Source organism: Methylobacillus methanolivorans, from assembly GCF_054588515.1.
Map to the genome: position 1 here is coordinate 1,436,975 of NZ_BAAILT010000002.1, position 56,106 is coordinate 1,493,080.

The following is a 56,106-nucleotide window of genomic DNA, read 5'->3' on the forward strand; positions in this document are numbered from 1 at the left end:
ACTATGAGGCTACCGACGCCGAAACCTTGACCGAGCAAAACCTGGGCTGGCGGCTGCCCATGCGCGGACTATCCGACTGGGTGCTCGGGCGCCCGAACCAAGAAACCGTAGAGGCCTCACAGTGGGATGATGCTGGGCGCCTGGTGAAGCTCAAACAAGATGGCTGGGAAATTGAATATAGCCAATATATTGGCGTCAACCAATATCAACTACCCACCCGCATTACCTTGCGCAATGCCAGCAGACTCACGCTCAAGCTGATCGTACAGCAATGGCAACTACCTTAGCCCAAAGCAACACTGCCTCATCATGACCTTGCAAGACTTTCAAGCTTATCCAGCACCAGCAAAAATCAACCTCTTTCTGCATATCACTGGCCGTCGACCAGATGGCTATCACCTATTGCAAAGCGTGTTCCGCCTGCTGGATTTTGGCGATACCGTACATATCCGCCCGCGTGCAGACCAGGCTATTCATCGCACAGAAGATACGCCCGGCGTACCGGAGGCTAGTGATTTATGCATTCGCGCAGCCCATCTTCTCAAACAACACACTGGCAGCCAATTAGGTGCTGACATCCATGTCACCAAACGCACCCCCATGGGTGGCGGGCTAGGTGGTGGCAGTTCTGATGCAGCCAGCGTTTTACTGGCCCTTAATCGTCTCTGGAAGCTAGACCTCAGTCGCGACGAAATGATCTCGTTGGGATTAAAACTCGGGGCGGATGTCCCTTTCTTTATTTTTGGCGAAAATGCCTGGGTGGAGGGAATAGGCGAAAAATTGACATCAATTCAATTGCCTAATACCTATTACGTGGTCATTACGCCCCGTATCCACATCTCGACCGCAGAAATTTTTGCATCAAAGCAATTGACAAGGGACACAAATCCCACGACAATAGCGGCCTTTCTGAGGGACTTGGTTCACAACGATCTCGAAACCGTAGTTAGACGGCAGTACCCGGAAGTTGAGAAATGCATAGATTGGCTCTCTCAGTTTTCCAAGGCTTGCATGAGTGGTTCTGGCGCTTCGGTATTCGCTGCATTCGATAACCAGGAAGCTGCGAAAGCTGTACTTGCAAGAATAAATGAAACGCGCGAATTGCAACAATATGCAGAGTGCGATGTCTCAGGGTTTCATGCAAAAGGTTTGGATAAACATCCATTACACAGTTTCGCCAACTGACAGAAATAACGATCAAATGGGGAGTCGCCAAGCTGGTTAAGGCACCGGATTTTGATTCCGGCATGCGAAGGTTCGAATCCTTCTTCCCCAGCCAGAATAAAAGCGTGTAACTTAAAAATTACACGCTTTTGTTTTTTGTACGTGATTTATACAAGCTATTCCTTGCGGTTTACTTTAAAGAGATAAGGATTCCAACTGTGGCCAAGGGCGACATGATGGTATTTACCGGCAACGCCAACCGTGCGCTTGCCGAAGAGGTAGTAAGTCACCTGGGCATCGAACTGGGGCGGGCCACTGTAGATCGCTTTAGCGATGGCGAAGTGATGATCGAGTTGCTGGACAATGTCCGTGGCAAGGACGTCTTCATTCTGCAATCCACCTGCATGCCAACCAATGACCACCTCATGGAAGTCATGGTCATGGTCGATGCACTACGTCGCTCATCGGCTGGTCGCATCACGGCAGCGATTCCTTATTTTGGTTATGCCCGTCAGGACAGGCGTCCACGTTCAGCACGTGTTGCCATCACCGCCAAGGTCATTGCCAACATGCTGACAACAGTAGGTGTGAATCGCCTGCTGACGATGGATTTGCATTCTGACCAGATCCAGGGCTTTTTCGATATTCCGGTAGATAACATCTACGCTACGCCTATCCTGCTAGAGGATTTGAGCCAGCAAAAGCATGACGACCTGATCGTGGTTTCACCAGATGTAGGTGGCGTGGTACGTGCCCGTGCAGCAGCCAAGCACCTTAACGTCGACCTGGCTATTATCGACAAGCGCCGCCCCAAGCCCAACGTGGCCAAGGTCATGAACATTATTGGTGATGTAGCTGGTCGCACCTGTGTGCTGATGGACGACATGGTCGATACCGCCAATACCTTGTGCGAAGCCGCCATTGCGCTCAAACAACAAGGAGCAAAGAAAGTGGTGGCCTACTGTACTCATCCAGTGCTTTCTGGCGAGGCAGTATCACGCATTACGAATTCCGAACTGGATGAAATGGTCGTCACCAACACCATTCCATTACGTCCCAATGCACAACAATCACCGAAGATTCGTGTCGTGAGTGCGGGCAAACTGTTTGCGGAAACCATACGTCGCATCAGCAATGAAGATTCAGTCAGCTCCCTGTTTGTAGATTAAACAGGAGCATGGTTCCGGCGGTTGAGCAATGCTTAACCGCCTTTTCTGTTATCTGGTCGCGGATAACAGGCAACCCCAGGGCCTATGGGCCTTTTTTAGGAGTAGTAACATGGCAATTACAATCAAAGCAACCACACGCGAAGGCAAAGGTACGGGTGCGAGCCGCCGTCTCCGTCGCGCTGGTAATGTTCCCGGTGTTGTTTACGGTGGTGAAAAAGAGGCAGTCAGCCTTGAGTTCAACCACAAGGAACTGTTCTTAGAGTTCCGTCACGAAACATTCCACGCTTCTATCCTGAGCCTGGAAGTGGACGGCAAGAAGGAGCAAGTTGTTCTGCGTGACTACCAACTGCACCCAGTACGCAATACCATTCAGCACATCGATTTCCAACGCGTTAGCGCCAGCGAAAAAGTACACGTGAAGGTGCCTTTGCACTTCATCAATGCTGACGTGGCTCCTGGTGTGAAGCTGGGTGGCGGTATCGTCTCCCACATCCTGACAGAAGCCGACGTGAGCTGCCTGCCTAAGGATCTGCCAGAGTTCATTGAAGTTGATCTCGGCAATTTGGAAGCTGGTCACTCTATCCACCTGTCCGAAATCAAGTTGCCTAAGGGCGTTGAGTTCGTACAACTGGCTCACGAAAATGATGCTGCTGTTGCATCGATCGCCAAGCCACGTGGTGGTGCAGCAAGCGATGACGCTGCTGAAGGTGACGCCGCCGCCGAATAATATCGGTGTAAATGCTTGAACGCGCGCTCTGGGCAACCAGGGCGCGCGTATTCATTTTAAAGAGTCACACACCCATGAACGGTATCCGCCTTTTTGTTGGCCTCGGCAATCCGGGCGCCCAATATGAAGACACCCGCCATAATGCAGGCTTCTGGTGGATAGACCAGGTCTGCGCCCAGACTTCCAGCAAAACCAGTCTGGAAGCCAAGTTTTTTGGCCTCAGTGGCCGGCTGAATGGCCAGGCCGATACTTGGCTGCTCAAGCCTACAACCTTTATGAATGCCAGTGGTCGTGCTGTTGCAGCACTGGCACGCTTTTACAAGATTCCTGCAGAGGAAATCTTGGTGATCCATGATGAGCTTGACCTCGCACCAGGGATTGCTCGCCTGAAAAAAGGTGGAGGTCACGGTGGTCATAACGGCCTGAAGGACATCGCCGCACAACTGGGGACCAATGATTTTTGGCGCCTGCGCCTTGGTGTCGGCCACCCCGGTGATCGTAGCGCCGTCGTCAATTATGTCTTGCATGCGCCGCTGCGTGATGAAATGCAGCAGATAGAATACGCCATGGATGACAGCACGCTCATATTGCCGCAGCTACTGGAAGGCAGGTTTGAAGAAGCCATGCTCAAGCTCCACACAAAAACCAAACAGAATTAACCTTTAATCAAGAACAGGCAGATCATCATGAAATGCGGAATTGTTGGCCTACCCAACGTAGGAAAATCCACCCTCTTCAATGCGATTACCCGCGCAGGCATCGAGGCCGCCAATTACCCGTTCTGTACCATAGAACCGAATGTTGGCATCGTCGAAGTGCCTGACCCGCGCCTCAAGCCGCTCATCGAGATCGTCAACCCACAGAAAATCCAGCCTGCAATTGTCGAATTTGTGGATATAGCCGGCTTGGTGGCAGGCGCATCCAAGGGTGAAGGCTTGGGCAACAAATTCCTCGCCAATATCCGTGAAACCGATGCCATCGCCCACGTGGTTCGCTGCTTTGATGATGGCAATATCGTGCACGTTGCGGGCAAGGTTGATCCGCTGGCGGATGTTGAAACCATCAACACCGAGCTGGCACTTGCCGACATGGAAACTGTGGAAAAAACCCTGCAACGTGAGAGCAAGAAAGCCAAGTCTGGTGACAAGGAAGCGATTGCTCTCTGCGCCGTGCTGGAAAAGATACAAAAACACCTTGATCAAGGTAGTCCGGTACGCACCCTTGGCCTGGATGAAGATCAACTGAGGCTGATCAAGCCGTTGTGCCTGATTACGGTGAAGCCTGTGATGTATCTTGCCAATGTGGATGAAGGCGGCTTTGAGAATAATCCATTGTTGGATAAGGTCGTAGCACTTGGCCAGCGGGAAGGCGCTCCTGTCGTAGCGATCTGCGCCAAGATCGAGAGTGAAATTGCCGACCTCGAAGATGAAGACAAGGCGATGTTCCTATCCGAACTCGGTCTGGAAGAGCCTGGGTTGGATCGAGTCATCCGCGCAGCTTACGACTTGCTCGGCCTGCAAACCTATTTCACTGCTGGCGTGAAAGAGGTACGTGCCTGGACTGTGCGCAAAGGGTCTACTGCCCCGCAAGCCGCCGGCGTCATCCACACCGATTTCGAGCGCGGCTTTATTCGTGCAGAAGTGATCGCTTATGACGAATACGTTAAGCACAAGGGAGAAAAAGGCTCACAGGAAGCAGGCAAGATGCGCCTCGAAGGCAAAGACTACATCGTGCAAGATGGCGATGTAATGCACTTCCGCTTCAACGTCTAAACTTCACACTTAGGGTATAGGCGTATGTACACGCTTATACCCTGCTCACGATAAAGCAACAGAACCCTCTTAATACCTCGTCTTACCGCGATATCCTCCAGCCATCGCGCTCAATTTGTTACTTGAATCACGCTAATCCGGCCATCCGGCTCCAAGCGCATTTCCTTGACTTGCGCCAAGCTTTCCAAGCCTTCCTCACGCATTTTTGACATGAGCTCGTCCTTGGTAATCCATTCACGCCGAAGATTACGCCATTGTATGTCGCCGTTGCGCACCAGCAGCATACTGGCACTTTCGGTAAAACGACGTATCAATGGAAAACGGTACCCCAGATAATCGAACAGCAAATTCCAGATAAGCAATGTCATCACGAGCAACGCACCGTCGAAGAATGTCTTGGCATCGCCGCTCATAGCATTCTGCGCCGCATCAGCCACAATCACGACAAATAGAAAATCACCAATCCCCAGATTGCCAACATCTCGTCGCAAGACAAAACGGAAGATAAAAAACAACAACCAGAAGACCAATGTACCCCGCAAGATGATCTCCCAAGGCGAAATGCTGAAAGTGAACAATTCCATTGCAATCTTTCAAGACGGTGTGTTGCCGCCATCTTATAGCCGTGATCATTACGTCCTTTGTAGTCCCAAATCGCAAAGCATTGTAGGAGAAAGTAGGAAAATGGCTTGATGCCAACGTGTGACTCGGCCCCTTGTCGCCTTCACTCCTACACAATGATCAGCCATGTCTGATTCACAAACATGGTCGTTTGATACGATCATGCGAACTCCATATCTAATGGAGTTCAATATGACCTCTCAATTATGGCTAAGAAAGCATTTTCTTCATCTGCTCGCCATATCCTTGCTTGCGGCGCCTATGCTAGTGCTGCACGACGCAGCTGCAACTGAGGCGCTGTCATCCAAGGACCAAGGCTATTTGAAAGATGTTACTCGTCTAGAAATCCTGCAAACCGAAGCTAGCGAAATGGCAGTACTTAAATCGGGAAATGAACAGGTACGTGACTTCGCACGCGAAATGATCAAAACACAATCACAACTAGGTGAGGCAATCAGGCAATTAGCCAACCAGAAACGTGCAGATTTGCCGAAAGAACCGTCCCTCTGGCAAAAAGCCAAGTTCAGAAGCCTATCCTCAAAAGAAGGGAGTGAGTTTGATCTAGGCTATGCCAAAACTATTGGAGTGAAATCCCAAGAAAATATCGTCAAGCTGCTAGGCAAAATTGCTGAGCGTACTGAAGACCCAGATATCAAGGCCTTCGCCCTTCAACACTTATCCTCAGCAACAAACTCATTAGAAACTGGTAAAGCTTTGCTTGCTGTCATCAAGGCAACAGAAAGCGACTAACACGCCTACAAGGTTGAGTTTTCTGACATGGATATAAGACACTGGCTTATAACAGCACGCTCTGCCACCACCAATAATAAACATACTTTCCTTTCCATTGGAAAGAGCAGTGGTCACATTCACTGCTTGATTCCATTACATCATCATGGAGGTTTATTATGGTCCAGACTGCAAACCCACGCGGCTTTGCCGCAATGAGTCCTGAAAAACAACGTCAGATTGCCAGCATGGGAGGTAAAGCTGCCCATGCCAAGGGTACAGCCCACGAATTTGACTCGGCCTCTGCCCGCTTGGCAGGCCGCAAAGGAGGCCAAGCTGCTCATGCAAAAGGCACTGCCCATCAATTCACGTCAACCGAGGCCCGTGCTGCTGGCCGTAAAGGTGGTCGCCGGAGCTCATAGCAGCGCTAACAGCTAATTTATGTCATAAAAAAAGCCAAGCCTGTTAGTCACTCAGGCCTGGCTTTTTTACTGCATTCATTTACACCGGCCCGTATCCCAGAAAAAAAGCATAATGCTGAGCATAAAGCTCACTGCCTTTATCAAGGATAGATTTGTAAACACGTGCAGCCTTTAGACTCTCTTGGGTATAGTGCACAACTGGAGACAAAAGTCGAATGATGTAATCCATCACATCTTCTTGAGCATCATCAACCTCATGGTGGCTAGATTGCGCAGCCATTATATGAGTAATAGGGCTCGAAGCCATGACCACAGCTGGCATATCGGTATATCGCAGACGTTTGACATACTCTTGGCTGGAATCTATCCAATCCAACAGGATTTGCTGCTGATAAGCGTCCCAAGGCAAGCAATGTCCACGCTCCAGCACTTGCCATAAGCGTGTTTTCCCTTTTTCATCGGCCTGCATCCAGCCTTCATGACACAAATGCTGCAACAGCAAGGGCAGTGGCAAACTATCTGGCCACCGGCCCCGAATACCCCGTTCCATACAGTCAATACGATAGGCGCGCTCAATATGCACGGCATAAGGCTGGATCACGCCAAGAAAAGCTTGCTGTAAATCAAACGATGCCACAATTTCGGGAATGCCCAAACCCAACTGATGTAACTTATAGCCATTGGCTACACGCTGCAGCAAAGTATGCTGATCTTTCTGGGTTGTAGCTTCATCAAGCAACGCGCATAACAGCTTGATAGTAGCCACCACACAAGCATCATCTTCGGTCGCCTGCAAAGTAAAATAATGTGGTTGCACGCCCATTTCGCTGAGCTCATATGCAGCAATCAACATCGGTAGCGAAACCTGCTCGTACCCCAAGTTAAACCCAATGATTTCCGGCAGGTAATCATCGACATGATGCCCCAATGCCAGTCTGATCGCACCCTGCATATAGTACTGGTCAGCCATCCCGCGCCAATCTGAACAACCATTCTGATCCAGTAATTGCTGATACAAACTCACCTGATTACTGGACTCATCACCGTCTCCTAGGTTTCTGAGATAAAACCTGCACAACGGTGCAAACTTGGCTTCGCGCCAATGTTTGAGACAACCATATAGCCATGCTCCCTCCACCATTCGGCTTGGAGCCATAGACTGCAAGAAATGTAATGCATGGGATTTACCAGAAAAATATCGAGGCTGATGCCCTGCATGTCGATCAGCCAAATAGGCCTGATAATCCATTCTAACTCGCAAGCAACGCTGCTCCAGCCATGTTGGCAATGCCGTCATATCGTTAGGCAAACCACTATGCAGTAACGATGCCTCGGCAATTTTTTCATCCAGAAATGTACGAGCTTGCTCGCGTACTGCTTCAATACCAGTCGGCTGAGATAGCGCATGAAACAAGTCCCGAGCAGGAGTGGTAATTGTCGGGAGATGTGGTAACTGACTTCGCCGCAATACAATTGAGGAGACATCACGCCTAAATACTAAGCTTGGAACAGCGCCAGCCAAGGAGCCGCGCCCCTGTATAACTTCCTTCATGATGCACCCCCATATAGAACATCAGCGACAATGAGGCATTATCTGGAAATTAACATAAACCTGCCGTCAGACAGCTTCCCCGCCTTTCGTAGGAAAATCATCACAACTCAAGAAAAAACAAAAAATACACATTAATTTCATACAGTTAAATTAAAACATGAAAAACTCCCGATCCAATCAGGACTCTTGTTCTAGCGCTCCCTCATTTATCCACACCAAGAAAACGCATATTGGCTTTGACATTAAGCAAACAAGAAAATAGAATAGCGGGCTTGGTTTAATCCGCCTTGGATGATGGTGATGTAGCTCAGCTGGTTAGAGCACAGGATTCATAATCCTGGGGTCGAGGGTTCAAGTCCCCCCATCACCACCAAACACCTATCAGGGATGATTAGCCAAATAATAGAGAACCCGCTTCAGGCGGGTTTTTTTATTGCCATCAATTTATCAATATAGCCCATATTTTCAGACCTCCTGCACTACTTCATCATGCAGACAAGCTGTTCTATGTGCAAAAACCTCCGTGCAATGCACGGTTAAAATAGCCCATAACAGATAAGTATGATGTCTCGATACAAAATCCTAACAATTCACACATAACTGTCATATTTCAACTAAATCAATCAGTCTTTTTCAACTGTTTAATTTGACACTTTGTGATAGCCTATTTCCCATCAAACTGTACAATCAGGTGAAGCAGCATGCAGCAATTATTTTTAGTAGCCATTGGTGGAGCCATTGGCTCTATTGCCCGATTCAAGCTTGCTGGGTTCATGATGAATCAGGCAACTGAATGGAAATTTCCGCTAGGTACTTTCACTGTGAATATTCTAGGCTGCTTTGTGATTGGTGCTCTCGCAGGCCTAGCGGATAAATACGATTTATTTTCATCTGATTGGAAGCTTTTTTTGTTCACTGGATTGCTGGGCGGGTTTACTACATTTTCTGCTTTTGGCTTAGAAACCATGATGCTTCTCAGAAATGGAGATATCATGACTGCCCTACTTTATGTATTACTCAGCGTTATCATTGGCGTTGTACTAATGTATGGCAGTTTTATGATTTTCCGCCATCTCTTTTGAAGTTAATCATTATTTTATTTTTGAATTTAATTTGAATATAATGCAAATCACATAGTGAAGTATTAATGCCTTTAATACACTCATCTCCATTTACTCCCACACCCTTAATCACAGGATCTACACATGGCAAACATTGATACAAAAAGAGAAAAACTGAAGCAAAAGATTTCTGCATTGACCGAACAACTGGAAGCTCTCGAACAAAAGCCTGTAGAGTTGAATCGTCAAAGTGAAGGCATGCCAGAACTGATTGCAGCATTTGATGCAGTGGTCAAAACTCATAAGGTCGCAGCAGTGGACGTATTTGAAGTACTGCTCAAGGCAAAAAGAACTGGTATGACATTATCCAAGAAAGTGTAATGTCAGATTGTGGCAATAAAAAAGGCGGACTGGTTTCCGCCTTTTTTATTGCCATGTTTACAACAACCAGTCGATAGGCATCACAGATAATATCCGGACAAAAAGTCGTTGTAGCAAGCCTGTGCCAGGATCAACATCGTATCGCTGCTCCACGCCGTCCTGATATGAAACCCAGTACAACCGATTATTTTCATCCAAGCGCACTTCATAAGCATTTTCGGGTACGCCTGACTTGAATGCATTTTCCACTTGCTCAGCCAAGCTAGGGCTTTCAATAATAAATCCCAGCTCGGTGTTAAGCCTTGCAGAGCGTGGATCAAAATTGAATGATCCAATAAAAACATGGGAGCGATCAATCGTGAAGGTCTTGGCATGCAGGCTGGAACCTGAGCTACCAAATGGCCCCAAGTAATCCTTCATATGACTAGTGCCTGCTTGACGACGCATTTCATATAGCTGGATACCAGCTTGCAACAATGGTTTACGCCACTTGGCATAACCTGCATGCACTGCTGCCACATCGGTAGATTCAAGTGCATTGGTCAAAATACGTATCTTGATTCCTCGTCCAGCCAGGCGGGAGAATCCATTGACGCCTGTCTGGGTTGGCACAAAATAAGGGGAGACAAGGTCTACACTTTCTCGCGGATTACGCAGAATACGCGCCAAATCAAAAATCATCAGGTCTCGATCTGCGACTTCACCTGTGACCTTCTCTGGACTGTCACTCAGCAACTCGACCTTGGCCCAGTCAAATGCATGTTGCCCATCAATAAAATCGTGAATAAATTGACTGTCTTTTAGCGCTTTCAGATAGCCTTGCCCAGTCACAGTTTTCTCCGCCTGCCCTGCTGCTTCACTCAATCTTTGCAGCTCATCGTCATTCGGAACATGAATCAATGCACTCAACGGATAAGCTGCAGCGCTTGCCCAATAACGATCAAAATCCCGCGAAGTATCGTCCACTACCGCACCAATCGCCATCACATCAAGGTCTGCAAATAGCACGCCATCAGTTGCGCCAAAATACTCATCACCTACATTACGACCACCAATAATGGTCACCATGTTGTCGGCAATAAAGGATTTATTGTGCATACGGCGATTAAGCCGCGAAAAATCGAAGAGAAACCCCAGCTTCTTGAATGTACGAAACGGAAACGGGTTAAACAACCGAATTTCCATATTAGGATGCTGGTTGAGTGCTGCCAGCCTGGCGTCCAGTGCCCGCCCCTCAATTCCATTATCGTCCAGCAGCAAGCGCACTCTCACGCCTCGCTCGGCGGCTTTGCGCAAAGCTTCCAGAAACAAGATGCCGGTATTGTCATTGCGCCAGATGTAATACTGCACATCCAAGGTTTTTTGCGCAGAATGAGTTAACAACATGCGGGCAGCGAAAGCACTATAGGCATCCAGCAAAGGCATGATGCCCGATTGCCCAGGATGTGCAGCCTTCAGTGGCTGCATGGTCTGGCCCAGCTTGGTGCCCACGACTTCTTCGGGGTTTAGCGCGACAGAGGGTGGCTTATCGCTATCACGGACATGTGGCAAGCCACAGGCTAGTAAGGGCATGATAAGCACTAGCATGATGATGCGCTGATACCAAGTAAGTCCTCCTCGTAACAAACTGCGTATGCCGGGTTTATTCAAGAAGCCCATCATGCTGCCGTCTTTTTCATGTTCTGCTTATCTTTCAATAGTCATCAGGAGAGTGATGCTGTGTGCTGTGACACATCAAAATATTGCAGGTTCTGTGGATTTTCTGCTACGCGAAATACTTCCTTATCGGGAAAAATGGAACAATCCAGCCAAGTTATAATCCATGCATAATACCAACAACAGCAATCTATTATTGATGAACAAGGAGAAGCACATGGTGACCAACCCACCCCAACAAAAAGGTTCGCGCATCTGGCTTTGGTTATTTATTTTTGTCTTTGTCGGTGCAGTGCTGCTTTACTATATATTTGGTACGCCTGCAGCACCTGATAGCTTGGAGCAAAGAAATGATCGCGCAGCGATTGAGGATTGCTGGAAACGTCACGCAAACTCGGCACTATCGCCCACTGAGCTCAAATATGTCGCCGAGGCTTGCGAGTTTATGGAAAATGAATTTTTGCTGAAATATCGGCAGAACCCTTGATTCCAAGCACTAGCCCATAAAAAAATAAAAAAGACTTTCAATTCAATATATCGGGGACTCTCAAGAATGGCGGGGTAAGCCATTCACCTGGAACAAGCAATCCAGGCTAATAACAAGAGATAACTATCATGCCCGGTGCATTTGCCCACCTCACTCTCATCAACCACTTGCGGGAAACACCAAGGCTAGAAACGGCTCCTGGTTTCCCGCGCCAGGCCATTCCTTGGCTATTGCGACATTTCAAGTTTGCCGAGCTTGGCGCAGTTAGCCCAGACTATCCTTACCTCGCCATTCGCGATGCATCTTCACTAGCCTGGGCAGATAATATGCACTACCTACGCACTGGCGAAATCATTCATGCCGGTATCGATATCCTTAAACAATGGCAAGGCATGCAACGGGAAAAGGGAATGGCCTGGTTATTAGGTTATGTGTCGCATGTGATCATGGATGTCACCATCCACCCAGTGGTAGAGCTTAAAGTTGGGCCTTATGCTGCCAATAAGCGCCATCATCGGCAATGTGAAATGCACCAGGACGCCTATATCTTTCAACGCCTGAACTTGGGAGGCATCGGCTTATCCGAACACTTATCGTCGGGCATCTGGGCTTGCCGTGAGCCCGGAACCAAAATGCTGGATAAGGATATTCATGCTTTATGGTTAGGGATGCTGCAACGAACTTATCCGCAAGCCTACGCGGATAATCCTCCTGTTATTCACAAGTGGCACCAACGCTTCAACCGCATGGTAAATAAAATTGCGGAGGAAGGTAATCGCCTCATGCCTTTTGCACGCCATCTTGGAGTACGTGCAGGCCTAACCTATCCCAACCCCAATGAGGTTGACCAGCAATACATCAAACAATTACAGACTCCTGGCGAACGCATGGATTATGACGTCCTGTTCGACCATGCTCTGCGCAATACGATGCAAATATGGACAGTGGTTGCCAATGCCGTTATTAATCAAGATGATACTTACAAAACCGTGGTACGCAACTGGAACCTTGATACCGGAAAGGACGAGCATGACCAATTCGGCTTTTGGCCATAAGCTTACTTTATATCTTTTGGTCAGCTCTCTGATACTGACTAGCGGATGTAGCGCAATTCGTACCACGCATGAGGAGTCTATGCTCATGGAGGCCTCCCGCCTGACCAAACTTAGCAGTGCTGTAGAAGCCTCCGTCAGATATGAACCTGATGTTAACACCTTGAGCGAAGTAGAAATCCTGCAACAGGCCACAGCGCATGACCCCACATTACTCAACTCGTTTCAGCATCGCCTATTACGAGTGAAAGTCGAAGATAGACATGCCCTGGTACTCGTCTGTACCAAAGATGGCCATCAGGGACTAATCGAGGATGCTGGATGCAGCGCCGCGGCAGATAAGCATTTATGGATGTCTTCCTCGGCCCCCTGTGAATTTACCCTGCAAGTCACTGAGGTATGTCTATCACCACCCTCACCTCGCTAGGTACGTGGTTGGCAGGGAGTATCGATTTTGTAACAATAGATGCAGGCGGAACATACCGCCGGCACTGCATAAATACTGCTCGTTGATTATTTCGGGGAATTATTTGGAAAGAATGCATCATGGAAAGAATTCCAATATTGCAAGCACAGGTCGAAGCGATGGCGCTGCAGTTGAATCAACGTACGTTGGAAAGCCTTGAATACCGCATCCTCATGAAAGCGGTAGTAGAGTCGCACCCCGACAAGGCTGCGCTGTCAACTTGCATTCAAGAACAGCGCGAGAAACTAGTGGAACAAGGCGTGATTGGCAATATCGTGGATGGAGACCGCGAATATCTCAACCAATACATAGAAAAGTGGCTTAGCCTCTGCCAGCAGTAGGTGACTCAAGTCCCGGTTACCTGATTAAAGTAAACCCTGGCATATTTACCAACGGCATCAGTAATAGGAACAGCCACCACCTGATAATCGTCTCCAGCATAATGTAGCGCCTCCTCGACGATAGGCTGAAAGTCATCAAGAGCCCCCTCACTTGAGTCCCGCGGTGTGATAACGAAACCATTCAACGCCATTTCCACCTCATGATGAGGAGAAGGCGTTTTCAGCTTGGTAATTAGGCTTTCCATGTCGATTGAATATTATTTTTCCACATATTCTGATACAGCCTCTATAGTCACGGCCTCCTTGGCTAGATCGGGACACTCCAACTCAAATTGACTCTTGCCTATACGATAGGCTTCCTCAATGTTGGAGGCATTCACTTGATTGCGCCATACAGGTGGTCCTCCAGCTTGATCTTGACTCCTGGAGCGCACATTCACCATAAACAATCCCATAGCACCCCCCTACCTAATACCGTGATGACAAGCCAACACGCTCAGTCATCTGTCGGTGCAAACTGTCTCCCGACAGTTTGCGAGACTCCAAGATCTGACGGTAACGCTCCAGATCTTCAGCAATTTTGCGCTCCAATATGCCAGTAATATCACTGGCGACTTCATCACCGCGATCCTCGCATTCATACTCAATCTGCAGGCGCACACGGGTAGAGTGAGGCTCCACCTGCAGGAAAGACACGACACCTTCATTATGTACGCCAGAGACACTACGCCAGGCAATATAGTCATCTAGCACCTGCTCAACAATTTCCGCTTCCCACTCAACAGCATGCCCATCTGCCTGAGCAAGCCACCATACATGCCTGTCATCTAATTGCTTGACGTTAATCACGCTCTGCATGAAATAGGGAAAGGTTTCAAACTGGGTCCACTGGTTATAGGCAATATTCACTGGAACCTTGATGTCTATGCTAGTTTCAATCGTGGGCATATCAGCGCTCCAAACGTATTACTTAACTATCAGTGTATAGTTTGCAATCCAGACGCAAGAGTTGGCCTGTTCCTAAAAAAATGTCAGAAAAACCAACGACGTCTTTAGGCAAGGCAGAAATCATATAGATCTCGGCTTCAATTAGTTTCATATAAAAAGTTGCGCACTGACATAATCTTGAGTTAATTTCGGAGTATCCATAGACCACTGACGCAATTACTTGGTGTGTGGCCAGCAATTTGATTTCCTGCCAAGTTTGAAAGGTTTCCCCCGCCATGGAGCACACGCCACTCATTGCCACCATCGTCGGAGGACTGGTACTTGCCTTTATGTTTGGCATGATCGCCCATCGCCTGAAAATGCCTCCTCTCGTTGGTTACTTGCTTGCCGGTGTCGTTGTTGGTCCCTATACACCAGGCTTTGTTGCCGATGCCAATCTCGCCCACGAGCTGTCTGAGATTGGCGTTATCCTGCTGATGTTTGGCGTCGGCCTGCACTTTTCATTACGCGACCTGCTCTCAGTCAAATCAATTGCCATCCCCGGCGCCATCGTACAGATCGCCATCGCGACACTGCTTGGTCTTTCTCTAGCATTAGCCATCGGCTGGCCATTAGGAGAAGGACTGATTTTTGGCCTGGCCCTTTCCACAGCCAGTACGGTGGTCTTGCTTACAGCGTTGCAAGAAAGACGCATCCTCGAAACCAAGCGAGGCCAAATAGCCATTGGCTGGCTGATTGTCGAGGATATTGCCATGGTGCTCACTCTGGTGCTGGTTCCCGCCTTGAGCGGTATGCTGGGCGGCAATGGAGGTAGCTTGGATGGAGGAGAGCTATTCAACACCATGGCCTTGACCATAGGCAAGGTCATTGCGTTTGTGGCGGTCATGCTACTGGTCGGGCGCCGAGTGATCCCCTGGTTGCTGGCCCGCACCGCAGCCACTGGCTCGCGTGAGTTATTCAGGCTGGCCGTTCTTGCCATTGCTCTTGGTTTTGCACTAGGTGCTACCTATATTTTTGGCGTTTCCTTTGCACTGGGTGCCTTCTTTGCAGGGATGATTTTGAGCGAATCTGAGCTCAGCCATCGTGCGGCGGAAGAGTCCTTGCCGCTACGTGATGCCTTCGCTGTGCTGTTCTTTGTTTCGGTCGGCATGCTGTTCGATCCTTCCATCTTGATCCGCGAGCCCTGGCTGATTCTGGCGACACTCTTCATTATAGTGTTCGGCAAATCCTTGGCAGCTTATGCCATTGTGCTCGCTTTCGGTCACCCATTAGGCACAGCCTTGACGATCTCGGCCAGCCTGGCGCAAATTGGCGAGTTTTCTTTCATTCTTGCTTCCTTGGGAGCATCGCTAGGTTTGCTTTCAGATACCGGGCGCGACCTCATTCTGAGCGGCGCCATCTTGTCCATCCTCATCAATCCTCTGCTATTTGCGTGGCTGGATCGCCTGAAACCATGGCTACTTAACCGGGAAGAAAAGAAGCCTCTCAAGGGCGAAAGCGGCACCCGCATCATCTCTTACCCCTATCTCCATGCGCATGCTGTCCTGGTAGGCTATGGACGTGTAGGAAAGTTGGTTGGTGCGTCACTACGCCAGCAGGATCAGCCCTTCATTGTGCTGGAAGACCAACCTGAAGTTGTGCAGATGCTACGCGAACAAGGGACGCCTGCCTTATGTGGCAATGCCGCAGCACCTGGCATGATGGAAGCAGCCAACCTCAAGTCTGCACGCTGGTTGCTGGTTGCCATACCCGATGCCTTGGAAGCGGGGCAGATTATTGAGCATGCACGCAAAATAAATCCTCAAATTGAGGTAGTCGCGCGTGCGCACTCCGACGCCCAGATTGAGCACCTAGAAAAGCATGGTGCTTCTTACACTATCATGGGGGAGCGGGAAATCGCCAAGGGTATGGCCAACTGGGTACGTGCCGGCGTGGAATGGTAGGCATGCCATATAAGGCAGTGTCGATTTAATCAGCTTTTTTGTAGGGTGCGCGCTCATCCAGCTCTTGCTGGTAATGGCACATATCGGCCCCTTCACGGGCCAGAAAACGGCTAACCGCAGCTTCGAAATCAGGATGAGTCAAATAGTGAAATGAGCAGGTTTCCCGCGCCGTGAAACCCCGTGCCAATTTATGCTCCCCTTGTGCGCCACCTTCAAAGAAGTGGATAGCCTGCTCAATGCAAAATTCTTGCGCCTGGTAATAACACAGCTCGAAGTGCAAGTTCGGCACATAAGCCAATGCCCCCCAATAACGCCCGTACAAGCAATGGGCATCATAAAGGTTGAGTGCAGCCGCTATATAGCGCCCATCACGCTCGGCCAACACCATCATGACATTGCCCGGCAGACGCTGCCCTATCTCATGAAAAAATGCTTGTGTCAGGTAAGGGCTGGAATGATGCTCAAGATAAGTGTTGATATAGCATTTATAGAAAAAATCCCACTCACGCTCACCGATTTCATGCCCGCGCAAGCGCCGACAAATCACGCCGGCACCAGTGACTTTCTTGCGCTCCTGACGGATTTTCTTGCGTTTGTCATGCGACAAGGTCGTGAGAAATGCGTCAAAGCTGGAAAAGCCCTGGTTTTCCCAGCGAAACTGTACGCCCTGACGCCTTAACCACTGTGGACCTGACAACGCTTGCGCGCTTTCCACATCAGGGAATAGCACATGGGTAGAGGATAACTGAAGGTGTTGCGTTGTTTCACACAACATTTCCGCCATACGCTTTTGCAGGACAGGATCATGGGAAAGCAAGCGGGTGCCTGTAATCGGCGTGAAAGGTACAGCAGCAACCAGCTTGGGGTAGTATTCCAGACCATGATGGGCATAGGCCTCTGCCCACGACCAGTCAAACACATACTCCCCGTAAGAATGCTGCTTGAGATATAAAGGCACGGCCCCAAGCAAGCTATCGTCACGTTTAAGTACCAATGGCATAGGTTGCCAACCGCTACCTTCACCCACCGAGCCACTTTGCTCCAAGGCACTCAGAAAAGCATGGCTGAGTAATGGCGAACCATCAGTCAATGCATCCCATTGTGCGCAATCAAGACCACTTACGCCATCGACAAATTCAGCCTCTATCTTCATCCCCAGCACACCTACGACCTATGCATCATAGAAGCTGCATTATAGTGCCAATCATCATGCCCCCAGCGCATGTATAGCACTCACCCATTTATTTCTCGGGGCCAAGCTGATTCAGAACAACAACATGACCCACACATTGAAGTGTCGCACAATCACGACACTTCAATAATCTGCCACTACTTGCGCTTACCGACAGAATCCACCCCATGACCAATCACGCCACCAATCGCAGCACCACCGACCGTGCCAAAAGAACTTCCGCCTGTCAGCACCGCACCTGCAACACCACCAATCGCGGCACCTGTCGCGGCATTCTTTTGACGCGTAGACAAGCCAGAACAACCGCTAAGCATCAATACCAACAATACACCTGCAATCGTTTTATTCATTTTTTTACTCCTTAGCAAATTCCAGGCCTCTGCCTGTTCGTGATCCAATTCGCAAAAAGTAGGCCAATTTTTAATAAACAATAAAAATCAATCAGTTAAAAAACCAATATTGCTATTACACAGCAAAATAAAGACAAAATTGTCGCTAATGACAGACAAAAGAAAAGCACTGTCCCGGCAAGGCAGTGCTTAAGTGGTTCACAAGGAAGATTATTATTGGAATTCGGTCATAGTGCTCGCTTAGGAACTGCGGCACTCATTTCTTTTACATCATGCAACGGCGCTGGCTCCACTACATCCTGTAACTCTTTTTCTTTCTTATCGAGCGCCTTGTGCTGGCGCTCTGCAATACGAGCCTGCATGGTCTCAAGCTCGTTCATTGTAATCACGCCATCACCATTCAAGTCGAACTGCATGAAATGACGCGCTACCTGAGGGATCATCTCTACCGCTTCTTCACGGGAAATAACCCCATTACCATCTTTGTCGGCCTCTTGAAATCGTTCCATGATACGCTGGCGCATGGCACGCCTACGCTCTTCTATCTGAGCGTGTGCAGCATCAACATTACGAGAGTATTCGTAAAGATCGCGCCTCAAGCGCTGACGATCTTCACCAGAAATTTTTGCATCCAAGGTCTGATGAATATTCGCTGTTGGCACATCCTGTGTGTCACTAGCCATATCATCATTCGCATAGCGGAGATTTGCCGCATGGGCGACACTGGCAACTCCCAGCAAAACTGCCGTTAATGCCAACTTATGATGCCAAACTAAATCTGTCAGCATCAACATAAAGCTAAACCGTACACTTGCAAGATCATATGATTCGCTCGCCTCTGTTTTAAGCTTACCTGTTTCCTTGCGTACTACATTGGGACGCAACAGCTCAGAAACCATTCAAACTCACCCTAGGTGAGAGCTGAATGAGGCGACATCATCCCGCATTGATGTAAACTGAGTGTTTCATATCGACTTGTGATTGTAAAAATTTGTAACATCAGAAGCGCCGCACTTCTCCTTCGCATGCACTCTTAAATACAAGCGCAGGGCAAGAATCGGCATGATTGTATGGAACCTTGCAAATAATACTTTTCATCGACCCCTATTTCCGCAGAAAATATGGCTATGCAAACACCTCCGAAAAAAATATTAATGGTGGACGACGACTTGCGTATGCGCGAGTTGTTGCAACGTTATTTAGGCGAACAGGGCTTTTCCGTCAAAGCAGTGTCTGACGCTGCCGAAATGGATCAAGCGCTTGCCCACGAGCACGTAGACTTGCTGGTACTAGATCTCATGTTGCCAGGTGAAGATGGCCTTGCCATTTGCCGCCGCCTGCGTGCCAATGGCAGCACCATTCCTGTCGTCATGTTGACTGCCCGTGGCGACGAGATAGACCGCATCATCGGCTTGGAAATGGGAGCTGACGATTATTTACCCAAGCCATTCAACCCACGTGAGCTACTTGCCCGTATCAATGCAGTGCTGCGTCGCCACAGCCGCCTGCCCCCTGGCACCCCAGTGGCAGAGGCGGATCACATCAGTTTTGGCGATTTCATCTTTGACCCTTCGACGCGCACCCTGACCAAGAATGGAGACCCTGTCACCATCACCAGCGGTGAGTTCGCCCTGCTCAAGGTATTTGTAGATCACCCACGCCAGCCCTTGTCACGTGACCGCCTCATGCAATTGGCGCGCGGTCGAGAGCTGGACGTATTTGACCGTAGCATTGACGTACAAGTCTCCCGCCTGCGGCGCCTAATTGAACCTGATCCTTCACATCCTCGTTATCTACAGACCATGTGGGGATTTGGCTATGTGTTCGTACCCGATGGCGAAACCCAGAAAAGCTAGTGTCACCCCCTCGTGAACCTGTTACCACGTACACTTCTTGCACGCGTAATGCTGCTGATAGCCCTGCTGCTTGCAGCGGGGCAGTTTGCAGCATTAAAGCTGTTTGACTACTTTGAGAGTGAGCCCCGTGCAATGGCAGCGGCGCTTCAGGCGATCACGGTCGTCAACTACACACGTGCCTCGTTGCTTGCTGCACATGAAAACCGCCGCCTAGCCTTGCTTTCTGAGCTTTCCGGTCGCGAGGGCGTACGTATTTATGCTGCGGACATGCTGGAAGAAATTGAGCCGCTACCCAATGACCACCTCATCCGCATGATCGCGGAGAAAATCCGCGAACGCCTGGGCAAGGACACCTTGGTAGTCCTCAACCATTTTGGCATCCCCGGCCTGTGGGTGAGCTTTAGCCTAGGGCAAGATGATTACTGGGTGGTCATTCCGCGCATTCAGGTCGATCGCCCATTTCCTTGGCAGTGGCTAGGCTGGGGGGCGCTAGTGATAATGCTGTCACTACTGGGTGCCTACCTGATCGCCTCCAACATTCACCACCCCTTACGCCTGCTCGTTAAGGCAGCAGGGCGGCTTAGTAGTGGTGAGTACCCACCGCCCTTGCCTGAAGAAGGCGCGCATGAGCTACGCGAGGTGAGCCGCACCTTCAATGAAATGACCGAGGCCCTGGTACGGCTCGATAACGAGCGCACACTGCTGCTAGCGGGGATTTCACACGATCTGCGCACACCGCTTGCGCGCTTGCGGCTTTCCGTGGAAATGTTGCCAGATGAATATTGTGCCAGCCTGAAAGTAGGCATGATCCAGGATATTGGCGATATGGATAGCATCATTCACCAGTTCCTGGATTTTGTCCGTGGGATTGAGGGTGAGCCCACGCAAATGATGGACCTCAACGCCTTACTCACTTCCATTGCTGATCGCCATATTCGTGCTGGCCGCAAGCTGACGGTCTCCCTGGCACCTACCCACCTCATCCCCGTGCGTCCCCTAGCCATGCAGCGCCTGCTCACCAACCTGATCGACAATGCCTTCGCCTATGGCGGCGGCGATGTGACGGTCATGACGCGCATTACGGCAGGCAACATCATTCTCAGCGTACTGGATAACGGCCCCGGCATTCCAGCTTCACAGATGGAAAGGTTACTGCGCCCATTCGAGCGCCTGGATACGGCCCGCGGCAACAAGAGTGGCAGTGGACTGGGGTTGGCAATTTCTGATCGTATCGCCAAGTTGCATAAAGGCCAGCTCACCCTGCTCAACCGACCACAGGGCGGGCTGGAAGCACGGCTTACCTTGCCGATTCAGCCTCAGGTGACGGCGCAAACCAAGCAAGCTTTTCGCGTAAACGCACAACCTCGCCGACAATAATCAGGCACGGCGCTCTTAGCCCTGCTTGCTCCACCAACCCTGGCAATGTCTCCAATGTACCCTCTACCACACGTTGCCGTTGGGTAGTGCCCTGCTGAATGATCGCGATAGGCATGCTATGAGGCGCACCATGCTGCACCAGCTGGCGGCAAATTTCCGACAACCCCACCAAGCCCATGTAAATCACCACAGTTTGCTTAGGACGCACCAATGCCGTCCAATCCAGATCAACGGAGCCATCCTTGAGATGCCCTGTAGTGAACAAGCATGACTGGGCATAATCCCGATGCGTCAGCGGAATTCCGGCATAACTCGATACGCCATTGGCAGCAGTAATGCCAGGCACCACCTGGAAGGGAATACCATGCTCCATGAGGGTTTCGATTTCTTCGCCACCTCGGCCAAAAATAAACGGATCGCCACCTTTCAACCGCAGTACGCGCTTACCCTCCTGGGCAAGACGCACCAATAGCTGGTTAATATCCTCCTGGGGCAAAGTATGCTGGTCGCGCGACTTACCGACATAGATCAACTCCGCATCACGCCGCACCAGCTCCATCACTTCCCGACTCACCAGCTTGTCATAAACGCAAACATCCGCCTGCTGCATAAGTCGCAAAGCCCGAAAAGTCAGTAAATCTGGATCACCGGGCCCACCACCAACCAGATACACCTCGCCATGATGCAACTCCCCATCACCAGCCAGCGCTTGCTCCATGGCATGACGCGCTGCTGGCTCCTGCCCTGACAATACCAACTCACCAACCGCCCCCTGAAATACATCTTCCCAGAAAATACGCCGCTGCTGGCTAGTAGAAAAGCGACGTTTCACGGCATCGCGAAATTCAGCAGCAAACGCTGCCAAGCGGCCATAAGTGGCGGGGATCATGGTCTCAATGCGCGTACGCAGCATACGCGCCAGTACGGGCGCTGCTCCGCCGCTGGACACCGCCACTAGCAAAGGGGAACGATCCACAATCGAAGGTACGATGAAAGTACATAACTCTGGCGCATCCACCACGTTCACCGGAATATTACGTGCCTGCGCTGCTTGAGAAACCGCACGATTGACCTCGGCATCATCAGTCGCGGCAATCACGATCATGACGCCATCCAGCTGAGCAGGATCAAACACGGCCTGCAGATGACGAATGTGGCTATCCACTAGCAATTGTTGCAACTCGGGATGCAGATCAGGGGCAACCACCGTGATACTCGCCCCTGCCTTTTCCAGCAAGTTGACTTTACGGCTAGCGACTTCGCCGCCCCCAACTACCAGGCAAGGGCGGCTTTGTACTTTCATGAAGATAGGCAATGTTTCCATGCGCGCCATTTTATTCCATTTTCAATGTAGGCGTGACGACACAGAGCACGAGCGCATGGCAACAACAACGGTCAGATAAATTGGTAATGAAACGACGCTATGATTGGCTTTCCGCAGCAGCTACGCTAAAATAAAGCCTTACCCTACTGTTTTTCTTACGCTATTTTGCAGCCTGCATCGCCTATCTTTCGCCCTTCCCTCGCTTTGAGCGCAGTTTGACCCGCTGTATGAATCCGCCTAAAAAAGTCTTTATCAAAACCTTTGGTTGCCAGATGAACGAGTATGACTCATCACGCATGTTGGATATGCTGCATGCAGCCGAAGGCATGCAAACCACGGAAAACCCCGAAGAAGCCGACGTTATCCTGCTCAATACCTGCTCTGTACGCGAAAAGGCGCAGGAAAAAGTGTTCAGCCACCTTGGCCGCTTCGGCCCGCTCAAGGAAAAGAACCCCAACCTGGTGATTGGCGTAGGCGGCTGCGTTGCCAGCCAAGAAGGCGAAAGCATCGTTGCCCGCGCTCCATATGTGGATGTCGTCTTCGGCCCGCAAACCCTGCACCGCCTGCCGGACATGATCCAATCCAAGCGCAAGACTGGCATTGCACAGGTGGACATCAGTTTCCCCGAGGTGGAAAAATTCGACCACCTACCGCCGCCGCGCGTGGAAGGCGCAGCGGCTTTTCTCTCCATCATGGAGGGCTGCAGCAAATACTGCACGTTCTGCGTCGTGCCATATACGCGCGGAGACGAGGTATCGCGCCCATTTGACGACATCCTCACTGAGGCGATCCAGCTTGCTGAGCAAGGTGTCAAGGAAATCACCCTCCTCGGACAAAACGTCAATGGCTATCGCAGCCAAACAGCTGAGGGTGAAGCTGCCGACCTAGCCCTATTGCTCGAGTATCTCGCGGAAATCCCCGAGATCGAACGCATCCGCTATACCACCTCGCACCCGAACGAGATGACGCCTGCCTTGATAGACTGCTATGCGCGCATCCCCAAGCTGGTGTCGCACCTGCATCTGCCGGTGCAGGCCGGGTCAGACCGCGTGCTCATGAACATGAAGCGCAACTACACCGCCTTGCAGTACAAATCCGTCATTCGCAAGCTGCGTGCGGCAAGGCCGGATATCTGCATCACGTCCGACTTCATCATCGGCTTCCCCGGTGAAACCGAGCAAGATTTTGCCGCCACCATGAAACTGATGCGTGATGTGGGCTTTGATTTCAGCTTCAGCTTTACCTACAGCCCCCGCCCAGGCACACCTGCCTCTTACCTGCCCGATGAATGCAGTGCCGATGAAAAACAAGAACGCCTCCTACGCTTGCAAGCGCTCAATGAAGAACAGGGCAAAGCCATTAGCCAGGCCATGGTTGGCAGTGTGCAACGAGTACTGATCGAAAGCGTCTCTGTCAAGAGTACCAGCGAGCTTGCAGGGCGTACCGACAATAACCGCATCGTCAATTTCCCCGGCGATGCGACACTAATCAACCAATTCGTCAATGTACGAATTACCGAGGCAGCCTCGCATACCTTGCGCGGCGAGCTGATATAGGACTGCCTGTGGAGCTTACCTTACACCCTGAAGACAACCTGCGCCTGGCCAATCTGTGCGGTGCGCTGGATGAAAACCTCAAACAGATAGAAGATGCACTGGATGTCGGTATCTCGCGACGTGGCGCGTATTTCCGCTTCTCTGGTGCGTTGGGCAACACTCGGCTGGCTGCCCAACTGGTTGAAAACTATTACGAACGGGCAGGCAAACCCATCAGCCTAGAGGAAATCCAATTGGGCTTGGTGGAGCTTGATCGCCTACCTGCCGACCAGGTTGCCACCCCCATGCCTACACTGATGACGCGCCGCCAAGATTTACATGGCCGCACACCGCGCCAGGTTAGCTACTTGCAGCAAATTCAGGATTTCGATATTACTTTCGGCATCGGCCCTGCAGGCACGGGCAAAACTTATCTCGCCGTCGCCAGCGCGATTGACGCCATGACGCGAGACCGCGTCAAGCGCATCGTCCTAGTGCGCCCTGCTGTGGAAGCGGGCGAGCGACTTGGCTTTTTGCCCGGCGACCTTTCGCAGAAAGTCGACCCTTACCTGCGCCCACTTTACGATGCGCTATACGACTTAGCCGGCTATGACTCGGTCAACAAGATGTTCGAGCGCGGTGCGATTGAGGTTGCCCCACTGGCTTATATGCGCGGTCGCACCCTGAACCAGAGCTTCATCATCCTGGATGAAGCCCAGAACACAACGCCAGAACAGATGAAGATGTTCCTCACCCGCATCGGCTTCGGCACCAAGGCGGTGATTACCGGCGATGTCACCCAGATCGACCTCGCACGCGGCCAGAAAAGCGGCCTGGTAGAAGCGCAAAAAGTGCTCAAGGATGTACGCGGTATTGCCTTCTCACAATTCCTTTCAGAAGACGTCGTGCGCCACCCCTTGGTACAAAAGATCATCAATGCCTACGAGCGCTACGATAGCGAGCGCCATGCACAACCCAATTCCACCAAGCCTGAAGCAAGCAGGGAATAAGTCATGCCCAAGCTCGCCATGAGCGTGCAATACGCCACCGAAAGCAACAACAGCGTCCCCAGCGAGAAGCAATTCCGCAAATGGGCGCGGACCACCTTGCGCGTAGATACCGAAGCGACCTTGCGCATCGTTGACGAGGAAGAAGGACGCACGCTCAATCGTGATTATCGTGGTAAAGACTACGCGACCAATGTACTGACATTTCCGCTGACGGAAGAACCCTGGCTGATCGGCGACATTATTCTTTGTGCTCCAGTGGTGGAAAAGGAAGCTCAAGAACAAGGCATCAGCCTAGAAGCGCATTATGCACATCTCACCGTGCATGGCATACTGCACATGCACGGCTACGACCACGAAGAAGAGGCGCAGGCGGAACTGATGGAGTCGATAGAATCCTTCATCATGGTGCAGCTTGGCTATGTCGACCCTTATTTATCAGAAAAACAGAAGTCTTAACCCATCATCATGGCAGAACCCGACAAACGTAGTTCCAACGACAAACCACACTGGCTGGAACGCCTGACCAACTTCCTGCTACGCGAACCAGAAGACCGCGAGCAACTCATCGAACAACTCCACACTGCCTACGAAAACAGCCTCCTTGATGCCGACGCCCTTTCCATGATCGAGGGGGTACTACAGGTTTCCGAGATGCAGGTGCGCGACATCATGATCCCGCGCTCGCAAATGGATGTCATCGACATCACTGACCCGCCTGAGAAATTCATCCCCTTCGTCATTGAGGCTGCACACTCGCGCTTCCCAGTGATTGACGAAAACAAGGATGACGTCATCGGCATCCTGCTCGCTAAGGATCTACTGCGCTTCTACAGCGGCAAGGATTTTGACGTACGCGAGATATTGCGCCCCGCCGTCTTCATCCCAGAATCCAAGCGCCTGAATGTGCTCCTGAAGGAATTCCGCAGCAATCGTAACCATATCGCTATCGTTGTTGATGAGTACGGCGGTGTCGCGGGCATGGTGACGATTGAGGATGTGCTGGAGCAGATCGTTGGTGACATCGAAGACGAATTTGACGAAGACGAAAACGAAGACAACATTATTCAGGATGCGCATGGACGCTATCGCGTCAAAGCACTGACCGAAATTGCCGACTTCAATGAGATTCTTGGTACCTCACTCAGCGATGAAGAGTTTTCTACCATTGGCGGCTTGGTCGTCAGCAAATTCCAGCACATGCCCAAGCGCGGTGAGGAAGTAAGCTTCGATGATCTCAACGTCACAGTACTACGCGCGGATAGCCGACGCGTCTACTCTCTACTTATTGAAATCACTCCGCCAACACACACGGAAAATGAGATATAGAAAGTTACAAATTCAGCTATAACACCTTGTTGAATCAGGAACTTTAGATCAAAACACTTATCAAAATAGACTGATACCCTCGATAGGGAGTAACGTGATGCGCATCGTGTGGCTTACCCTGTTGTTACCGCTATTTTCTTCCCCGGTGTTGGCAGAGGAGCATCAACCTCAGTCAAACACACCTATACCGACTGCTGAAACTGAGTTTATCGAGAACATCCATCAGTTTGACAAAGCCTCCATCATTGCCCAGTTTGGCGAGCCCGCTAGCAAGAAGGATTATCATCGTCCAGGTACTGATGAACTGATGGCCTCGGTCTGGCAATACCATTACATCAATACCGACTTAGCAGGCAGCTATTACCAGACCACCGAACTCGATTTCGTCGGTGACAATGTCGTGATGGTAGTTTTCATGAACCATGATGGCAAGGACGCCGCCGCACCCAGCCACTTCACACCTGATCTTTAGATCGAATGCCCATTCAATAAAAAAGCCGGAATCAATCCGGCTTTTGCTTTATCGGGAAAATAATCTCTAGAATTCGGTCCACTCATCTCCTGCGACCACAGCCGCTGCACCCGCCCCTGCATTGCCCACTGCTTTAACAGTAGAGGCAACCAGTTTAGGCTTGGGCTTATGCACAGCCACAGGCTTTGGTCGCGGTTTCGGCGCATGCTCAGTCACGGTTCGAGCTTGCCCACCGTTCACCTTGAACACACTCACCAATTGCTCCAACTTGTTGGATTGATCCTGCATTGCCTGTGAAGCAGCCGCAGCTTCTTCCACCAGCGCGGCATTCTGCTGTGTAACCTCATCCATTTGCACCACAGCTTGGTTGATCTGCTCAATACCGGTACTTTGCTCCGCACTTGCAGCGCTGATTTCACTGACGATATCTGTTACTCGACGTACGCTTTCCACCACTTCGCTGATCGTCGCTCCAGCCTGTGCCACCAGCTTGCTACCAGCTTCCACACTCTCGACCGAATCTGTTATCAAGCCTTTAATTTCCTTGGCCGCATTGGCAGAGCGTTGCGCCAAATTCCGCACCTCACTTGCTACCACCGCGAATCCACGCCCCTGCTCTCCTGCACGCGCGGCCTCTACCGCAGCATTCAATGCCAAGATATTGGTCTGGAAGGCAATACCATCAATCACTCCGATGATGTCAGATATCCGTTTGGAAGACTCGGTGATAGTGCCCATTGTGCTAATCACCTGATCCACCACTTGCCCACCTTGCACTGCCACACTGGAAGCACTAACAGCGAGCTGGTTAGCCTGCCTTGCATTATCAGCATTCTGCTTCACGGTAGAGGTCAACTCTTCCATGGCAGACGCCGTTTCCTCCAGTGAACTGGCCTGCTCCTCGGTGCGGGATGACAAATCCAGATTGCCATTGGCAATTTCACCTGCACTGGTTGCAATAGACTCTGTCCCATGCCGGACATCGGCCACAATCTTGGCCAAGTTATCATTCATCTTGCCCAATGCTTGTAATAACTGGCCAATTTCATCCTTGGAGCTCGCCTTGACCGTTGCCGTCAGATCGCCTGATGCCACCGTCTCTGCCAACTTCACTGCATCCGCAATCGGGCGGGTAATGCCTTGGGAAAGACGCAACGCGCTGAATATACCTACACCCAAAGCAATCGCCCCCAATATCAGGAACCATAAACTACTGGAGTTTTTCACATCCTGTATCTGATTACCGGCAGCATCGATAACACCCCGCTCAAAAGCAACAAAATCCTCAATCGCGGCAAAATAAACCTCACGCGCTGGCAGGAGTTCCATCCTGATCCTTTGCTCCATGGTGGCAGCATCAATTGCCCGCTGGTCACGCAAGTTCATCAGCTCATCTCGGCGGCTGGCGAATGCCTTGAATTTTTCCTGGACATCAGCGAACTTGAGTTTAGCTTCGGGGTTGGAAATAGAGGACTCCAGCTTTCGACTCAGTTCGTTATTGATCTCGACTGTCTCTGCAATCTGCTTTTTATACATGTCCACCATGACAGCGTCCTGCATCATCAATGCCGCATAAATGCGGATGCCATTCTGCTTCACATTTGATAGCCACTCTTGTGCCAGTCGCTCTTTTGGCAATTCGTCCGCCGTCACCTGCTTCGCAGTCTTGCCCACGACAGAGAGTTGCATTACGCCCATCCCAACGATGCTTATCAGCAAGAACAAAATGACTGCAAACCCCGCGCCTAATCTCGTTCCCACCTTCCAATCCGAAAATTTCATGCTATGACTCCCATTCTTTTCATATCGCTGGCGCACATTATCAACACAGCATTTAGCAAATGCTTGCCGGTACTCCCTGCATCAATACCATTTCGCCCTCATGTAGCAAACTGATAAGCGCTAAGTTATTTACTAACCCCATCACCAGGCTCATGCAGTCTCTCAATTGGGAACGACGAAAAAGTCGTAATCTTTAATCCCGCCACTGCAATAAAGCAGGCATCCGCCCGTCACGGGCAATAAAAAAGGCGATGAAAACATCGCCTTAGATCACGTACAGAATGAGGATTATTTTTTCAATGCATCACGAATATCACGCAACAGCAGGATATCTTCCGGCGTAGCCGCTGGCGCAGGCTCTTCAGCTGTCTTAAGCTTATTGATCGCACGAATCAGCAGGAACACAGCAAACGCCACAATGAGGAAACTAACGACGGCATTAATGAACAAACCATAATTCAGCGTCACGGCACCCGCAGCATGAGCTGCTGCTACCGAGGCGTAGGGAGGCGCAACTTCAGCGCCATCCTTGAGCACAATAAACAAGTTGCTGAAATCCACGTTACCGAGCAACAACCCAATCGGCGGCATGATCACATCATCCACCAGAGATTTCACGATAGAGCCAAAAGCCGCGCCGATGATGATACCCACCGCCATGTCGACCACATTGCCGCGCATCGCAAACGCTTTGAATTCTTTAAACATATTATCTCCCATCAAAAACAGCCAGTTTGAGTAGCGCATGCATGCCGCATGCCTGATACCAGTTCGAGCCGCTATAATGCAATAAACAGCAAACTCCCGTCCAGTTTACTACCCCCGAGGCTTACTTGAAACTTCCGCGCTTAGGCTTAGCTCATTTCCTTGCCCTGCTTGCAGGCGCATTCAGCGTCATTGGCTTTGCGCCTTTCTATGCTTACCCAGCCACGATCGCCGGGATAGCGGGCCTGATTTACCTGTGGCATAAATCTGCAACTCCGGCGCAAGCCTGGTGGCTAGGCCTGGCGTTCGGGCTAGGCTTGTTTGGAGTCGGCATCTACTGGATCTATATCAGCCTGCATGATTTTGGCGGCATGCCCGCAGCCATGGCAGTATTCGCTACCGTCATGCTGAGCCTGTTCCTGGCCCTGTTTCCCGCCGCTACTGGCTGGGCAGCCCAGAAACTAGGCAAGCTATGGCTCAGCATCCCGATATTATGGGTATTAAGTGAATGGGTAAGAGGCTGGATATTCACCGGATTTCCCTGGTTGCTATCAGGTTATTCGCAAATCCCTGGTAGCCCCTTGGCTGGCTTTGCCCCTGTGTTGGGCATCCATGGTGTATCAATAGCCACCGTTATCAGCGCCAGCCTGCTTGCTTCGATTGTCTTGCATAGGCAACAGCACGTGATGATGGCACGCAGTGCCTCCTTGCTGATCGTGCTATGGCTCGCCGGTGGGCTATTGAAGCTGCCGCAATGGAGCACACCTACAGGAGCACCGATTTCCGTTGCCTTGCTACAAGGCAATATTACGCAGGACCTTAAATGGGAAAACCAGACGCTACGCGAAACCCTGCAACGCTACCTGGACATGACCCTGCAAACCCAGGCAAAACTCATCATCCTGCCCGAAACCGCCTTCCCGCTAATTTCCAGCCAGTTGCCAGCTGACTACCTGCAACAATTGGCTGACCATGCACGGCAACAAGGCGGCGACATCCTCATTGGCACAGTTGAACATGAGCATGATCAGTTTTACAACAGCATGCTGAGCCTGGGCACCTCGCCGCAACAAGCCTACCGCAAGACCCACCTGGTGCCTTTCGGTGAATTCATTCCGCTGAAAAAAGTGTTTGGCTGGGTCTATGAAAACTGGCTGGACATCCCGCTCACTGATATGTCGCGCGGCGGTTTCCAGCAACGTCCGATGCACATTGCTGGGCAATCCGTTGCGATCAATATTTGTTACGAAGACGTATTTGGTGAGGAAATCATCCTGCAATTGCCCGAGGCTGGCCTATTGGTGAATACCAGCAACGATGCCTGGTATGGCGATTCGTTCGCTGCCTACCAGCATTTGCAGATTGCCCAAGCCCGCGCCATAGAAAGCGCGCGCATGATGCTACGCGCCACCAATACTGGCGCCACCGCCATTATCCGGCCCGATGGCACGCTGGCAGCCCATGCCCCCCACTTCACCACCATGATATTGGAAGGTGAAGCACAGAGTTATCAGGGTACGACACCTTATGTCCGCTGGGGTAACTGGCCAATATTGGTGCTCTTATTTACGGCACTGGGTCTTTTATGGCGCTATCGCGCCCGGCCTTTTGCCGCGCCCTAAAAAGAAGTAAAATCAAGCCCTTTTGCACGCTTTGCTTACGCGATGAACTATTGGCCATCACACACGCTAAAGCGCGCTAACAAACCCAATTCAGACAAATAGTTAATACAACATGCTGACTTTTCAACAGATCATCCTGACCCTGCAGCAATACTGGGACAAACAGGGCTGCGCGCTGCTGCAACCCTATGACATGGAGGTGGGGGCTGGTACTTCACATACCGCCACCTTCTTGCGCGCACTTGGCCCGGAGCCATGGAAAGCCGCCTATGTACAGCCCAGCCGCCGCCCCAAGGATGGCCGCTATGGTGAGAACCCAAACCGCCTGCAACACTATTACCAGTTCCAGGTGGTGCTCAAACCCGCGCCCGACAATATCCTGGAGCTGTACCTGGGCTCACTGGAGGCATTGGGCTTCGATCTGAAGAAAAACGACATCCGCTTCGTTGAGGACGATTGGGAAAATCCAACGCTGGGTGCTTGGGGCCTGGGCTGGGAAGTCTGGCTCAATGGCATGGAAGTCACGCAATTCACTTATTTCCAGCAAGTGGGAGGCATCAACTGTCGCCCCATCACAGGGGAAATCACCTATGGTCTGGAGCGCCTGGCCATGTACCTGCAAGGCGTAGAAAACGTCTACGACCTGATTTATTCCAAGGGTATTAATGGCGCGCCTGATCTCAAATACGGTGATGTTTTCCACCAGAACGAGGTGGAGCAATCCACATATAACTTCGAACACAGCGACGCTGATTTCCTGTTCACCGCCTTCAATGCCCACGAAAAGAAGGCGCAGGAACTCATGGAGCACAAGCTTGCACTACCAGCCTATGAGCAAGTGCTCAAAGCAGCCCATACCTTCAACCTGCTGGACGCTCGCGGTGCGATTTCTGTCACCGAGCGTGCTGCTTATATCGGCCGCATCCGTAATCTGGCACGCGCCGTTGCTGCAAGTTATCTCGACAGCCGTGCCCGCCTCGGCTTCCCGATGGCGCCCAAGGAATGGGCAGATGAAGTATTGGCAGAACTGGCAAAGAAAGCAGCAGCATGAGCAACCTACTCGTAGAATTATTCGTTGAAGAACTGCCTCCCAAGGCCCTGAACAAACTGGGACAAGCATTTTCCCAAACCCTGTTCGATAGCTTGCAGACCCAAGGGTTGACTGCCGCCAGTTCAGCCATTACCCCTTATGCATCGCCGCGCCGCTTGGCAGTGCATATCACCGATGTTGCCGCCAAGGCTGATGACAAGGCTGTAGCACAGAAGCTTATGCCAGCAAGTGTAGGCCTGGATGCTGACGGCAACGCTACACCTGCATTATTGAAAAAACTGGCTGCACTGGGTGCAGATGCTAGTGTAGTCAATCAACTTAAACGCGAGCACGATGGCAAGGCAGAAGTGCTGTTTCTTGACCTCACCGTTGCCGGAGCCACCTTGCCCGAAGGCTTGCAGAAGGCATTGGATGAAGCGATTGCCAAGCTGCCTATCCCCAAGGTGATGACTTATCAACTGCAAGATGGCTGGAGCAACGTCAACTTTGTACGTCCGGCGCATGGCTTGGTCGCATTGCATGGCAGCGAGATTATCCCGCTCAACACCCTGGGCTTGACCGCTGGCAACCAAACCCAAGGCCATCGTTTTGAAGCCACACAAAACCCCATCATGCTGCGCAATGCTGATAGCTACGCTGAGCAATTACAGCAAGATGGTGCCGTGATTGCCGGGTTCAAGGAACGCCGCGACGAGATTACACGTCAGCTGGAAGCCGCTGCCAGCAAACTCCATCTGCGCCCGATCGAAGATGAAGCTTTGCTGGACGAAGTCACTGCCCTAGTTGAGCGCCCCAATGTGTTGGTCGGCCAGTTTGAAGCCGAATTCCTTGCGGTACCGCAAGAATGTCTGATCTTGACCATGAAGGCTAACCAGAAGTATTTCCCGCTACTGGATGCGCAAGGCAAGCTCACTAACCAGTTCCTCATTGTCTCCAACATCAGCCCGGCCGACCCCAGCGCCGTCATCGGTGGCAATGAGCGTGTGGTGCGCCCACGCCTGGCCGATGCCAAGTTCTTCTTCGAGCAGGATCGCAAGAAAACCCTGGAGTCACGTATTCCCGGCCTGGGCAAGGTGGTTTATCACAACAAGTTGGGCTCGCAGGGCGAGCGCATCGCCCGCGTTAGCGGTATCGCCAACCTGATCGCCACCGCACTTGGTGACCCTGCACTTGCAGCGCAAGCCTCACAAGCAGCACAGCTAGCCAAGGCTGACCTCGTCACAGATATGGTGGGGGAATTCCCCGAGCTACAAGGCATCATGGGACGTTACTACGCCCAGCACGAAGGCTTGAGTGACGACATCGCCTATGCCATTGAGGATCATTACCGGCCGCGTTTTGCTGGCGACGAGTTGCCACGCAATCGCGTTGGCCTGGTTGTCGCGCTAGCTGACAAGCTGGAAACCCTGGTCGGCATGTTCAGCATTGGTGAAAAACCAACAGGCGAGAAAGATCCATTTGCGCTGCGCCGCCATGCGATTGGCATCCTGCGCCTGCTCAATGATGGCAATATTGCGCTTGGGCTAGATACCCTGCTGGCACAAGCCCTGTCAGTGTTCCAGCACCAGTTTGACCGTGACGCCACCTTACAGGCACTGGATGAATTTATCTATGACCGCCTGGCAGGTAATCTGCGCGATGCAGGCCATAGCGCACAGGAAGTCGAGGCAGTGCTGGCCTTGAAGCCGCAATTGATCGCAGATATTTTCAAGCGCCTCAATGCCGTGCAAGCCTTTGCAGCGCTAACCGAGGCTCCCAGCCTGGCGGCCGCTAACAAGCGTGTCGGCAATATCCTCAAGAAAGCAGAAGGAATTATCGAACCCAACATCAACCCTGCCTTGTTGCAGGAAGATGCAGAGCGGGCATTGGCACAAGCCCTGGGGCAAGTACAGCCACAGGCACAGCAAGCCTTTGCCGCTGGTAACTATACCGAGTCACTCAAGGCACTGGCAGCGCTAAAGGCCCCTGTGGATGCCTTCTTTGATCATGTTATGGTCAATGCCGACGACCCAGCCTTGAAGTCCAACCGCCTGGCTATGCTTGCCACCTTGCACCAGGCCATGAATCAGGTAGCCGATTTGTCCAGGCTCGCGGCATAATCGTGTCATTGCAGCCTAAGCGGGAACCATCATGAAACTTGTCATTCTTGACCGTGACGGGGTGATCAACCACGACAGTGCCCAATTCATCAAGAGTCCGGACGAATGGAAGCCCATCGCTGGCAGCCTAGAGGCTATCGCCCTGCTCAATCAACGCGGCTACCGCGTGGCGCTAGCCACCAACCAGTCAGGCATCGGGCGTGGCCTGTTCGACATGGCGACGCTCAATGCCATTCACGACAAAATGCACAAAGCACTCGCGCAGTTCGGCGGTCGCATTGATGCATTGTTTTATTGTCCGCATGCTGCCGATGCCAACTGCAATTGCCGCAAGCCAAAATCCGGCATGATAGAAGAAATCAGCAAGCGCTTCGGCATGGACCTCAAAGGCGTTCCCAGCGTGGGAGATTCGCTGCGCGACCTCCAAGCCAGCGCCGCTTTCGGTGCGCAAACCATCTTGGTACGCACCGGCAAAGGCGAGAAAACCCTGGCTGCCGGTGGCATGCCCGATAACACCTGGGTCTGCGACGACCTGGCCGAGGCTGCGCGCCGCATTACTACCGAACTTGGTTAATCCATGATTTATATTCGATCGTTTCTTTATGCAGTCGGGATGTGGATATTCACCCCTATATTCACCACACTCTCACTACTCACATTTCCCTTACCACGCCGAACCCGCTACATCCTCATCAGCGGCTGGGCACGCAGCATGCTCTGGTGGCTACGCATCACCTGCGGTTTGCGCTACCGGGTGATTGGTCGCGAGAATATTCCAGACCACCCCAGCGTTATCCTCTGCAAACACCAATCCGCCTGGGAAACCCTGGCACTGCAACAGATTTTCCCGCCGCAGGTCTGGGTGCTTAAGCGTGAGTTACTGTGGATTCCCTTTTTTGGCTGGGGTTTGGCACTCACCTCCCCGATCGCAATTAACCGTGCTGCCGGACGAGAAGCGCTCAAGCAATTGGTCGCCAAGGGTAAGGAGCGCCTGCAACAAGGATTCTTTGTCGTGATTTTCCCCGAAGGCACCCGCGTCGCTCCAGGTACTCGCGGAAAATACCACATTGGTGGTGCCTGGCTGGCGACTCATAGCAAGAGCACAGTGGTTCCCGTGGCACACAACGCGGGGGAATACTGGGGCAAAAACTCCTTCCTCAAGCGCCCAGGCACAATTACGCTAAGCATAGGCAAGCCTATTGAAACAGCAGGCATCAAGGCTGATGCGCTCAATCAACGTGTCGAGGATTGGATAGAACAGGAAATGTTGTTGCTGGACCGCAAATAATGCAGCACACCCTAGCATTACCCAATGGGGAGAACATCCCCTACCTGCTTGAGCGCCGCGCCCGGCGAACGATTGGCATGAAGATCACGACAGATGGCCTGGTTGTGCATGCCCCCTTACGGATCCGCCAGGCTGACCTTGAGGCCTTGCTTCGTAGTAAAGCCCGCTGGATCAGCACCAAGCTCAAGGCCAGGCAAGCTGCCACCTTGCCTGCATTCAGTTGGCAAGATGGTGCAGAGCTGCAATTACTTGGCCAGCCACTCATCTTGCGTATCCTCCCATCCACACGCAATAGCCAGCCCAAGCGTGAGGGCAATACCTTACAAATTGCGACGAGCAACATCCATGACCAAGTCATGATCGCACGCAAGGTCATTCATTGGCTGCAAAAAGAGGCCATGCTGGACTTTGCTAGGCGTCTGCACATTCTGGCTGCCAAACTTGGCGAACCAACGCCCGCTCTCTTTCTCTCTAATGCGAAGACTCGATGGGGCAGCTGCAACTCCAGGCGTGAGGTCAGGCTGAACTGGCGCTTGATACAGGCGCAACCTGCATTAATTAATTATGTCATCGCGCATGAGCTTGCTCATTTACGCGAGATGAATCACTCCGCACGCTTCTGGGCTGTTGTCGCCAAGATTTACCCGGACTATCCAGCCGCAGAACAAGGCTTGAAGGACTGCTCTCAAGCCCTGTATCGCCTTGGCTAAGCCAAGCGCTCTGGCCAACTCAGCGCTTGTGTTCCTCCATCAGCCTTTAAATTCTTGCTGCCTTTATTGTTGCATATAAAAATAAACAATCTTATACTGCGTGACATGCAACTAACAAAATTCACCGATCTTGGCTTACGCGTATTGATGTACGTTTCCCAATATGAACGCGACAAGCCTATCACCATCAGTGAAATCGCCACGCAATTCAATATTCCGCGTAATCACCTGATCAAGGTCGTCACCTTTCTCAATAAAACTGGCTGGATTCAGACAACACGCGGCCCCAATGGTGGCTTGCGCCTTGGCATCAACCCAGCCTCATTGCGCCTTGGGCAGGCAATCCGAATACTGGAAGGCAGCACTTCGCTGGTGAACTGCCAGGAGCCGCCCTGCCCACTCAAAGGTCAATGCGGCCTCAAGCATGCCCTGGACTTAGGATTGAATGCTTTTTACGAACACATGGACACCTATACCCTCGCAGACGTGATCCACGACCATACCGCCGATGTAATCATCAGGCTACAGCAACATCATTTGGCCGAGTTACATTGATCATGGATAGAAAAAAACTGTGCGATTGATCGCTTTTTTTCTGCATTAATTGTTTCATTTTATATACAACATAAGGAGCCACTATGCTTTCTGCCACCGCCCGCCCATATATTGAAGCCAGCGTCCCAGTGTTACGCGAGCACGGCCTGACGATCACCAAGGCCTTCTATCAGAATATGCTGGGTAGCCACCCAGAACTGCAGAACCTGTTCAATATGGGCAACCAGGCCAGCGGCATCCAGCAACAGTCGCTGGCGTCTGCCGTGTTTGCTTATGCTGCCAATATCGACAATCCTGCTGCACTGGCCCCCGTGGTTAAACGCATCGTGCACAAACATGCCGCCGTAGGTATCAAGCCTGAACACTACCCCATTGTCGGCGAACACTTGCTGGGGGCTATCAAGCAGGTACTGGGAGATGCTGCGACGGATGAATTGCTAGCGGCATGGGGCGAGGCTTATTGGTTGCTGGCGAACCTACTCATTGAGGAAGAAAAGACGCTCTACGCCACGACCGCCACCACGGCAGGCGCGTTAATGCCACTCAAGGTTGCCCGCAAAGTATTTGAGTCAGAACATATTGTTTCAATTTACTTGCAACATCCAGATGGCCGTAAGCCTGGAGATTTTCTGCCTGGACAATACGTCAGCGTAGAAATGCAGTTTGACGAAGGTCGTTGCAAACAACTTAGACAATACAGCTTGTCGGATTCCACAGCAGCACCATGGTGGCGCATCTCAATCAAGCGTGAGCAAGATACGGGCAAACCACAAGGCCGCCTCTCCAATTGGCTACATGATGAGGTCGAAGTCGGCGACTTGTTGCAGGTGACACCTGCATTTGGCGACTTCGTGTTAGACCCTATCGCGAGCGAACAACCACTGGTATTGCTCTCCGCGGGCATCGGCATTACCCCTATGCTATCCATGCTCAATACCGTCCGCGACTTGGCACCACAGCGCCCAGTGTTCTTCGCTCATGCCACACGTAGCCCAGCTTGGCAAAGCCATGGGTTAGATTTGCAAGAAACCAAGAGCCGCATGTCCTCACTCTCGACAGCTTTATTCTATGAAACGCTAGAAGGTGCTCATGGTGGCATAGGTGGTGTACATCAGGGACTGATGGATATCACCACTTTATGGCCGCAAGTTTTACAAACGGCAGATATCTACATGTGTGGCCCACTCGGGTTCATGCAGGCACAACGCACACAATTACTTAATGCTGGCGTGGAACCACAGCGCATACATCGGGAAGTATTTGGACCCGACCTGCTGGATCACTTGCTTTAAGATTGTAAAAAACTCAGGTATTAAATTGACATCATCGGCGGGAACAATCCTGCCGATGCTTTGATGATGACACCTAGTCAGGCGAAGCTGATAGGCATGGCAGTATCACCGCCTTGATGGGCCTCACGCAAGCATTGCTTGGCGCAACTGGCACATTGACCACACTCGGTAGCCACGCCCAATTCACGCCTCAAGTCCTTGAGACTGCTGGCTCCATCCCGGGCGGCCTGCAGAATTTGGCGATCAGTAACAGCACGACACACACAGACGTACATATGAAGCGACCAGATACTTTCTCTTGCTAAATCAAGATGCGTTAACAAACGATAACCATTATCGTTTTTAAGTCATTTACTTGTCAAGAAAAATTCCTGCCCAGCGTATCATCCCGATCTCACTCGCGCGTGCATAAAAAAACCGCAGGGTAAGCTGCGGTTTTTCAGAAAAATAGGGGCAATCTCAGTCTGCCACTTCCATATGCGTTTGCAGATAGTTGGGCAATGTTACATCGGCAATCAGGCTGTGCTGAGTTTCCAACCAATCAATGGCGGCCTCGCTTTTTTCCAACAACTCTTCCAGCAAGTCGCGGCTGACATAATCTTGGAGCTCTTCGCACAACGCAATAGCCTCGATCAACAAGGGACGATGAATTTCCCTCTCATACTTGAGATCGCCCTGCAAGCATTCCACGACATTTTCACCAATCAGCAATTTGCCGAGGTTTTGTAGATTAGGCAAACCATCCAGGAACAGAATACGCTCAATCAACTCATCCGCTTCTTTCATCACGCGAATGGATTGCTTGTATTGGTAGTCGTTGAGCTTTTCCAGGCCCCAGTTACGGAACATACGGGCATGCAGGAAGTATTGATTGATGGAAGTCAACTCATTCTTCAGCACCTTGTTCAGGATGTCGATTATCTTTTTATCGCCCTTCATCACTTTCTCCTTATACAGATGCCGCGTCAGAACCCATCTGACTTTGCAGGTAATTTTCCAAGCCAACCATCCCAATCAGGCGTAATTGTTTTTCAAGCCAGTAGGCATGATCAACTTCTGTATCATCCAGTTGCAATAGCAACATGTCGCGCGTGACATAGTCACCCGTCTTTTCGCATTGCGCCATGGCAGCCTTGAGATCACTCACCACCTTGTATTCCAGTGCCAGATCAGATTTGAGCATCTCGGTCACGGTTTTTCCTGTCGTCAGGCCATGACGCTTCTCCAGATTAGGCTTACCCTCCAAGAACAAGATACGCTGAATGATGGCACGCGCATGCTGACGCTCATGGTCGGATTCATGCAAGGTTTTCTGCGCTAGATGCCCAAGGCCAAAATCCGCATACATCTCGCCATGCAGCAGGTATTGATCCACTGCCGTTAGCTCCCCTGCCAGCAATTCATTCAGGGTATCAATGATTTTTTTATCGCCTTTCATCGCGCACTCCATAAGCGGTTTCTTAATGGAAGGCATCATACCCAAGGCATGAATAAAAAGATAGCAATATTTTATATAAATTATTGATTTTTAATGATTTTATAAAGAAAAATACCAACAAGAATCATTCTTCGTATTAGCCGAAAACAAGTCACTTTCGCGACAGGGGCAAGAGAACATACCGCAGCAGGTGGAAAGCTACGCTATCGCAAGCGCAATGCGTTGAGGATGACGATCAAGGAGCTGACAGACATACCAATGGCCGCCATCCATGGTGCGATCAAGCCAGTGGCGGCAAATGGCAATGCCACGGCGTTATATACCAATGCCCAAGTAAAGTTTTGGCGTACTACACTGACGGTAAATCGACCGGTCACCAGGGCATGCTCTATCTCTTGCAGGCTCTCACCCAGCAGTACGATATCCCCAGAAGCCCTTGCCATTTGCGTGCCGTTACCCATAGCAAACGATACCTGGGCACCAGCCAATACCGGGGCATCGTTGATGCCATCACCTACCATCGCCACGACATCGCCACGCTGCTGCATATCGCGCAGGGCCGCCAACTTGCCTTCTGGCGTCAAGCCTGCCTGCCAATCGCCAATTCCCGCGACAGCAGCAAAGTGCTGTACGCTGGAGGCCGTATCCCCACTCAATATTGACACGGCAATCTTGCGCGCCTTGAGATGATCAATCAGCGCAGTGACACCTGGCCGCATAGTATCGGCCAACACAAATGCTGCCAGCAACTGCTGCGCATCACTCAACCATACAATACTGGCTCCCGGCTCCAGGCCTGCAATCTCCGGATAGATCAATGTAGAATTGAGCGCCATGTTGCCAATAAAGTAGCGCTGGCCAAGCACTTCTCCACTCAAGCCACGCCCAGGCTGATTATTGGCCTCCAGCACGATAGAACGCTCTGCGGCAGGTACGGCATCCGTGAAACTACGCGCCAGCGGATGCTCCGAGGCCTGCTCCAGGCTTGCCGCAATACGCAGCATCTCACTGGCATCCGCGCCTTGATAGGTAATGATATTGGTAATACGCGGATGCCCCATGGTCAATGTGCCCGTCTTATCGAACACCACATGCGTGACCCTAGCCAGCGATTCCAGCGCATGGCCCCGTGTCAACAATACCCCGCGACCAACCAAATGTGACCCGGCGGCGGCAAATGCCGCAGGTGCCGCTAACGATAACGCGCATGGGCAACTGACGACCAGCACCGCCAGGATAATTTCAAAACAACGCTCAGGCGCAATCCACCACCAAGCCAACCCGATCACGATGACAGCCAGTAAGAGAACGCTGGTGAAATAGACGGCCACTTGATCTGCCACTCTTGCCAGTCGTGGCTTTTCAGCCTGCGCCCTATCCAGAAGGCGCGCAATGCCTGCAATCACCGTTTGCTCACCGAGGCCTGTGATCTTTATCTGTAGCGGGCTTTCATAATTGACGCTGCCAGCATAGACATAAGTCCCAGGCTGCTTGGGAACCGGATGGCTTTCGCCGGTCAGCAGGGCTTCGTCCACCTGGCTTTCGCCTTGTGTTACGACACCATCCCCGGCAATGGCCTCTCCCGGCTTGATTAACAAGGTGTCTCCCATGCGCAAATCATGTAAAGGCACAATACTCGCTTGCTGCTGCTCATCCAGCCTGGTAGCCATGGGAGGAATCAGGCGATGCAGGTTTTCTGCCGCCTCTACAGATTTTTCGCGCGCATGCCGCTCCAGATAGCGTGTCGCCAATAGAAAGAAAATCAGCATGGTCAGCGTGTCGTAATAGACGATACCCTGCCCCTGGAACGTCACCCAGACGCTGCCAATAAAACCAGTCACTAGGCCTAGGCTGATCGGCACATCCATGCCTACGGTACGATGCGTGATGCTGCGCCAGGCTGACTGATAAAAAGGCCAGGCTGAATAGATCATCGCTGGCAGGGTCATCACCAAGCTGAACCAGCGCAGCAATTGTTCGGTGGCGGGCTCCAGACCTTGTGCAGGTCCAGCATAGAATGCAACCGCCACCATCATAACTTGTGCGGCAGACAGGCCCGCAATCGCCAATCGGCGAAAATCCTGCCGACGTTGTTGCTCACGCACGGCTTCTTGTTGCTGAGCGCTGAATGGATGGGCGTGATAGCCCAATTTACGTATCTCTGTCAGGATATGGCTCAGGCGGATTTTGCGGTCATCCCAACGTACTCGCGCGCGATGGGACGAGTAATTGATGGAAGCGGATACAACGCCATCTAACTGCTGTAAATGACGCTCGTTAAGCCAGATGCAAGCTGCACAGGTAATGCCTTCCAGAATCAGCGAGGCTTCCAATACATCACCAGACTCATCATGCACAAAGCTTTTCTGCACTTCTGGATGATCATAGAGTTCAAGCTGGCGTAGCTCTTCAGGCACCAATTCATCAGCAGTTTTGGGCAGCTCGGTACGATGCTGGTAATAGCTTTCCAAGCCATTCTCAACAATAGATTCCGCCACAGCCTGGCAACCATGGCAGCACATCCGTCGGCGCTCACCCAGGATGCTAGCGTGGAAATGACTGTTGCCTGGAACAGGCAACCCGCAATGGTAGCAAGCTGCCTCCATGTCCTGCGGCTTATTCATCGCCGATGAATAGCGACTCCTGCTTGCGATAGCGTTGGTCACCCTGCTTGACTAACACCTCGGCAACCCAGCGGCCCGAGTCGGGTAGCAGCACATCTGCCGCATACTCGCCCCCAGCCTGCTCTACAAGCGGGTAAACCTTGTCATCACGGCTATTGGCCATGCGCCAGAAATTCAGCGTGACTTCGGCCTGCGTCACGGCATTGCCATGCTCGTCGCGCACTTGCACCGACATCTGCTGCTGCTTGCCTGGGCTCAAGGTATCCGCACCAATCAACTTTAATTGCCAGCCTAAAGCCTGCTGCTGCTGCAATTGCTCAAGATGGGGTTGATAACTCTTGTTGCGGTCATGAGGCATGATGCCAGGAAAGGCAGTATGCACACGCTGATTCTCCGGACTGGGTAAGAACATGGAGGTCAGGCTTTGCGGCAAGCCACGTCCAGCGACAGACAGTAAGATAGCATTGGAAATCACCAAGCAGATAAAGAAGCCAATAATGATTTTAGGCCCCCAATGCATGGTTTGCTTGTTCTGTTTCATGCTACCAAACACGCCCATCAAGCCGGCATTCGCCAAGAACACCGCAAAGTGGATGGCCAGCACATCGCCCCCTGCCCAATGCTGGGTGCTATAGACGATATACAGGACAAACGGAATAGCACCACTGAGCACAGCGGCCCAGAAATTGGCAACCCTGAGAACACGCAGCAGGAAGTAAAGCCCAATGGCAGAAATCAGGCCGCCGAACAAGGTTTCGGCGATGGATAACACAGGAATCAGCTTAAGCATGTATCAATGACTATTGAAATTAGTTTTCACCACAACGGGCTCGGCATCTGCGATCGTCGGGATAATGACAAACGAGAACTCTTTAGTATTACGCGCGATTTCGCTGGCTAGGTCAACCTTGGCATTCAAGCTCAAGCTCTTACCTGCACGCACGCGGATTTCCGGGATATTGCCAAGATCTAGCGCAGCCGCAGGAATACCCTGCACCTTGAGCTCATAACGTTGCTCAAACTCAGTCTTGTTGGCGATATTGATCTGGTAACGATTGCGCACACTACCATCAGACAACATGACAAATAGCGGCTGCCTGATTTGCTGCACATTCGCCTCGGTATCATTGCGAGTGCCAATGTTGTAGAACAAGATGATTGTGGCCACCACTAGTGCTGAAGCGTATCCCAATACCTTCGGACGCTTCCACTCTAGGCGCGGCTTGTGCGGCACGGGACTAGCGATATTCTGCTCGGAATCATAACGGATCAGACCTCGCGGAGAACCGATGGAGTCCATAATGTTATTGCATGCATCAATACACAGGCCACAAGAGATACATTGATACTGCAAACCATCGCGTATATCGATACCCGTTGGGCAAACCTGTACACAAAAACCACAGTCAATACAATCTCCATGCCCTGCTGCTTGACGCTCCTCGCGTGTACGCAAGCCCTTGGCAGGCGCCTTGCGGCCAGCGCTACCTTCCCCGCGCCGCGTATCATAGGCAACAGCCAGCGTATCCTGCTCATACATCACACCCTGGAACCTGGCATATGGGCAAGCCAATGTACAAATGTGCTCTCGTGACAAACCCGCAGCGACATAAGTCGTGATGGTCAGGACAATGACCGTGATATATCCGGCTTCAGCAGCCGTGCCGCTGAACAAGCGTGGTATGAAATCGGGGGCATAGGTGAAATAACAGGCAAACGTCACCCCAGTCCAGAACGAAATCAGTATCATCAGCCCATGCGAGCTACCCATCTTGAGGATTTTCTCGACGTTCCAAGGCTGCTTTAGCAAGCGCAAGCGTGCAGGACGCTCTCCCTGGATCATGCGCTCAATCATGATGAAAAGATCTGTCCACAAGGTCTGGAAGCAGAAATAGCCGCACCATGCCCTACCGATCAAGCCTGTAGTAAAGAATAACAATGCGGCAGCAATGAATAACAGCACGGCCAGCCAGAAGATATCCTGTGGATACACTACCAAGTTGAAAATGAAGAAACGACGTGATTCCAGGTCAAATAACACTGCCTGGCTTGCGGCGCTGTTGCGCGACCACGGCAACCACGGCAACAGGAAATACACTGAATAGGCAATCACCATCACCGCGGTCTTGAAGGTACGGAACTTACCTTTCACCGAACGCGTGACAATCGGGATCTGCCGGTTTAGAAGCGGGGATTTGTTAGTACTGCTGGTCGAACTGGTTGCTTCCATAACGCTGGTGACACATCACCCCTCAAAAATGCAACTCTCCAAGAAATAAAGGCCCACGCAACCGTGAGCCTTTATTCAAACTCCATCCGCCTTAACGGCCACCACCTAGGCTGTCATGCACATAGACAGTCAAGAGCTTGATTTGTTCTGGCTTCAAGCGACCACCCCAGGCTGGCATGACACCACGATCCAAACCAGCAGTAATGACACGCTTAACTTCAGCTAACTTGGCTTCTTGACCAGTCTTGCCACCCACATCAGCCCAGAGCCAAATCTTGTCTGTCAGGTTAGCGGAACCCATCTGGGTATTGCCCTTGGCATCGGCACCATGGCAATAGTAGCAACCAGCTTCCTCACTCTTGAACAACTGCGCACCAGCTGTTGCCTGGCTCGCATCGTGAGGCTCGCCAGACAAGCTCAATACGTAATTGGCAAGTTGGGTAATTTGCTGCTCGTTCAGCACTTCCTTGAACGCAGGCATGAAACCGCGACGTCCATGGTCAATGGTCTGATTGATTTCAGCGTAAGTACCGCCAAACTGCCAATGGTCATCGGTCAGGTTAGGAGAAAAACCAATCTTGCCCTGGCCGCCAGACTGATGGCAAGGCGCGCAGTTATCAGAAAACAATGTCTTACCCGCAGAGTTCACGAACTGCATCAACTCAGCATCCTTGGATACGTCCTCAAAGGGCATCGCAGCTACCTTGTCGAACCATTGCTTCTGGGTTGCTTGCATCTCGTTCATTTCATGCATGAACTTGGCACGCATGTTCCAGTGAGAAGTCTTCTCCACTTCCTTGCCATCCACCGTAGTAGCAGTATAGGTAATGGTATGCAGCCCCGGAACCCCCTTGGTGAACTTGTCGCCAATCGGCCATGCTGGATAGAGCAACCAGTAAACCACTGTAAAAATGAAAGTAATGTAAAAACCCCAAATCCACCACGACGGCAACGGGTTGGTGTACTCCTCAATCCCATCCCAGCTATGGCCAGTGGTTTTTGGTGTTGTCGTAGTAGCCTTATCCTGACTCATAATGCTTTCCTAACTAGATTTCGTCATCTTGCAGCGGAATATTCTTGTGGCTTTCCAGCCTCTCGCCACGCTTTTTGCTTCCGAAGACATAGAACAAGATGCCGCAGAACACGAGGAAGAAAATCGCCAAGGACAAAGGCTTGGTGTTTTCGAAACGAGTGAACCATAGCAACCATTCCATCGTCTTTACCCCTTAGCGGAACTTGACGAAATAATCGTCATCGTATTTCTTGAAATCAACCATGGTACCCAGCACCTGCAAGTAGGCCACCAAGGCATCCATTTCGGTGATATTGCTAGGGTCGGTATCATAATTACCCAATTGCGCCTGGGCGACCAGATTCTTCTCTGCATCAGGGATGTGCAACTGCTTAGCGACAGTCTCACCGAACTCCTTCACATTGCGCTCGTACTCCACCTGGCTGTTGGAGTAAGGAACACCAACACGACGCAAAGCCTTCATCCGATCCTGGATATCGTCGTACTTGAGTTCGTTACTTGCCAGCCATGGGTAGTTAGGCATCACAGACTGGGGTACCAGCGAACGTGGCGCAATCAAATGCTGTGTATGCCAATCATTGGAATACTTGCCGCCAACACGTGCCAAGTCTGGACCGGTACGCTTGGAGCCCCATTGAAACGGATGGTCATACTTGGACTCAGCAGCCAGGGAATAGTGACCGTAACGCAATGCTTCATCACGGAAAGGGCGAATCATCTGCGAATGGCAGAGATAGCAACCTTCACGGGTATAAATATCACGGCCGCGCTGCTCAAGAGGGGTATAAGGGCGCACGCCTTCCACCTTTTCCACTGTCTCCTTGATGAAAAACAGTGGGATGATCTCCACCATGCCGCCTGCACTAATGGCCAGCATGGTAAACACCAGCAAGATACCTAGGTTGCGCTCAATTTTGTCATGCTTCATGAATAACTCCAGTAACTCGTCTTTACAATCAAGCGCCGATTAGGCAGCCGCTACATTGAGGCCTGCGTGGGCAGCCGTACTGCCCTGACGGATGGTCCTGAACATGTTGTAGCACATGATGATCATGCCAGTCAGGAAGAACACCCCACCCAATGCACGCATGACGTAGAACGGATGCATCTGAGCAACAGATTCCACGAAGGAATACTGCAAATTGCCGAAGTCATCAAAAGCACGCCACATCAGACCCTGCATGATGCCGGAGATCCACATCGCAGTGATGTAAAGCAGCACACCGATAGTAGCCAGCCAGAAATGGACATTGATCAGGCGCAAGCTGTACATCTGTGTGTTCCAGATACGTGGAACCAAATGGTACATACTGCCGAAAGTAATCATCGCAACCCAGCCCAATGCACCAGAGTGCACGTGACCTACAGTCCAATCAGTATAGTGAGATAGTGCATTCACATCCTTGAGCGACATCATCGGGCCTTCAAAGGTAGACATACCGTAGAAGGACAATGCCACGATGAGGAAGCGGATCACAGGATCTGTACGCAGTTTGTCCCAAGCACCAGACAAGGTCATGATGCCGTTGATCATACCGCCCCAGGATGGCAACAACAGCATGATGGAGAAGGTCGCAGCAAGCGTACCAGTCCAATCAGGCAAAGCTGTCCAATGCAAGTGGTGCGCACCGGCCCACATGTAGAGGAAGATAATTGCCCAGAAGTGCAAGATGGACAAGCGATAGGAATACACTGGACGACCAGCCTGCTTCGGAACGAAGTAGTACATCATGCCCAAGAACGCCGCAGTCAGGAAAAAGCCCACTGCATTGTGACCATACCACCACTGGGTCATCGCATCCTGAGTGCCAGAGAACAAGCTATAGGATTCCAGGGAGAACAACTTCACAGGCACTTGCAGGTTATTGAAAATGTGCAGCAATGCCGTTGCAAGGATGAAAGCCAGGTAGAACCAGTTGGCAACATAGATGTGAGGCTGCTTACGCTTGAGCAAGGTGCCGACATAGATGGCTAGGTATGCTACCCAGACGAACAGGATCAGCAAATCGACTGGCCATGTCATTTCGGCATACTCACGCGCTTGCGTATAGCCGAACATATATCCGAGTGCAGACAACGCCACCGCTGCTTGCCAGCCCCAGAAAGTGAAATTAGCTAAGCCTTCACCGCCGAACAGTCGGGCCTGACAGGTGCGCTGAACAACATAATAAGAAGTGGCGAACAAGGCACTACCACCGAAACCAAAGATCACACCGCTGGTATGCACTGGGCGCAAGCGACCAAATGTGATGTATGGGCTATCAAAATTCAGGAACGGAAAGGCTAGTTCGGAGGCGATATACACACCAACGAACATACCAATCGCACCCCAGATCAAGGTCATGATGGCGAACTTGCGAATAATATCGTAGTTATATTGCTCGCTAGTACCAACACCAGCAGACGCAATGCTTGCCGTTGCCATGGTCGCACTCCTCATCTAAAAGTCTATTTGTAAAAAACCGCAAAATTATATTCTTTATCCAAGCCCCTGGACAAGAAAAACCCTAAAAAAATTGGGTAATATCATGCGCCAGCTGCTCAGGCGTTTCATCATGTTTCAAGTAGGCACGTACTTTTCCTGCGCGATCAACCACATACACCCCCGCACTATGATCCATAGTATAAGCATCTCCCGCATCAGCCTGTCGCTTAGCATATACCACCTTGTAATTTCTGGCGGCGTGCTTCAACTGCTCAGGCGTTCCATACAGCCCTATAAAGCGGTTATCAAAGAACGGTACATACTCAGCCAACACCGCTTGCGTATCGCGCTCGGGATCAACAGTCACGAACAGCACCTGCACCTCCCCTGCATCCTTACCCAGCAACTTCATCGCATTAGCCATGGAAAGCATGGTAGTTGGGCAAACATCCGGGCAATGCGTATATCCAAAAAATACGGCAACCACCTTTCCCTTGAAGTCATCAAGATGGCGCACATTGCCTTCATGATCCGTCAAGGTAAATGCCCCGGTCAGCGCCCTACCGCTAATATCCGTACCGAACAAATCCAAATCACGCTGATCCTGCCCGCATCCAGCCAACAGTAAGAAAAACGCGAACAAACAATATCTCAACATCATCCACATACCTATAGCCGACAATCCATAGGATTATCGGCCATCAGGCAAGTTATGCCAAACCGCGCATCAGGCATTGATGCGCAAGTAGGCTTTTAGAAGCGCTTACCAAAACCAAAACCGATGACCCATGGATTAATATCCAGACTATCAATCTTGGGGCCATTCTTCAGCTTCACATCGGTATCAATCCACAAATACTTCACATCAGCATTCAGCAACCAACCATCCTTGAGATTGATATCGAAACCAGCTTGCAGGGCAGGACCCCAACTATTGCGCTCGACACGGATATCGCCCACTTGATTAGAGTGCAGGCCGTTGTCCATAAAGCGGGTATAGTTGACACCAGCACCGACATAGGGATCAAAAGTTTGGTCAGGACGGAAGTGCCATTGAGCAGTCAATGTGGGCGGCAGCAGATTCACAGAACCCAGATTCTCACTCGCTACACCATTAGCGCCCTTAATGCTGACGTCATGACGGGTACCCAAGGCAAGCACCAGCTCCAGCGCAATATTCTTGGTGACATAGTAAGAAATATCCAACTCGGGGATCACTTGATCATTGACTTCCAGCTTGGAGCCAGCACCAGCAGCGCCACCAGTCATCCCATTCAAATACTTGCCCAGATCACTACTCTCATTAGGGCTGACATTAACCGCACGTGCACGAACCACCCAATCTCCTGCTTCTGCCATTGCAGCCAAAGGAGACAACAAGGCACATACCAATAGAACACTTTGCTTCAGTTTCATCATATCTCTCGCTTTATTATTAACCACAAAAAATTTATGGAATTTATTTTACCCCCATTACCCATAATTTAAAAGTGGTTAATAACCTATCAATTTACTCAACTTATTTAGGAGCCATATTATCCAACTGCATCCTTCCCAAACCACTGTGTACCATGGCAACAAAATCAGAAAACCCGCTATTCAAATACAAGGCCTTGCGCGTACAATGGACGTTTTTTGACAGTACTTGGTAACGGAGAAGCAAAGATGTCGATGGCCGACCGCGATGGTCTGATTTGGTATGATGGAAAAATGGTCCCCTGGCGCGATGCCACCACACATGTACTGACCCATACATTGCACTATGGCATGGGCGTCTTTGAGGGTGTACGCGCCTATAAAACAGACAAAGGCACTGCGATCTTCCGCCTGCAGGATCATACTGATCGCCTATTCCGTTCCGCCCACATCCTGGGCATGAAGATGCCTTTCGACAAGGCAACTCTGCTGGAAGCGCAAAAAGCCGCGATCCGCGAAAACAATCTTGAATCAGGCTACATGCGCCCGATGGCATTTTATGGCGCAGAAGCCATGGGCATTTCCGCCAAGACTCTCTCCACCCATGTGATCGTAGCTGCATGGAAATGGGGCGCCTATATGGGCGATGACGCCATCAAACATGGTATCCGCGTCAAGACTTCGTCCTTTGCCCGCCACCATGTCAACATTCACATGTGTAAGGCAAAAGCCAACGGCAACTACATGAACTCCATCCTGGCACATCAGGAAGCCGCTCAAGATGGCTACGATGAAGCTTTGTTACTTGATGTCGATGGCTTTGTTGCCGAGGGTTCTGGCGAAAATATTTTCATCATCCGCAACAACAAAATCTACACGCCAGATTTAACCAGCGCGCTGGAAGGCATTACACGGGATACTGTTGTGCAATTGGCTAACGAGTTTGGTTACCAGATCATTGAGAAACGCATCACGCGTGATGAAGTCTACTCTGCCGACGAAGCATTCTTCACTGGCACTGCAGCAGAAGTTACGCCAATCCGTGAACTAGACAACCGCGCCATTGGTGCAGGCACACGCGGCCCGATCACGGAAAAACTACAATCGAAATATTTCGATGTGGTGCACGGTCGCTCTCCAGAGCATATTGGCTGGCTTACCCTGGTTTAACGAACAGAAAAGAGTGCATCATGGCAACAGATATCAAGGAAATCGAGGTCACTGCAAAAGACTTACCCCTGCACTGCCCAACCAAGGAAGTGGCACTCTGGTGTTCACATCCAAGGGTTTTTCTTGATATTGCCGCGAATGGACACGCTGCCTGCCCCTATTGTGGGACTAAATATAAATTGAAGGCTGGCGAAACCGTCGCCCACCACTAAATGAAATAAAGCCGGACATGTCCGGCTTTATTTCATTCCAGCACTGAAACCGTTTGATGCGTCAGAGCCTCAATCACAATAGGCTCCCCATGCAATCGCTCAATCAGTTGCACAGCATGAGTTGAAGGACTATTAGTCCAGCAATGCACGCCTCCCAATCCTTGAGTACCAGCCAGCAAACCTCGCTCATACAATCGATGGCGAAGCTGCCTAGCCACAGCCTCTCCTGTATCGATTAACACAATATCCGGCCCGGCAATCTCGGCAATCAATGATTTGACAAACGGATAGTGCGTACACCCGAGCACAATAGTGTCAGCACCAGCCTGAATAAGCGGCAATACATAGTCGGCCACCAGCGACCGCGCTGTGTCAGAAGCCAATTCCCCACGCTCTATGCACTCCACCAAGCCAATACATGCCTGAGTCACCACCTGAATATTCTTGCCATAATTTTCAAGCAAGGCGGAAAATTGCGCACTTTGTAATGTTCCAGTCGTGGCCAACACGCCTACCACACCATTACGTGTGGCAGCAGCAGCAGGTTTCACTGCGGGTTCCATTCCGATAATCGGCAAATCAAGCTCTTGCCTGAGCGTCTTGATCGCAGCAGCTGTTGCCGTATTGCATGCCACGACGATTGCTTTCGCCCCCTGCTCTATCAGGAATCGCGCAATGCTGCGCGAGCGATCAATAATAAAAGCCTGGGATTTAGGTCCATAGGGAGCATGCAGGGAGTCCGCAAAGTAAAGTAGCGACTCCGCCGGAAGCTGCTCATGAATATGTCGTAGTACGCTCAACCCTCCAACGCCGGAATCAAAGATCCCAATCGCAGGCCGCAGGTCTTGCTTTCCCGCTATCAATACTGATGAATTAGGCACGATCTACAAAATAAGTGAATACATGGGCAGTTTACCCAAGCATGCGCTGAGGAGCCAGCAGTCACATGTTTTACAATACGCATGATGATTTCAGCGAGAATGAACATGGGTAACCGCTTAAGCAAGATATATACGCGTACCGGCGACGATGGCACAACTGGCCTTGGCGATGGCAGTCGTATTGAAAAAGATAGCCTACGGGTCGAAGCGATGGGTTGCGTTGATGAGCTTAACGCAGCCCTTGGAGTGCTACTTGCGGAAGCATTACCTGAACAGATAACGCATTACCTCATACAAATCCAGCATGATCTTTTTGATTTGGGAGGAGAAATCTCCATTCCGAACTTCCAATTACTACCACCCAATCGAGCCCAAGAGCTGGAGCAAGTGCTGGATATGCTCAATACGAATCTCCCGCCACTCAAGGAATTTATTCTCCCTGGCGGCAGCCGGCCTGCAGCACTCTGCCATTTGGCACGCACCATATGCCGCCGTACAGAACGCGTATTGCTGACCCTGCATCGGCAACATCCAACCTCGCCCGCCACATTGCCTTACATTAACCGCCTATCTGACCTGCTATTTGTCATCGCTCGCCATCTCAATCAAGCAACTGGACAAAGTGACGTACTGTGGCAACGACATCGCGCCGAGACCAATATCAAGAAATAGAATAAAAATATAGGAAAAAAGTATTTTTAACTATTAAAAACCATTGCTAAAGTGCGAGCTATCTTTCAAATAGCACTTTTAAAGAACCTCTACACCATGTCGATATTAGCCTTGGCATTTGCATTAGGTCTTATCCGCTGTCGAGGCAGTTATCGGGCATGTCAAACCCGACCAGAATAAAGGTCATATTGCGACATCCCATGATTTTCTAATCAACTTTAATACCTACTGTATCACCAGCGGTTACACATCAACACTTGTTCATAAGCAAGGTTCGCTTGCCAGTCCACTGGAAGCAACACAACATCAGGGAGACTTATCTTGTTCAATAAAACTGGGCTTATCCAGCTATTGATTGCCAGCGGCATTGTCCTCACGGCAGGCCTCAGCTATGCCGCCGAAGAAACGGCAAACACGGCATTATCAGCGGAAGAAATTGACCAACAAGAACGCATCAAGGCACGCAAGGCAGAGATTGCAGCAGAAGCTGCTTTGGCCAAGAAAGCTGAAAAAGGCTATTGGGTAGCGCCACGCGCTTATGGAACACAACGTGAGACAGAGCCACCTCGTTTTGTTAAGCCAATAGAAAAAACCTGGCTGAAGGAATACACAGATATCGATTGGCTGGACGTGGGGGCAGACTATCGCTTCCGCTACGAAAACCGTGAAAACGACTTCCGCCGTGGCGTGAATGTGACTGACGAACCTTTCCTGTTACGTTCACGTATTTATGTTGCCGTGCGCAATAAATTCGATCCATTACGTTTCACGCTGGAAGCCGAAGATGCGCGTCGCAACCACAGCAATTTTGCCCGTGATAATCGCGACGTCGACTTGGCAGAACCTATCCAGGCTTATGCAGAACTATTCTTCAAGGATGGCTTGGGCAAGGATGATCTCGGTAATGATCGTCCGGTAAGTCTCAAGGCTGGCCGTATGGCGTTTGAACAGCTTGATCGCCGCCTGATTGCCCGTAATGAATGGCGCAACACGACCAATACATTCCAAGGTGTTCGTGCCACATTTGGTCAACACAAAAATGATTGGGAATTGGACTTGCTTGCTTTACAGCCCATCGTGCGCCTGACTGAGCAACTCAACCAGCGTGACAAATCGCAATGGTTTTATGGGGCTATTTTCGATTGGCGCAAGTGGTCCGATATCGTGACTTTGTCCCCCTCCTATTTCTACCTGAAACAAGATGGTGATGAAGTAAAGTATACATCCAGCGGTAGCCTTGCTACTGCCGCCCAGCGCCTAGATCGCTCAATCCATACTGCCGGCCTCCGTGGCTACGGCCTTATTGGAAAAACTGGCTTGGACTATGACCTCAGCTATTACCGCCAGTGGGGTGAAGAGGACAGAACACTGACAGCAAAGCGGGATCACCGTGCCTATTCGTATATTGCTGAAATCGGTTATACAGCCGACCATGAGTGGAAACCACGTTTCAGCGCCAATTATGGTGTTGCCAGCGGAAACAAAGCCTCAAGCACGGGAACTCAAGAACGTTTTGACCGTTTGTTCGGGTTTGCGCGACCATGGTCCAGCAACGATTACATCCAGATGGAAAATATCAACGCCACCAAGGTACGAGCGGAATTCAGTCCTTTCACAGGAGTGAATATAGATACTGGATACAGTTGGTACAAACTGGACAGCGCGACTGATCGCTGGGGTGCGGGCAATAACCTTGTTGATGCCACAGGTCGCAGCGGCCGTGACTTAGGCGAAGAATGGGATATCCGCGTACGCTTCCCTGTTGTAGATAAAGTATCTGCTAACGTAGGTTATGCCTACTTCAAAGGTGGTGACTTTATTAAGAATGCCCCTGCAACACTTGGTCGCAAAGACACCTCCAACTTCTTCTATGTTGAACTGACGGTCAGCGCTTTCTAGCACTATCGTTCAGGTATACCTCCACTCAACCGGGAGCCAATGGCTTCCGGTTTTTTTACGCCCACATATTCCAAAATATATATAAAAATATAAAAACAAATTATTTTTAACTATTTAATAACCTTGTTACAGTGCACTCATTCATTGAACACTGCCAAGGCAAACGTATGTCACACGAATCCAAACCGAAACCTAACGATGAAGTGATCCAGGAAATTATCCGCTCCATTGACCTACTGCGTTTTGGCTCAATTGAAATCACGGTACACGATGGTCGGGTCACCCAAATAGAACGTAGGGAAAAAGTACGTTTCAACCATGATGCCCCAAAAATAAAACAAACCCTACAACGCGTGGTTATCAACCACTAACTTTCAAATCATCCAAGGATTGTTGCATGAAACGTTTTTTACCCCAGATCGCCAGTTTGATCACATTAACCGCCCTGAGTAGCTCACTGACAGCGCTGGCTGCGGATATCACCCTGTTGAATGTTTCCTATGACCCAACCCGAGAACTCTATCAGGAGTACAACAGCGCCTTCGCCAAATACTGGCAGGCCAAGACTGGTGACAAGGTCACGATCAAAGCCTCTCATGGCGGCTCGGGCAAGCAAGCCCGCTCTGTGATTGATGGCTTGCAGGCTGACGTCGTCACCCTGGCATTGGCATACGATGTAGATGCACTCTATGAAAAAGGCAAACTGGTAAATAAGGACTGGATCAAACGCCTACCTGACAACAGCTCACCCTACACTTCCACTATCGTGTTCCTGGTACGCAAAGGCAACCCTAAGAACATCAAGGATTGGGATGACCTGATCAAGCCTGGCATCAAAGTAGTCACCCCTAATCCCAAAACATCCGGCGGCGCTCGCTGGAACTACCTGGCAGCCTGGGCATATGGTCAAAAGAAGTTCAACAATGATGAAGCCAAGACTCGTGAATTCATTGGCAAAATCCTGAAGAATGTCCCTGTCCTTGATTCTGGCGCACGCGGTGCTACTACCACCTTTGTTGAAAGAGGCATTGGTGATGTATTGCTCGCCTGGGAAAACGAAGCTTTTCTTGCACAAAAGGAACTTGGTCCAGACAAATTCGAGATCGTGGCTCCATCTCTCTCGATCCTGGCTGAGCCATCCGTATCTGTCGTCGATAAAGTCGTAGACAAACGTGGCACTCGCAAGGTTGCCGAGGCCTATCTGGAATACCTTTACAGTGAGGCAGGCCAGGAGCTTGCAGCCCAGAACTACTACCGCCCACGTTTAGAATCCGTAGCCAAGAAGTATGAAAAGACTTTCCCGCATCTCAGCCTGGTCACAGTAGATTCAGCATTTGGTGGTTGGCAAAAAGCGCAAAAAACGCACTTTGCTGATGGCGGTACCTTTGATCAGATTTACCAACAATAAACCTTAATTTCTTGATTAACAGGCGGCGCCAGGCACAACCTGGCACCGCCAGCAGCCAAAGGAGACTCTCATCATGAGTACTGCGTTAATTGTAGGCGGCGACCAGATTGAAGGCATCAAGCAAGAGCTATCCAATTTTGGTGTTACGCATATCAACCACTGGTCAGGCCGTAAAGTTGGTGATGGCAAGAAAGTCATTCCCCAAGACACCGACCTCATCGTATTGGTGACTGACTGGATCAGTCATACATTCACTCACAAGATCAAGCAGAGCGCAGCTAAACGCGGCGTCAGGATTGTATATACGCCGAATGGCCCCAGTGCATTGCGCATACGCCTGAAGCAAATCAATCCAGACTACGTTCAGGAGAGTGAGTGTAGCAGCCAATACCAAAGCCAGCGGCAAGCGCGCCACTCACTGAATTAACCAGCAATCACGATTTGATGTAGCAAAAGGAGTTTTATCATGGCAATTCACGCAATTAATGTCCGTAACCAATTTCGCGGCAGGATCAAGGAAATCGTCCTGGGGCCAGTGGTCTCTGAAGTAGATGTTGAAACCCCGGTAGGTATAGTCACCTCTGTCATCACCACTCGCTCAGTCAATGAACTGAACCTGCAGATTGGGACTGAAGTTCTGGCGCTGATCAAGGCAACTGAG

63 protein-coding genes and 2 tRNA genes (2 of these 65 only partly in view) are annotated in these 56,106 nt (G+C 50.9%); 40 read left to right on the plus strand and 25 right to left on the minus strand.

From position 1 onward, the window contains the following. From lolB to ychF, 7 genes are all read left to right on the plus strand, one after another. On the plus strand, positions 1-287 hold the 3' portion of the coding sequence (gene lolB / locus LG202_RS08045) for a lipoprotein insertase outer membrane protein LolB (RefSeq protein ID WP_230347869.1). Its footprint begins 316 nt before the window's first position; the window shows 287 of its 603 coding nt (coding positions 317-603); the start codon falls outside the window, past its left edge; the stop codon is at positions 285-287. A 22-nt stretch (positions 288-309) separates the two neighbouring features. Then, the gene (gene ispE / locus LG202_RS08050; RefSeq protein WP_230347870.1) at positions 310-1,185 is read left to right on the plus strand and encodes a 4-(cytidine 5'-diphospho)-2-C-methyl-D-erythritol kinase; all 876 of its coding nucleotides are present in this window, start codon (positions 310-312) and stop codon (positions 1,183-1,185) included. Between the two features lie 17 nt (positions 1,186-1,202). Then, positions 1,203-1,279 (plus strand) — tRNA-Gln (locus LG202_RS08055). A gap of 118 nt (positions 1,280-1,397) precedes the next feature. Beyond that, entirely contained in the window at positions 1,398-2,333 is a 936-nt protein-coding gene (locus tag LG202_RS08060; protein WP_230348079.1) for a ribose-phosphate pyrophosphokinase, read from the plus strand. A 109-nt stretch (positions 2,334-2,442) separates the two neighbouring features. After that, the gene (locus LG202_RS08065) at positions 2,443-3,060 is read left to right on the plus strand and encodes a 50S ribosomal protein L25/general stress protein Ctc (RefSeq protein WP_230347871.1); all 618 of its coding nucleotides are present in this window, start codon (positions 2,443-2,445) and stop codon (positions 3,058-3,060) included. A gap of 74 nt (positions 3,061-3,134) precedes the next feature. Continuing rightward, a complete protein-coding gene (gene pth, locus LG202_RS08070; RefSeq protein WP_230347872.1) occupies positions 3,135-3,719 on the plus strand; it encodes an aminoacyl-tRNA hydrolase in 585 nt (194 codons plus the stop codon). Between the two features lie 27 nt (positions 3,720-3,746). Next, complete coding sequence (gene ychF / locus LG202_RS08075; RefSeq protein WP_230347873.1) at positions 3,747-4,832, plus strand: redox-regulated ATPase YchF; 1,086 nt, start codon at positions 3,747-3,749, stop codon at positions 4,830-4,832. Positions 4,833-4,942: 110 nt separating this feature from the next. Here ychF and LG202_RS08080 read toward each other — a convergent pair whose 3' ends face one another. Continuing rightward, positions 4,943-5,416, minus strand: coding sequence for a DUF421 domain-containing protein (locus LG202_RS08080; protein ID WP_230347874.1), 474 nt, complete (start codon positions 5,414-5,416; stop codon positions 4,943-4,945). A 163-nt stretch (positions 5,417-5,579) separates the two neighbouring features. On the opposite strand from LG202_RS08080, the gene LG202_RS08085 reads away from it, so the two are divergent. Next, on the plus strand, positions 5,580-6,203 hold the full coding sequence (locus tag LG202_RS08085; RefSeq protein WP_230347875.1) for a DUF4142 domain-containing protein: 624 nt from the start codon (positions 5,580-5,582) through the stop codon (positions 6,201-6,203). A gap of 158 nt (positions 6,204-6,361) precedes the next feature. Continuing rightward, a complete protein-coding gene (locus LG202_RS08090; protein ID WP_230347876.1) occupies positions 6,362-6,604 on the plus strand; it encodes a KGG domain-containing protein in 243 nt (80 codons plus the stop codon). Between the two features lie 79 nt (positions 6,605-6,683). Here LG202_RS08090 and LG202_RS08095 read toward each other — a convergent pair whose 3' ends face one another. Next, positions 6,684-8,156, minus strand: coding sequence for an iron-containing redox enzyme family protein (locus LG202_RS08095; RefSeq protein WP_230347877.1), 1,473 nt, complete (start codon positions 8,154-8,156; stop codon positions 6,684-6,686). Between the two features lie 296 nt (positions 8,157-8,452). On the opposite strand from LG202_RS08095, the gene LG202_RS08100 reads away from it, so the two are divergent. The 3 genes from LG202_RS08100 to LG202_RS08110 all read left to right on the plus strand — a co-directional run bounded on the left by LG202_RS08100 (position 8,453) and on the right by LG202_RS08110 (position 9,598). Then, positions 8,453-8,529, plus strand: a tRNA-Met gene (locus LG202_RS08100). A 328-nt stretch (positions 8,530-8,857) separates the two neighbouring features. Next, positions 8,858-9,238 carry a fluoride efflux transporter CrcB gene (crcB, locus tag LG202_RS08105; RefSeq protein WP_230347878.1) on the plus strand — a complete coding sequence of 127 codons (381 nt, stop codon included), beginning with the start codon at positions 8,858-8,860 and terminating at the stop codon, positions 9,236-9,238. A gap of 123 nt (positions 9,239-9,361) precedes the next feature. Further along, positions 9,362-9,598 carry a hypothetical protein gene (locus LG202_RS08110; RefSeq protein ID WP_230347879.1) on the plus strand — a complete coding sequence of 79 codons (237 nt, stop codon included), beginning with the start codon at positions 9,362-9,364 and terminating at the stop codon, positions 9,596-9,598. A gap of 57 nt (positions 9,599-9,655) precedes the next feature. On the opposite strand, the gene LG202_RS08115 is transcribed toward LG202_RS08110, so the two are convergent. Then, positions 9,656-11,260: a phospholipase D family protein gene (locus LG202_RS08115; protein ID WP_230347880.1), complete on the minus strand. Its 1,605-nt coding sequence runs from the start codon at positions 11,258-11,260 to the stop codon at positions 9,656-9,658. Positions 11,261-11,471: 211 nt separating this feature from the next. Here LG202_RS08115 and LG202_RS08120 point away from each other — a divergent pair, with 211 nt between their 5' ends. From LG202_RS08120 to LG202_RS08135, 4 genes are all read left to right on the plus strand, one after another. Further along, the gene (locus LG202_RS08120; protein WP_230347881.1) at positions 11,472-11,741 is read left to right on the plus strand and encodes a hypothetical protein; all 270 of its coding nucleotides are present in this window, start codon (positions 11,472-11,474) and stop codon (positions 11,739-11,741) included. 128 nt (positions 11,742-11,869) lie between these two features. Then, positions 11,870-12,796: a zinc dependent phospholipase C family protein gene (locus LG202_RS08125; RefSeq protein WP_230347882.1), complete on the plus strand. Its 927-nt coding sequence runs from the start codon at positions 11,870-11,872 to the stop codon at positions 12,794-12,796. A gap of 85 nt (positions 12,797-12,881) precedes the next feature. Further along, positions 12,882-13,220, plus strand: coding sequence for a hypothetical protein (locus LG202_RS08130; RefSeq protein WP_230347883.1), 339 nt, complete (start codon positions 12,882-12,884; stop codon positions 13,218-13,220). A gap of 119 nt (positions 13,221-13,339) precedes the next feature. Further along, on the plus strand, positions 13,340-13,600 hold the full coding sequence (locus LG202_RS08135; RefSeq protein ID WP_230347884.1) for a hypothetical protein: 261 nt from the start codon (positions 13,340-13,342) through the stop codon (positions 13,598-13,600). 5 nt (positions 13,601-13,605) lie between these two features. Here LG202_RS08135 and LG202_RS08140 read toward each other — a convergent pair whose 3' ends face one another. The 3 genes from LG202_RS08140 to LG202_RS08150 are packed head-to-tail and all read right to left on the minus strand — an operon-like array spanning position 13,606 to position 14,548. After that, a complete protein-coding gene (locus LG202_RS08140) occupies positions 13,606-13,845 on the minus strand; it encodes a hypothetical protein (protein ID WP_230347885.1) in 240 nt (79 codons plus the stop codon). 12 nt (positions 13,846-13,857) lie between these two features. After that, positions 13,858-14,055, minus strand: coding sequence for a hypothetical protein (locus LG202_RS08145; protein ID WP_230347886.1), 198 nt, complete (start codon positions 14,053-14,055; stop codon positions 13,858-13,860). 13 nt (positions 14,056-14,068) lie between these two features. Continuing rightward, positions 14,069-14,548 carry an SRPBCC family protein gene (locus LG202_RS08150; protein ID WP_230347887.1) on the minus strand — a complete coding sequence of 160 codons (480 nt, stop codon included), beginning with the start codon at positions 14,546-14,548 and terminating at the stop codon, positions 14,069-14,071. Positions 14,549-14,823: 275 nt separating this feature from the next. On the opposite strand from LG202_RS08150, the gene ybaL reads away from it, so the two are divergent. Next, positions 14,824-16,491 carry a YbaL family putative K(+) efflux transporter gene (ybaL, locus tag LG202_RS08155; RefSeq protein WP_230347888.1) on the plus strand — a complete coding sequence of 556 codons (1,668 nt, stop codon included), beginning with the start codon at positions 14,824-14,826 and terminating at the stop codon, positions 16,489-16,491. A 25-nt stretch (positions 16,492-16,516) separates the two neighbouring features. On the opposite strand, the gene LG202_RS08160 is transcribed toward ybaL, so the two are convergent. From LG202_RS08160 to LG202_RS08170, 3 genes are all read right to left on the minus strand, one after another. Beyond that, complete coding sequence (locus LG202_RS08160; protein ID WP_230347889.1) at positions 16,517-17,644, minus strand: GNAT family N-acetyltransferase; 1,128 nt, start codon at positions 17,642-17,644, stop codon at positions 16,517-16,519. 176 nt (positions 17,645-17,820) lie between these two features. Continuing rightward, positions 17,821-18,033, minus strand: a complete 213-nt coding sequence (locus LG202_RS08165; protein ID WP_230347890.1) for an osmotically-inducible lipoprotein B — start codon at positions 18,031-18,033, stop codon at positions 17,821-17,823. Between the two features lie 227 nt (positions 18,034-18,260). Continuing rightward, positions 18,261-18,932, minus strand: coding sequence for an EF-hand domain-containing protein (locus LG202_RS08170; protein ID WP_230347891.1), 672 nt, complete (start codon positions 18,930-18,932; stop codon positions 18,261-18,263). 228 nt (positions 18,933-19,160) lie between these two features. Here LG202_RS08170 and ompR point away from each other — a divergent pair, with 228 nt between their 5' ends. Together ompR and LG202_RS08180 are read left to right on the plus strand one after the other, a co-directional pair. Continuing rightward, positions 19,161-19,889, plus strand: coding sequence for an osmolarity response regulator transcription factor OmpR (ompR, locus tag LG202_RS08175; RefSeq protein ID WP_230347892.1), 729 nt, complete (start codon positions 19,161-19,163; stop codon positions 19,887-19,889). Between the two features lie 48 nt (positions 19,890-19,937). Beyond that, a complete protein-coding gene (locus tag LG202_RS08180; RefSeq protein WP_230347893.1) occupies positions 19,938-21,266 on the plus strand; it encodes an ATP-binding protein in 1,329 nt (442 codons plus the stop codon). Here LG202_RS08180 and cysG read toward each other — a convergent pair. Continuing rightward, entirely contained in the window at positions 21,187-22,590 is a 1,404-nt protein-coding gene (gene cysG / locus LG202_RS08185) for a siroheme synthase CysG (RefSeq protein ID WP_230348080.1), read from the minus strand. The two genes, LG202_RS08180 and cysG, sit on opposite strands and share 80 nt — an antisense overlap. Before the next feature lie 227 nt (positions 22,591-22,817). On the opposite strand from cysG, the gene miaB reads away from it, so the two are divergent. From miaB to LG202_RS08210, 5 genes are all read left to right on the plus strand, one after another. After that, the gene (gene miaB / locus LG202_RS08190) at positions 22,818-24,146 is read left to right on the plus strand and encodes a tRNA (N6-isopentenyl adenosine(37)-C2)-methylthiotransferase MiaB (RefSeq protein ID WP_230347894.1); all 1,329 of its coding nucleotides are present in this window, start codon (positions 22,818-22,820) and stop codon (positions 24,144-24,146) included. Positions 24,147-24,154: 8 nt separating this feature from the next. Continuing rightward, the gene (locus LG202_RS08195) at positions 24,155-25,135 is read left to right on the plus strand and encodes a PhoH family protein (RefSeq protein WP_230347895.1); all 981 of its coding nucleotides are present in this window, start codon (positions 24,155-24,157) and stop codon (positions 25,133-25,135) included. A 3-nt stretch (positions 25,136-25,138) separates the two neighbouring features. Further along, positions 25,139-25,591, plus strand: coding sequence for an rRNA maturation RNase YbeY (gene ybeY / locus LG202_RS08200; protein WP_230347896.1), 453 nt, complete (start codon positions 25,139-25,141; stop codon positions 25,589-25,591). 9 nt (positions 25,592-25,600) lie between these two features. After that, entirely contained in the window at positions 25,601-26,461 is an 861-nt protein-coding gene (locus LG202_RS08205; RefSeq protein ID WP_230347897.1) for an HlyC/CorC family transporter, read from the plus strand. 97 nt (positions 26,462-26,558) lie between these two features. Beyond that, positions 26,559-26,933, plus strand: a complete 375-nt coding sequence (locus tag LG202_RS08210) for a hypothetical protein (RefSeq protein WP_230347898.1) — start codon at positions 26,559-26,561, stop codon at positions 26,931-26,933. Between the two features lie 66 nt (positions 26,934-26,999). On the opposite strand, the gene LG202_RS08215 is transcribed toward LG202_RS08210, so the two are convergent. Together LG202_RS08215 and mscL are read right to left on the minus strand one after the other, a co-directional pair. Further along, positions 27,000-28,715, minus strand: a complete 1,716-nt coding sequence (locus tag LG202_RS08215) for a methyl-accepting chemotaxis protein (protein ID WP_230347899.1) — start codon at positions 28,713-28,715, stop codon at positions 27,000-27,002. Between the two features lie 288 nt (positions 28,716-29,003). Next, positions 29,004-29,423, minus strand: coding sequence for a large conductance mechanosensitive channel protein MscL (gene mscL, locus LG202_RS08220; protein ID WP_230347900.1), 420 nt, complete (start codon positions 29,421-29,423; stop codon positions 29,004-29,006). Between the two features lie 125 nt (positions 29,424-29,548). Here mscL and lnt point away from each other — a divergent pair, with 125 nt between their 5' ends. The 8 genes from lnt to hmpA all read left to right on the plus strand — a co-directional run bounded on the left by lnt (position 29,549) and on the right by hmpA (position 38,037). Continuing rightward, the gene (gene lnt / locus LG202_RS08225; protein ID WP_230347901.1) at positions 29,549-31,042 is read left to right on the plus strand and encodes an apolipoprotein N-acyltransferase; all 1,494 of its coding nucleotides are present in this window, start codon (positions 29,549-29,551) and stop codon (positions 31,040-31,042) included. Positions 31,043-31,154: 112 nt separating this feature from the next. Then, on the plus strand, positions 31,155-32,093 hold the full coding sequence (glyQ, locus tag LG202_RS08230) for a glycine--tRNA ligase subunit alpha (RefSeq protein WP_230347902.1): 939 nt from the start codon (positions 31,155-31,157) through the stop codon (positions 32,091-32,093). Further along, on the plus strand, positions 32,090-34,192 hold the full coding sequence (glyS, locus tag LG202_RS08235; RefSeq protein ID WP_230347903.1) for a glycine--tRNA ligase subunit beta: 2,103 nt from the start codon (positions 32,090-32,092) through the stop codon (positions 34,190-34,192). The genes glyQ and glyS overlap by 4 nt, the downstream gene beginning before the upstream one ends. 31 nt (positions 34,193-34,223) lie before the next feature. After that, positions 34,224-34,766 carry a D-glycero-beta-D-manno-heptose 1,7-bisphosphate 7-phosphatase gene (gene gmhB, locus LG202_RS08240; RefSeq protein ID WP_230347904.1) on the plus strand — a complete coding sequence of 181 codons (543 nt, stop codon included), beginning with the start codon at positions 34,224-34,226 and terminating at the stop codon, positions 34,764-34,766. Between the two features lie 3 nt (positions 34,767-34,769). Next, complete coding sequence (locus LG202_RS08245) at positions 34,770-35,480, plus strand: lysophospholipid acyltransferase family protein (protein ID WP_230347905.1); 711 nt, start codon at positions 34,770-34,772, stop codon at positions 35,478-35,480. After that, complete coding sequence (locus tag LG202_RS08250; RefSeq protein WP_230347906.1) at positions 35,480-36,190, plus strand: M48 family metallopeptidase; 711 nt, start codon at positions 35,480-35,482, stop codon at positions 36,188-36,190. The genes LG202_RS08245 and LG202_RS08250 overlap by 1 nt, the downstream gene beginning before the upstream one ends. Before the next feature lie 105 nt (positions 36,191-36,295). Continuing rightward, positions 36,296-36,745, plus strand: coding sequence for an RrF2 family transcriptional regulator (locus LG202_RS08255; protein ID WP_230347907.1), 450 nt, complete (start codon positions 36,296-36,298; stop codon positions 36,743-36,745). 83 nt (positions 36,746-36,828) lie between these two features. Further along, entirely contained in the window at positions 36,829-38,037 is a 1,209-nt protein-coding gene (hmpA, locus tag LG202_RS08260) for an NO-inducible flavohemoprotein (RefSeq protein ID WP_230347908.1), read from the plus strand. A gap of 77 nt (positions 38,038-38,114) precedes the next feature. Here the strand turns inward: hmpA and LG202_RS08265 are convergent, their stop codons facing one another. The 12 genes from LG202_RS08265 to LG202_RS08320 all read right to left on the minus strand — a co-directional run bounded on the left by LG202_RS08265 (position 38,115) and on the right by LG202_RS08320 (position 49,203). Further along, entirely contained in the window at positions 38,115-38,312 is a 198-nt protein-coding gene (locus tag LG202_RS08265) for a (2Fe-2S)-binding protein (RefSeq protein ID WP_230347909.1), read from the minus strand. 184 nt (positions 38,313-38,496) lie between these two features. Next, on the minus strand, positions 38,497-38,976 hold the full coding sequence (gene bfr / locus LG202_RS08270; RefSeq protein WP_230347910.1) for a bacterioferritin: 480 nt from the start codon (positions 38,974-38,976) through the stop codon (positions 38,497-38,499). 10 nt (positions 38,977-38,986) lie between these two features. After that, the gene (bfr, locus tag LG202_RS08275) at positions 38,987-39,475 is read right to left on the minus strand and encodes a bacterioferritin (protein WP_230347911.1); all 489 of its coding nucleotides are present in this window, start codon (positions 39,473-39,475) and stop codon (positions 38,987-38,989) included. Between the two features lie 203 nt (positions 39,476-39,678). Further along, the gene (locus tag LG202_RS08280; protein WP_230347912.1) at positions 39,679-42,099 is read right to left on the minus strand and encodes a heavy metal translocating P-type ATPase; all 2,421 of its coding nucleotides are present in this window, start codon (positions 42,097-42,099) and stop codon (positions 39,679-39,681) included. Then, on the minus strand, positions 42,092-42,889 hold the full coding sequence (locus LG202_RS08285; RefSeq protein WP_230347913.1) for a FixH family protein: 798 nt from the start codon (positions 42,887-42,889) through the stop codon (positions 42,092-42,094). Before LG202_RS08285 ends, LG202_RS08280 begins: the two co-directional genes overlap by 8 nt. 3 nt (positions 42,890-42,892) lie before the next feature. Beyond that, positions 42,893-44,329 carry a cytochrome c oxidase accessory protein CcoG gene (ccoG, locus tag LG202_RS08290; protein WP_230347914.1) on the minus strand — a complete coding sequence of 479 codons (1,437 nt, stop codon included), beginning with the start codon at positions 44,327-44,329 and terminating at the stop codon, positions 42,893-42,895. Between the two features lie 91 nt (positions 44,330-44,420). After that, the gene (gene ccoP / locus LG202_RS08295) at positions 44,421-45,362 is read right to left on the minus strand and encodes a cytochrome-c oxidase, cbb3-type subunit III (RefSeq protein ID WP_230347915.1); all 942 of its coding nucleotides are present in this window, start codon (positions 45,360-45,362) and stop codon (positions 44,421-44,423) included. 13 nt (positions 45,363-45,375) lie between these two features. Then, a complete protein-coding gene (locus LG202_RS08300) occupies positions 45,376-45,543 on the minus strand; it encodes a cbb3-type cytochrome c oxidase subunit 3 (RefSeq protein WP_230347916.1) in 168 nt (55 codons plus the stop codon). A 12-nt stretch (positions 45,544-45,555) separates the two neighbouring features. Next, the gene (ccoO, locus tag LG202_RS08305; RefSeq protein ID WP_230347917.1) at positions 45,556-46,290 is read right to left on the minus strand and encodes a cytochrome-c oxidase, cbb3-type subunit II; all 735 of its coding nucleotides are present in this window, start codon (positions 46,288-46,290) and stop codon (positions 45,556-45,558) included. Positions 46,291-46,329: 39 nt separating this feature from the next. Then, positions 46,330-47,787, minus strand: coding sequence for a cytochrome-c oxidase, cbb3-type subunit I (ccoN, locus tag LG202_RS08310; RefSeq protein ID WP_230347918.1), 1,458 nt, complete (start codon positions 47,785-47,787; stop codon positions 46,330-46,332). An 82-nt stretch (positions 47,788-47,869) separates the two neighbouring features. Then, positions 47,870-48,448 carry an SCO family protein gene (locus LG202_RS08315; RefSeq protein WP_230347919.1) on the minus strand — a complete coding sequence of 193 codons (579 nt, stop codon included), beginning with the start codon at positions 48,446-48,448 and terminating at the stop codon, positions 47,870-47,872. 92 nt (positions 48,449-48,540) lie between these two features. Beyond that, positions 48,541-49,203, minus strand: coding sequence for an OmpW/AlkL family protein (locus tag LG202_RS08320; RefSeq protein ID WP_459724673.1), 663 nt, complete (start codon positions 49,201-49,203; stop codon positions 48,541-48,543). A 249-nt stretch (positions 49,204-49,452) separates the two neighbouring features. Between LG202_RS08320 and LG202_RS08325 the strand changes: the two genes are divergently transcribed. Both LG202_RS08325 and LG202_RS08330 read left to right on the plus strand, forming a co-directional pair. Then, the gene (locus tag LG202_RS08325; protein WP_230347921.1) at positions 49,453-50,373 is read left to right on the plus strand and encodes a branched-chain amino acid transaminase; all 921 of its coding nucleotides are present in this window, start codon (positions 49,453-49,455) and stop codon (positions 50,371-50,373) included. Between the two features lie 20 nt (positions 50,374-50,393). Next, a complete protein-coding gene (locus LG202_RS08330; RefSeq protein ID WP_230347922.1) occupies positions 50,394-50,585 on the plus strand; it encodes a zinc-finger domain-containing protein in 192 nt (63 codons plus the stop codon). A 32-nt stretch (positions 50,586-50,617) separates the two neighbouring features. On the opposite strand, the gene murI is transcribed toward LG202_RS08330, so the two are convergent. Further along, a complete protein-coding gene (gene murI / locus LG202_RS08335; protein WP_459724675.1) occupies positions 50,618-51,445 on the minus strand; it encodes a glutamate racemase in 828 nt (275 codons plus the stop codon). 126 nt (positions 51,446-51,571) lie between these two features. On the opposite strand from murI, the gene LG202_RS08340 reads away from it, so the two are divergent. From LG202_RS08340 to LG202_RS08365, 6 genes are all read left to right on the plus strand, one after another. Further along, entirely contained in the window at positions 51,572-52,138 is a 567-nt protein-coding gene (locus LG202_RS08340; protein ID WP_230347924.1) for a cob(I)yrinic acid a,c-diamide adenosyltransferase, read from the plus strand. Between the two features lie 321 nt (positions 52,139-52,459). Next, a complete protein-coding gene (locus LG202_RS08345; protein WP_230347925.1) occupies positions 52,460-54,037 on the plus strand; it encodes an alginate export family protein in 1,578 nt (525 codons plus the stop codon). A gap of 167 nt (positions 54,038-54,204) precedes the next feature. Next, a complete protein-coding gene (locus LG202_RS08350) occupies positions 54,205-54,408 on the plus strand; it encodes a YezD family protein (protein WP_230347926.1) in 204 nt (67 codons plus the stop codon). Between the two features lie 26 nt (positions 54,409-54,434). Further along, positions 54,435-55,445, plus strand: a complete 1,011-nt coding sequence (locus LG202_RS08355; RefSeq protein ID WP_230347927.1) for a sulfate ABC transporter substrate-binding protein — start codon at positions 54,435-54,437, stop codon at positions 55,443-55,445. Positions 55,446-55,518: 73 nt separating this feature from the next. Next, positions 55,519-55,872 (plus strand): DUF2325 domain-containing protein, encoded by a 354-nt coding sequence (locus tag LG202_RS08360; RefSeq protein ID WP_230347928.1) that lies wholly within the window; start codon positions 55,519-55,521, stop codon positions 55,870-55,872. 39 nt (positions 55,873-55,911) lie between these two features. Beyond that, positions 55,912-56,106, plus strand: partial view of a TOBE domain-containing protein gene (locus LG202_RS08365; RefSeq protein WP_230347929.1) — the 5' portion only. 21 nt of this gene lie beyond the right edge of the window; 195 of the gene's 216 nt are visible here — the first part of the coding sequence; the start codon lies at positions 55,912-55,914; its stop codon lies off the right edge, out of view.

Bases quoted from the DNA above. Each gene is read 5' to 3' on its own strand.
- LG202_RS08135 (WP_230347884.1), top strand. From the start codon at position 13,340: ATGGAAAGAATTCCAATATTGCAAGCACAGGTCGAAGCGATGGCGCTG.
- crcB (WP_230347878.1), top strand. From the start codon at position 8,858: ATGCAGCAATTATTTTTAGTAGCCATTGGTGGAGCCATTGGCTCTATT.
- pth (WP_230347872.1), top strand. From the start codon at position 3,135: ATGAACGGTATCCGCCTTTTTGTTGGCCTCGGCAATCCGGGCGCCCAA.
- mscL (WP_230347900.1), bottom strand. From the start codon at position 29,423: ATGTTTAAAGAATTCAAAGCGTTTGCGATGCGCGGCAATGTGGTCGAC.
- LG202_RS08320 (WP_459724673.1), bottom strand. From the start codon at position 49,203: ATGAAACTGAAGCAAAGTGTTCTATTGGTATGTGCCTTGTTGTCTCCT.
- LG202_RS08265 (WP_230347909.1), bottom strand. From the start codon at position 38,312: ATGTACGTCTGTGTGTGTCGTGCTGTTACTGATCGCCAAATTCTGCAG.
- LG202_RS08060 (WP_230348079.1), top strand. From the start codon at position 1,398: ATGATGGTATTTACCGGCAACGCCAACCGTGCGCTTGCCGAAGAGGTA.
- LG202_RS08350 (WP_230347926.1), top strand. From the start codon at position 54,205: ATGTCACACGAATCCAAACCGAAACCTAACGATGAAGTGATCCAGGAA.
- glyQ (WP_230347902.1), top strand. From the start codon at position 31,155: ATGCTGACTTTTCAACAGATCATCCTGACCCTGCAGCAATACTGGGAC.
- LG202_RS08095 (WP_230347877.1), bottom strand. From the start codon at position 8,156: ATGAAGGAAGTTATACAGGGGCGCGGCTCCTTGGCTGGCGCTGTTCCA.
- LG202_RS08285 (WP_230347913.1), bottom strand. From the start codon at position 42,889: ATGCTTAAGCTGATTCCTGTGTTATCCATCGCCGAAACCTTGTTCGGC.
- bfr (WP_230347910.1), bottom strand. From the start codon at position 38,976: ATGAAGGGCGATAAAAAGATAATCGACATCCTGAACAAGGTGCTGAAG.
- LG202_RS08245 (WP_230347905.1), top strand. From the start codon at position 34,770: ATGATTTATATTCGATCGTTTCTTTATGCAGTCGGGATGTGGATATTC.
- ispE (WP_230347870.1), top strand. From the start codon at position 310: ATGACCTTGCAAGACTTTCAAGCTTATCCAGCACCAGCAAAAATCAAC.
- LG202_RS08300 (WP_230347916.1), bottom strand. From the start codon at position 45,543: ATGGAATGGTTGCTATGGTTCACTCGTTTCGAAAACACCAAGCCTTTG.
- cysG (WP_230348080.1), bottom strand. From the start codon at position 22,590: ATGGAAACATTGCCTATCTTCATGAAAGTACAAAGCCGCCCTTGCCTG.
- LG202_RS08170 (WP_230347891.1), bottom strand. From the start codon at position 18,932: ATGGTTTCTGAGCTGTTGCGTCCCAATGTAGTACGCAAGGAAACAGGT.
- bfr (WP_230347911.1), bottom strand. From the start codon at position 39,475: ATGAAAGGCGATAAAAAAATCATTGATACCCTGAATGAATTGCTGGCA.
- LG202_RS08150 (WP_230347887.1), bottom strand. From the start codon at position 14,548: ATGCCCACGATTGAAACTAGCATAGACATCAAGGTTCCAGTGAATATT.
- ompR (WP_230347892.1), top strand. From the start codon at position 19,161: ATGCAAACACCTCCGAAAAAAATATTAATGGTGGACGACGACTTGCGT.
- LG202_RS08140 (WP_230347885.1), bottom strand. From the start codon at position 13,845: ATGGAAAGCCTAATTACCAAGCTGAAAACGCCTTCTCCTCATCATGAG.
- hmpA (WP_230347908.1), top strand. From the start codon at position 36,829: ATGCTTTCTGCCACCGCCCGCCCATATATTGAAGCCAGCGTCCCAGTG.
- LG202_RS08340 (WP_230347924.1), top strand. From the start codon at position 51,572: ATGGGTAACCGCTTAAGCAAGATATATACGCGTACCGGCGACGATGGC.
- LG202_RS08280 (WP_230347912.1), bottom strand. From the start codon at position 42,099: ATGAATAAGCCGCAGGACATGGAGGCAGCTTGCTACCATTGCGGGTTG.
- LG202_RS08255 (WP_230347907.1), top strand. From the start codon at position 36,296: ATGCAACTAACAAAATTCACCGATCTTGGCTTACGCGTATTGATGTAC.
- LG202_RS08205 (WP_230347897.1), top strand. From the start codon at position 25,601: ATGGCAGAACCCGACAAACGTAGTTCCAACGACAAACCACACTGGCTG.
- LG202_RS08065 (WP_230347871.1), top strand. From the start codon at position 2,443: ATGGCAATTACAATCAAAGCAACCACACGCGAAGGCAAAGGTACGGGT.
- ybeY (WP_230347896.1), top strand. From the start codon at position 25,139: ATGCCCAAGCTCGCCATGAGCGTGCAATACGCCACCGAAAGCAACAAC.
- LG202_RS08120 (WP_230347881.1), top strand. From the start codon at position 11,472: ATGGTGACCAACCCACCCCAACAAAAAGGTTCGCGCATCTGGCTTTGG.
- LG202_RS08250 (WP_230347906.1), top strand. From the start codon at position 35,480: ATGCAGCACACCCTAGCATTACCCAATGGGGAGAACATCCCCTACCTG.
- ybaL (WP_230347888.1), top strand. From the start codon at position 14,824: ATGGAGCACACGCCACTCATTGCCACCATCGTCGGAGGACTGGTACTT.
- LG202_RS08210 (WP_230347898.1), top strand. From the start codon at position 26,559: ATGCGCATCGTGTGGCTTACCCTGTTGTTACCGCTATTTTCTTCCCCG.
- LG202_RS08110 (WP_230347879.1), top strand. From the start codon at position 9,362: ATGGCAAACATTGATACAAAAAGAGAAAAACTGAAGCAAAAGATTTCT.
- LG202_RS08215 (WP_230347899.1), bottom strand. From the start codon at position 28,715: ATGAAATTTTCGGATTGGAAGGTGGGAACGAGATTAGGCGCGGGGTTT.
- LG202_RS08115 (WP_230347880.1), bottom strand. From the start codon at position 11,260: ATGATGGGCTTCTTGAATAAACCCGGCATACGCAGTTTGTTACGAGGA.
- LG202_RS08315 (WP_230347919.1), bottom strand. From the start codon at position 48,448: ATGATGTTGAGATATTGTTTGTTCGCGTTTTTCTTACTGTTGGCTGGA.
- ccoN (WP_230347918.1), bottom strand. From the start codon at position 47,787: ATGGCAACGGCAAGCATTGCGTCTGCTGGTGTTGGTACTAGCGAGCAA.
- gmhB (WP_230347904.1), top strand. From the start codon at position 34,224: ATGAAACTTGTCATTCTTGACCGTGACGGGGTGATCAACCACGACAGT.
- LG202_RS08145 (WP_230347886.1), bottom strand. From the start codon at position 14,055: ATGGGATTGTTTATGGTGAATGTGCGCTCCAGGAGTCAAGATCAAGCT.
- LG202_RS08125 (WP_230347882.1), top strand. From the start codon at position 11,870: ATGCCCGGTGCATTTGCCCACCTCACTCTCATCAACCACTTGCGGGAA.
- ccoP (WP_230347915.1), bottom strand. From the start codon at position 45,362: ATGAGTCAGGATAAGGCTACTACGACAACACCAAAAACCACTGGCCAT.
- LG202_RS08130 (WP_230347883.1), top strand. From the start codon at position 12,882: ATGGAGGCCTCCCGCCTGACCAAACTTAGCAGTGCTGTAGAAGCCTCC.
- LG202_RS08355 (WP_230347927.1), top strand. From the start codon at position 54,435: ATGAAACGTTTTTTACCCCAGATCGCCAGTTTGATCACATTAACCGCC.
- miaB (WP_230347894.1), top strand. From the start codon at position 22,818: ATGAATCCGCCTAAAAAAGTCTTTATCAAAACCTTTGGTTGCCAGATG.
- ccoG (WP_230347914.1), bottom strand. From the start codon at position 44,329: ATGGAAGCAACCAGTTCGACCAGCAGTACTAACAAATCCCCGCTTCTA.
- LG202_RS08090 (WP_230347876.1), top strand. From the start codon at position 6,362: ATGGTCCAGACTGCAAACCCACGCGGCTTTGCCGCAATGAGTCCTGAA.
- LG202_RS08330 (WP_230347922.1), top strand. From the start codon at position 50,394: ATGGCAACAGATATCAAGGAAATCGAGGTCACTGCAAAAGACTTACCC.
- ccoO (WP_230347917.1), bottom strand. From the start codon at position 46,290: ATGAAGCATGACAAAATTGAGCGCAACCTAGGTATCTTGCTGGTGTTT.
- LG202_RS08360 (WP_230347928.1), top strand. From the start codon at position 55,519: ATGAGTACTGCGTTAATTGTAGGCGGCGACCAGATTGAAGGCATCAAG.
- ychF (WP_230347873.1), top strand. From the start codon at position 3,747: ATGAAATGCGGAATTGTTGGCCTACCCAACGTAGGAAAATCCACCCTC.
- LG202_RS08085 (WP_230347875.1), top strand. From the start codon at position 5,580: ATGTCTGATTCACAAACATGGTCGTTTGATACGATCATGCGAACTCCA.
- LG202_RS08160 (WP_230347889.1), bottom strand. From the start codon at position 17,644: ATGAAGATAGAGGCTGAATTTGTCGATGGCGTAAGTGGTCTTGATTGC.
- glyS (WP_230347903.1), top strand. From the start codon at position 32,090: ATGAGCAACCTACTCGTAGAATTATTCGTTGAAGAACTGCCTCCCAAG.
- LG202_RS08165 (WP_230347890.1), bottom strand. From the start codon at position 18,033: ATGAATAAAACGATTGCAGGTGTATTGTTGGTATTGATGCTTAGCGGT.
- LG202_RS08180 (WP_230347893.1), top strand. From the start codon at position 19,938: ATGCTGCTGATAGCCCTGCTGCTTGCAGCGGGGCAGTTTGCAGCATTA.
- LG202_RS08325 (WP_230347921.1), top strand. From the start codon at position 49,453: ATGTCGATGGCCGACCGCGATGGTCTGATTTGGTATGATGGAAAAATG.
- LG202_RS08080 (WP_230347874.1), bottom strand. From the start codon at position 5,416: ATGGAATTGTTCACTTTCAGCATTTCGCCTTGGGAGATCATCTTGCGG.